Here is a 55,946-nt window from a genome sequence, read left to right on the forward strand (position 1 = left end):
CGACGCCGATGGACGACCACGTGCTGGTCCGCGCGACCCCCGGCACCGACGCCCGCGCGGCCCTGTCGGGCTGGCTGGCCGCCCACCCGGCGGCGACGGCGACGCCGCCCGGCACCCTGACCGCGGTCCTGGCCACCGACCTGGCCGTGAGCGCCTGGCTCAACCGCCTCCTGATCGCGGTCCTGATCGGCTTCGCGGCCCTGGCCTCGGCCAACACGATGGTGGTGGCGGCCCTGTCCCGCTCCCGCGAGCTGGCCCTGCTCCGCCTGGCGGGCGCGTCGCGCGGCCAGACCCGCCGCATGGTCCACGCCGAGCAGACCGCACTCCTGGGCACGGCCCTGGTCCTGGGCGGCGCGATCGCGGCGCTGACGTTGACGTCGGTCGTGTATACGCTGACCGGCCGCCTGGTCCCCTACGTCCCCTGGCCCGCCTACGCCACGGTCCTGGCCGGCGCGGCGGCGCTGGCCCTGGGCACGACGATCCTCCCGGTGGCCCACCTCCTCCGCACCCCACCGATCCGAGCCGTGGCGTCGAAGGAGTAGTCCACGGTCCGGACTCCGCGCTAGGCCGGGAAGCGGGCGACGTACCGGCGCTGCCACGGCGTCTCCACCGCGTGCGCCGAGTAGTGCCGGCGGACCCAGGCCACGGCGTCCGCCGCCGGCACCCCGTCGAGGATCGCCACGCAGGCAAGGGCCGTCCCGGTGCGCCCCTGGCCGCCGGCACACGCCACCTCGACCCGCTCGGTCGCGGCCCGCTCCAGCAGCTCCCGGAACGCGTCGGCGGCGTCCACCCGGTCGGCGGGCAGCCGGAAGTCCGGCCACCGCAACCACCGGGACGGCCAGTCGACGGCCGGCGGGGTCTTGCCCAGCAGATACAACCCGAACGCCGGCACCGCACCCTCCGGCACCGGGCGCCGCAGCCCACGCCCCCGGATCAGCTTCCCGGAGGGCAACCGCACCACCCCGGCGCCATCCACGTCCCACCCGTCGGCCATCGACCCACCCTAACGCCCGCTGCCGCCCCGCTCCGCCCGCCCCGCATCCGGCCGGCCGGGCGCCGGAGGCTGACCAAGCCACCCCTTCCCTCACCCCGTTGACGGCGGGGAGCGTGCTCCTATGCCTAGGTGCGGCTCATCGAGTGGATGCGGCGGCGGGATGCCGGGTTGAGCGCGGCCCGGCGGGCCGCCCGCGCCGCCGTGGTCATGCCCCTCGCGTTCGCGGCCGGGAACAGGGTCGACGCCACCGTGGGCACGTACGCGGCGTTCGGGGCGTTCGCGCTGCTGCTCTTCGTCGACTTCAGCGGGGCCATCCTGGACCGGATCAGGGCACAGGTCGCGCTCGGGGTGGTCGGGGCCGCGTCGATCGCCCTCGGTACCGCCGGATCCTCCGTCACCTGGGTCGCGGTGATCGTGACCGCGGGAGTGGCGTTCAGCGTGTGGTTCTCGGGCGTGGTCAGCTCGGTGCTCGCCGGGGCGGCCACGGCGATGCTCCTGCCGTACATCCTGTCGACGTCGCTCCCGGGCACCGCCGCCGACATCCCCGCGCGGCTCGCCGGGTGGGGGATCGCGGTCGCGGCCAGCGTCGTGGCGGTGGCGGTGCTGTGGCCGGCGCCCGCCCGGGAGCCGCTGCGCGGGCGGGTCGCCGCGGCGTGCGCCGCGCTCGCCGACCGGCTCCGGGCGGGCAGCGCGGCCGGGCTCGGGCTGCCGGGCGGGTCACCCGACGAGGTCGCCGCGGCGGCCGAGCGGGCCCGTGCGGCCGTCACCGCGCTGGAGCGGGACTTCTACGGGGCGCCGTACCGGCCGACCGGGCTGAGCACGGGAGCCCGCGCGCTGGTGCGGCTGGTCGACGAGCTCACCTGGCTGGGCGAGATCGTGAGCCGGCTGACGACGCCGCGCGGCACGCCCACGGCCTGCAAGGCCGCGTTCGCGGCGGGCGTGGTGCTGCACGAGTCGGCCGACCTGCTCAGCGACGGCGGCGGCACCGAACGGTTCCACGCCGCCGTCGCCGACCTGCGCGCCGCGAGCCGGGCCGTCAGGCGCGAGGCCCTCGGGGACGGCCGGCCCGACGCGCTCGATCCCGGGTTCCGCGCCCAGGAGGTGGGCTTCGCGGTCGCCGCCCTGGCCGCGAACGTGGAGCTGACCGTGGCCGCCGACCGCCGTACCCTGTGGCGGCGCATCCTCGGCTGGCAGCCCAGCGGCATCGGCAGCCCGCTGTACGCCGCCCGCGAACGGGCCGCGGCGCACCTCGAGCCGCACTCGGTGTGGCTGCACAACAGCGTGCGCGTCGCGGTGGCGCTGGCGCTGGCGGTCCTCGTGGCGCGGCTGACCGGCGTCCAGCACTCGTTCTGGGTGGTGCTCGGCGCCATGGCGGTCCTGCGGTCCAACGCGCTGAGCACCGGCCAGACGGCGCTGCGCGGCCTCGCCGGCACGTTCGCCGGCATCGTCGCGGGCGGCGTGCTCGTCACGGTCCTCGGCACCCGGCCCACCGCGTTCTGGGTGCTGCTCCCCGTTTCCGTCCTGTTCGCCGGGCTCGCCCCGGCCGTCGTGGGCTTCGCCACCGGGCAGGCCGCCTTCACGATCGCGATCTTCCTGCTGTTCAACATCATCGAGCCGACCGGCTGGCGGGTCGGCATCGTGCGCATCGAGGACGTCGCGATCGGCTGCGCCGTCAGCCTCGCGGTCGGCCTGCTGTTCTGGCCGCGGGGCGCCGGCCGGGCGCTCGACCAGGCCCTGGCCGAGGCCTACGCGGACAGCGCCGCCTACCTGCGCGAGGCGGTGGACTTCGGCGTCACGCGATGCGACGGTACCGTCCGGGCCGCCCCCGCACCGCGGAGCCACTCGCTGCGCGCCGCCGCGGCCGCCCGCCGCCTCGACGACGCGTTCCGCACGTACCTCGGCGAGCGCGGCGCCAAGCCGGTCCCGCTCACCGAGGTCACCCGCCTCGTCACCGGCGTCGCCGGGCTACGGCTGGTCGCCGACGCGGTGCTCGACCTGTGGGCGGGCGACCCCGGCACGGCGACGGGCGAGCGGGGCGCGGCCCGCCGGGTGCTGCAGGACGCGGGCGATACGGTCGCCGGGTGGTACGACGCGCTCGCCCGCGCCCTGGCCGGCCCGGGGACGGTGCCGGACCCGCTGCCGGCGGGCACCGAGACCGCGGTACTGCTGCGGAAAGCCGTGGACCGGGACCTTCGCGAGGCGTCGGCCGCGACCGCCGTCCGCATGGTGTGGACCGGCGGCCACCTGGACGCGGCCCGCCGCCTGCAGCGGTCGCTCGTCGGGCCGGCGCGCTACGCGCGGGGCCGGAAGCTGTCGAAGACGATCTGGAGCGCGTCGCGGGACGCCGCCCACTCCGCGTCGGCCGTCTCCCAGTAGAACCCGTACGCCTGCGTCGGCGAGGTGACGACCCCGCGGTTGTTCACGTGCTTGCGCACACCGTTGCGCGTGAACGTGAACTCCCAGTCGGCCGCCTTCACGAAGTAGTCGACCGGCTGGATGTGGATTTCGGTGTACCCCGGGAAGTCCCCGCCGTTCACCCGCGACTTCGCCTGGGCCTGCCAGTCGGCCACGGGGTCGGGCCGCGGCTTGTCGGTCTGGTCGATGCCGAGGATGCGGCCGGTCCCGGGCTCCCGGAAGTACACGATGGAACCCTCCTTCGACCGGCTCCACCCCGCGGGAACGTACACCGAGAACCCGGTCGGGTCGTGGTAGTCCACCCACCCCCCGGGGAGCGTCGGCAGTTGCCGCCCCGCGGGCACACTGTTCCCGCCGGGTTCCTGGCTGGGCTCCGGCGACGCCTGCGGGCTGGCCGCCTGGCTCGGCGCCGGACTGCCCGGCCCGGCCGCACTGCTGGGAAGGCTCCCGGGCTGCGCGGCGCCGCCGTCCTTGTCCTCGCCGCCGCCGGCGCTCACGAGCCACACCACGAGCGCCACGACGACGAGCACCGCGACTCCCGCCCCGGCGAGGATTCCCGGCCTGGTACCGCGGGATCCCCCACTCTCAACGACCGTCCCCACGGCCGCGCGCCGCTGGGCAGCCTGTGCGCGCTCCGTGCGCTCCCGCTCCTCGCGCTCCTCACGTTCCCGGCGCTCCTGCTCCGCCCGCTCGGCGGCTTCCCGCGCGGCCCGCTCTTCGCGCGCGGCAGCGATGGCGGCTTCGGCTTCCGCAGCGACGCGAGCGGCTTTAGCCGCACGCTCAGCTTCCTCGGCCCGCTCTTGCTCCTCGGCGCGTTCCTGTTCCCGCTCTGCTTCGGCGGCGCGTTCTTGTTCCCGCTCTGCTTCCGCGGCCCGCTCGGCTTGCGCGATCCGTTCGGCTTCGGCTTGCTCCGCGGCGCGCTTGGCGGCAGCCGCCCGTTCCGCTTCGGCGGCCCGCTCGGCTTCCGCGGCCCGCTCGGCCGCAGCGATCCTTTCGGCTTCGGCGGCCCGTTCGGCCTCCTCGGCGAGCCGTGCCGCTTCCGCCGCCCGCTCAGCCTCGGCCGCCCTCTCCGCTTCCGCGGCCCGCTCGGCGTCAGCCGCGGCCAGTGCCTCTGCATCGACCAACGTCGACTCCACGACCGCCCGCCCGCGGACCACCGGGTCGGCCTTCGTCACCGGCGCCGGCGCGGCCGCGAATCCCACCGCCGGCTCCGGCCGGTCCACCTGTTCGGGCGCCCGCCGCTGCGACGGCACCTCCGGCGCGGGCGTGGCCACGGGCCCGGCCGAACGACCCCAGCTCGGCAGCCACGATCGCCGTTTCCGCGCCGGCTTGCTCGTGATCGCATCCTGCAGCAGCTTGGCCGTCTCCGCGAACCCGGCGCGCACCCGTGGGTCCTTGCGCAGCAGCGCCCGCAGCACCGGTGCCATCTCACCGGCGCGTTGCGGCGGGTCGGCCTCCTCCGAGGCCAGCGCGGTGAGCGTCTCCATCGCGGAGCGGCGGCCGAAGGGGGAGCGCCCCTCGACCGCCGCGTACAGCGTCGCCCCCAGCGACCATAGATCGCTCGCCGGCCCGGCGATGCCCTCCCGGGCCCGCTCCGGCGCGATGTACTCCGGCGACCCGAGCACCAGCCCGGTCCGCGTCACGTGTCCTTCGCCTTCGACTCTGGCGATGCCGAAATCGGTCAGTACCACTCGACCGTCATCGGCGAGGAGAACATTTCCCGGCTTGATGTCCCGGTGGTCGACGCCTGCGCGGTGTGCCGCCTGCAGCGCGTCGAGGACGGCGAGGCCGATCTCCGCCACCCGCTTCGGCTCCAGCGGCCCGTCGGCGCGGATGACCTGGTCGAGGGAGCGCGACGGCACGTACTCCATGACGAGCCACGGCTGCCCCTCCGCCGCGAGGACATCGTAGACCCGCACGACGTTGGGGTGGCTGAGCCGCGCCGCCGCCCGCGCCTCGCGCAGCGTGCGCTCCATCGCCACGTCCCGGGCGTCGTCGAGCAGCTCGGGCGGCAGGACGATCTGCTTGACCGCGACGTCCCGATGCAGGGTCTCGTCCCGCGCCCGCCACACCCGGCCCATGCCGCCGACGCCGAGCTGATCGAGAAGACGGTATCGGTCGGCAAGGATCGAGGGCGCGGCGGTCATGCACCATTGTGTACCCGATGGATCTCCCCGCCACGCACCACCCCACGCACGGTGTGGCGTTGCCCGGCGTTCAGATTCTTGTCGTACCTCTGGTGCACAATTCGGCCCGTGTATGTGGACGGCTACTGCGAACGCACCGGCCCCGGCCTCTGGAACGAGCCGCTCAACGCCCTGAGCAACGCCGCGTTCCTGGTCGCCGCCGCAGTGCTGTTCGTCATGCTCGCCCGCCGTCCGTCCCCGGTCCCGGCCAGCCTCTGGCTCCCGCCGTCGCTGATCGCGGTGGTGGGCGTCTGCAGCTGGACGTTCCACATGGCCGCAACGTCCCCGACGGCCGCCCTCGACAGCCTGTCGATCCTGGTCTTCATCCTGGTGGCGATGGTTGTCCTGGTCCACTGGAGCTGGCGCGTCCGCTGGTCGAGGGCCTGGCTGGCCGCCCCGGCGTTCATCCTGGCGACGGCGGCGATCAACGTGGCACTGTTCGCACTGGGCGGCGAGGAGGCATCGCTGGGCGGCTACTTACCGGCCCTGCTGGCCCTCCCGGCCTTCGGCCTGGCCGCCCTGCGCCCACCACCAGCGCCGGCGAACCCCGGGTGGCGCACTCCGGCCCGCACGCTGCTGCTGGCCGGGGGAGTCTTCGCGGTGTCGTTGACGCTGCGCACGCTGGACTCACCGCTGTGCAACTCGGTCCCCATCGGCACCCACTTCTTATGGCACTGCCTGAACGCGGTGGTCCTGTTCCTGGTAGGCCTGGCGATTCTCCAGAGCCACCCGACGCGGGCCGAGCCTTCGCCGGCCCCGCAGGAGGCCTAACTCGCCGAAGGGCTAACTCGCCGAAGGGCTAACTCACCGAAGGGCTGATTCGCCGAAGGGCTGATTCGCCGAAGGGGCGGGGCCCGCGGTGCCTATTTTCCGCTGGTTCCTCCGGCTGTTTCCCGCGCCCGTTCCCGCGCCTGGTTCCGTGCTGGTTCCGTGACATGGTCCCGTGCCTGCTCCCGTGACATGGTCCCGTGCCTGGTCCGGTGCCTGGTCCGGTGCCTGGTCCGGTGCCTGGTTCCGGTGGCCGCGACGCTGAGGTCATCGGCGACATAGGAGTGCCTTCAGGGCTGCCGTCGTCGGTTTCGCTCGTCGGATCGTCGGGCCGGTTGCTCCATCGCGGTGCCGTCCCATTCGCGCTTCCTCGGTCGGTCGTCCGGCCCCGGCCATGCTCACCGGGGCCATGCTCACCGCCGAGCCGGCGTGCGTTCTGTCCAGCCCCGTCGCGCCGTAAGCCAGTAACCTAGCTTCCTAGGATGCCTTACAGGACGTGGACCGTGACACCACGGCATTCGCTATGAGGGTGCATGATCGCGGACGTTTGTGGTCCGTTTTCGACACAGAAACGTCCGCGATCATGAAATCCCAGCCCAGCCCCAGCCCCGGCACGGTCCCAGGCGCCAGAGTCGGGCGGCTCCCGCTACCAGGTCGGGGAGGGGGGCTTCTTGACGGGTACAGAGGGCGTTTCTACGTTGGTCGGCATGACTCCGATGCGGGAGCCGACCTTTCTGATTCTTGTGGCGTTGGCCGGGCGGGCGCTGCATGGGTACGCCGTGGTGCAGGAGGTGGCGGAGCTCTCCTGCGGGCGGGTCGTGTTGCCCGCCGGGACGCTGTACGCGGCGCTGGAGCGGCTGGTGCACGAAGGGCTGGTCGAGCCGGAGCGGAGTGAGGTTGTCGACGGGCGGAATCGGCGGTACTACCGGCTGACCGATGCCGGGGCCGACGCGCTCGCGGTTGATGCCGATCGGCAGCGGCAGAACGCTGCCGCGGCCGAGGAGCGGCTCAGAGCCCGCGTTCGCTGACGGTCCCCGAGAACAGGAACGGCGGCCGCCGGAACAGGTGTGACGTCAGGAGGCCGTCGCCAGGGCCACCCCGAAGCGGGACTGCTCGTCGGTCCACCAGTGGCGCAGGCTGAAGCCCGCCTCCGACAGTTCCTCCCGCAGGCCCGCGGGGCGGAACTTCGCCGAGACCTCCGTGCGCATCTCCTCGCCCGCGCTGAAGTGGACGGTCAGGTCGAGGGCCGGCAGGTGCACCGACTGGTCCCTTGTCGAGCGGAGGCGCATCTCGATCCACTCCGCGGCGGGGTCCCACAACGCGACGTGTGTGAAGGTCGACGGGTCGAAGTCGGCCGCAAGCGCATCGTTCAGGACGTGCAGGACGTTGCGGTTGAACTCCGCCGTCACGCCCTGCGCGTCATCGTAGGCCGGTACCAGGATCGCCGGGTCCTTCACCAGGTCGGCGCCCAGCAGGAACCATTCGCCCGTCTCCAGCTGGGCGCGCAGGGTGGACAGGAACGGCGTGCGTTCCTCGGGGGTGAAGTTGCCGATCGTGCCGCCCAGGAACGCCACCAGGCGGCCGCCGGCGTGGGGGAGCAGGTCCAGGTGTTCGACGAAGTCCGCGACCACGCCGCGGACGTGCAGGTCAGGGTAGTCGGTGCGCAACGCGACCACCGCCTCCCGCAGGGCCGCGGCGGAGACGTCCAGCGGGATGAAGGCGCCCAGGGTGCCGTGCTCGCGGAGGGCGTCGAGCAGGAGGCGGGTCTTCTCCGAGGAGCCGGAGCCCAGTTCTACCAGGGTCTTCGCCCCCGTGATGGTGGCGATCGAGGCTGCCCGGGTGTCGAGGATGGAGCGTTCCGCCCGGGTCGGGTAGTACTCGGGCAGGCGGGTGATCTGCTCGAAGAGGGCGCTGCCCCGCGCGTCGTAGAAGTACTTCGGGGGCAGCCATTTCGGCGTCGACGTGAGGCCGGCGCGGGCGTCCGCGCGCAGGGCCGCGATCCGGTCGCTGTCGTGGAGGTACACGTCGAGATCGGCATCGTGCAGTGTCACGATTCAACACTCCTCAGGTTGACGGTGGTGGCCGTGGCCGTGAGCAGGGTGCCGTCGGGAACGGGTTGCCAGGCGGGGGAGGGGTCGAGCGGCTCGGAGGCGACGAGGACGCGGCCGGGCTCGGCGTGGACCGACAGGGAGTGGCCGCAGGTCGTGGCGGCGATGGTGGTGCCGTCGGTGACGAGCAGGTTGAGGCGGGAGCCGGGGGCGGCCGCCGAGACCAGGGCGACCACGTCGGCGAGCGCGGCGTCGAGCGGCATGCCGGTGCGGAGGCGGGTGCGCACGAGCGTCCAGAGCAGGGCGCTGTCGGTGGGGGCGTCGAGGGTGAGCAGGTCCCGCGGGGGGACCGGCAGCGCCGCGGCGCTGTCGGGCCAGCCGGTCACCCTGCCGTTGTGGCTGAACAGCCAGCCGTCGCCGGCGAACGGGGCGGCGGCCGTCTCGGTGATCGGCATGCCGACGGTGGCGGAGCGGACGGCGGCGAGGAAGGCGCCCGCGTGGATCGAGGCGGCCAGCGCCGGCAGGTCGGAGAGGCTCCAGAGTGGACGGTCGCGCCGGTAGCGGACCAGGGCGCCGTCGGGGGTGTACCAGCCGATGCCGAAGCCGTCGGCGTTGATGGTGCCGCCGCCGCGCATGTCGCGCGGGGCCCAGGACTGCCGTTCGAGGGAGTGCGGGGCGTCGAAGAGGGGGCCCGCGAGGGGGACGGGCGGCCCGAGGTACGCCAGATGCCGGCACATCAGGCGAGCTCCCCGGGGCGTGGGTCGCGGGCGGTGCGGAAGCCGCTGAAGATCTGCCGGCGGATGGGGTAGTCCCAGTTGCGGAAGGTGCCGCGGCAGGCGGCGGCGTCGGTGCCGAAGGACCCGCCGCGCAGCACCTTGTAGTCGGGGCCGAAGAAGACCTCGGAGTACTCGCGGTAGGGGAAGGCGGTGAAGCCCGGGTAGGCGGTGAAGTCGCTGGAGACCCACTCCCAGACGTCGCCGATGAGCTGGTGGACGCCGAGGGGTGAGGCGCCGGCCGGGTAGGCGCCGACGGGGGCGGGGGCGAGGTGGCGCTGGCCGAGGTTGGCGTGTTCGGGGCCGGGGTCCTCGTCGCCCCAGGGGTAGCGGCGGGAGCGGCCGGTGGCGGGGTCCCAGCGGGCGGCCTTCTCCCACTCGGCCTCGGTGGGCAGCCGGCGGCCGGCCCAGGCGGCGTAGGCGGTGGCCTGGTGCCAGGAGACGTGCACGACGGGGGCGTCGGGCACGATCGGGGCGGTGCGGCCGAAGGTCGTGGCGAGCCAGCCGGAGGGGTCCCGCGTCCAGTGCAGCGGCGCGACATCCGGTCCGCGGTCATCCACGAAGGCCGCATATTCCGCATTGGTCACCGGCGCGGCGTCGATGAGGTAGTCGCCGACGAATACGTCGTGGGAGGGGCGCTCGTTGTCCAGCGCCCACGCCTCCGTGGAGGTGCCCATCGTGAACGAACCGGCCGGGACCAGCACTTCCGGGCCGACGGGAACGGCCGGGCCGGGGGGCGGGGGAGCGGCGAGGACCGCCGCTCCGGCCCGCAGCTGGTGCGTGGCGAGCATCGTCTCGTCGTGCTGCTGCTCGTGCTGGACGATCATGCCGAACGCGAACCCGTCGGTGGTGAGCCGGCGCCCTTCGAGCCGGACCCGGTCGAGCACGTCGAGGGCCTTGTCGCGCACGGTGGCGACGTAGGCGCGGGCCTCGGCGGGGCCGAGCAGCGGCAGGGCGGGCCGGTCGCGGCGGGCGTGCCGGAACGCGTCGTAGAGGTGGTCGATGTCCTGGCGGACCGGGTCGCGGCCGCCGACGTCGCGGACCAGCCACAGCTCTTCCTGGTTGCCGATGTGGGCGAGGTCCCACACGAGCGGCGACATGAGCGGCGAGTGCTGCTTGACCAGGTCGTCGTCGTCCACGGCGTCGGTGAGGACGACGGAGCGGCGGCGGGTGCGTTCGAGCTCGGTTGCGACGCGCTCGCGGAGGTCGTCAGCCATTGCGGGCACTCCCTTCGATGACTTCGTCGAGCAGCTGCGGCGGCAGGTCCAGGTCTTCCAGGGCCAGGTCGCGCAGGGCGAGCGCGGCCCGGTTGAGTGCGGGGTCGGCGAGCCCGTCGCGGGCCGCCTCGACCCACCGGCCGGTCGTGGGCGCGCACAGGTCCCGGGCCTTGTCGGTGGTGACGGGGTCGTCGAGCAGCGCGTGCAGGAGCGCCGCCGGGGCGAACCAGGCGCGGCCGGGCTGGGTGTCGAGGTAGCGGATCTCCAGATATCCCCTCGGTCGTACCGGGGGGAAGAGGGTACTGAGGTGGTAGTCGAGGTCGGCGTAGGTGGGCGGCCGGGGCAGTTCCCCACGGATCCACCCGGCGAAGGTGACGCCGGCGGGCACGGCCCACGGCCCGTCGGTCCGGCGGACGCACAGCACGGTGGCGTCGAGGGCGTAGCGGGCCCAGGCCGTGGCGGGGTCGCCGGAGACGGTGACGGGCCGGGTGCGGCTGGGGTCGATGCCGCGCCAGACGCGTTGCCGGGCGGAGGCCCACCCGGTCTCGGTCCCGGCGAGGCGGGGCGAGTTGGCGAACAGCGCGAGCAGCGGCGGGCCGATCTCGTGGACGGCGGCCCACCGGTCGGTGAGCCGCTCGGCGGGTCCCGCGTCGAGGCAGACCTGCAGCCCCGCGGTGCTGCACATCATGATTCTTCCGGAGACGCCGCGGCGCTGGAAGGCGCTTTCCATCGCGTCGTACCGCGGGGTGTCGAGCAGCCGGGTCGGTCTTCGGTGGGGGTCGGTGCCGGTGTCGCCGCGGCGCAGCGCGGCCCGGTCGAGGAGGGTTTCGAGCTGGTCGAGCTCGGCGTTGACGGCGGCGTGGAGCGCGGTCAGCGTGGGGTGGGGCCGGCTGGAGAGTTCGACCTGGCCGCCGGGCTCGAGGGTGACGGCGGAGCCGTGGCGCAGGGGCAGTCCGGGACTGCCGGGGCGCAGGGTGCCGGGGGCATGATCGCCGAGGGCCTGACAGAGCCGCTCGCGATCGATCGGGGTGGATGGGTCGTGCTGGTCGTGAACGGTGTACTCGATTTCGACGCCGACCGTCTCGGGGGGTCCGGTCTTGAAGCAGATCGATGCAATGTACCCTTCGGCCTGCTCGATCTCTCGGATGACCGCGTCCGAGTCGGCGGACTTGCGCGCGCTCTGCAAGGTCGCCATGCGAACCGACGCTACCCGCGGATCCGGCGCGCGGCGAATGCTGCGTGTGAACAAACACTTACGAGTTGCCGCCCGGCGGGCCGGGTGATGGAAATGCGCGTGCGGTCGCCCGCGGCGGATGATGCCATGCTGGAATGAGCCCCGACCCGGACGGTCCCGGTGACCGGATGAAGACGTATGAGCAGGTCGCGCGTGTGGCGGCGCCGGTGTGGCTGCTCGACGTCGACGGGGTGGTCAACGTCAAGCAGCCGGCGTGGCATGCGCCGCCGTGGAACGGGCGGGCGTACGACGCGCGGCTGGAGTACCGCATGCGGTGGGCGCCCCAGCTCACCACCCGGATCCGGCAGCTGCACCGGGCCGGCGTGGTCGAGGTGCGGTGGTGCACGACCTGGTGCGCGCATGCCGACCAGCTGGAGCGGCTGTTCCGGCTGCCGGCGCTGGACCGGGCCTTCACCGACGACCTCGACGGCGACGACGTGCCGCCGGTGAAGCTGGCGGCGGCCCGGGCCGTGCTCGCCGCCGGGCGGCGTCTGGTGTGGACGGACGACGCCGAGGTGCCGGAGCCGGGACCGCTGTTCGACGAGCTGGCCGCCGGCGGGCGGGCGCTGCTCATCCGGCCCGACGCCCGGCGGGGGCTGACCCCGGCGCACCTGGAGCGGATCGAGGCGTTCAGCGCAGCGAGCGGTACAGCGACAGCGCGTCCCGGGTGACCGAGCGCAGGACCGGCAGGCGGGACATGCCGACGAGCCGGTCGACGAGCGGCACGGACCGCTCGACGAGCAGGTCGGTCCTGGCCTGCTCCGGCGAGCTGTCGTGCACCCAGTACAGGGTGATGCCCATCGTGCACAGCCACAGCAGCTCGGGCAGGTCGCGGCGCAGCTCCGGGTCGATCTTCGTGGTGCTGCCGTCGACGACGGTGCGCAGGATGTGCATCGAGCGCTCCCGGGCCGGGGCGGACTCGGCGCTGAACGGGCTGACCGGGGACCCCGGGTCGAGGGCGGTGCGGATGAACTTGCCGGCGAACCCGTGGTACGGCCGCATCGTCTGCATCAGGGCACGCCAGGCGATGCCGAGGCGGTCGGCGAACGGGCCGGGGGCGGCCAGCGCCTCGGCGCAGGCGGCCGCGTGGTCCTCCTGCACCGTGGCGTAGAACTGCTGGACGAGGTGGTCCTTGGAGGGGAAGTAGTAGTAGGCGTTGCCGACCGACAGGCCCGCGGCCTGGGCGATGCCGCGCATCGTCGTCTTGTCGTAGCCCTGCTCGCGGAACAGGCGGACGGCGGTGTCGACGATCAGGCGCTTGGTCTGCTCGCCCTTCTCAGATGGCGCAGGTTCCGTCACAGTCTCGACCATAGTTGCGGACCCGCGCGGCGGTCGCGACCACCGCGCGGGCGAGTGGATGCATCGACGGTTCGGCGAGACGCGCCGCCAGCCCCCGATAGTCGTCCAGCGCCCACAGGCAGATCAGCCACGCGCCGTCGCCGGTGTAGACGCCGCCGTCGTCGGCGACCACCGTGATGTCGGCGAGGGTGTCCCGCACGTCGAGCGCCGGATACCGGCGGCGCGCCTCGGTCGAGCCGGCCGCGACGAACTCCAGCGGCACGAGTTGGGCCCGCGCCGCGAGCCACGCGCGTGCCGTCCGGCACAGCCCGCAGCTCGCGTCGTAGAGCACGGTGAGTCGGGTGATCATGGCGTGGGCAGGATGCGCTTCGGCGGGATCGGCGGGGCCATGCGCTCCAGCATCCGGCGCCGCCGGAAGCGGCTGAGCACGAAGAGGTTGAAGAAGTGCACGCCGCCGAGGACGAGCAGGACCAGGCCGACCTTCCAGGAGAGGGCCTCCATGGCGCTGCTGCCGTCCAGCAGCGGCTCGCTGATCTTCAGTGCGACCGTGACGTAGCCGAGGTTGAGCAGGTAGAACCCGACGACGAGCAGGTGGTTGACCGACCGGGCGAGGTCCTCGTTGCCGAGGGCCTCGTCGAGGAACACCTGGCCGTTCTTGTGCAGGGTGCGGGCCACCCACACGGTGAGCAGCCCGCTGACCGCCAGGTAGACGAGGTAGGTGCCGAGCTTGTAGTCCATCGCGCCTCCTTGAACGTGTTCAAGAATGAGCCTACGGCCCATCTTGAACACGTTCAAGTCAGCCGAACCGGATCCACGTCACACCGCCGTCCGGGCTGATCACGGGCGGGGCCTTCCGGCCGAGCACCAGGGTGCCGTCGGGCAGCACCCACGCGTCGGTGATGTGCTCGTTCACCCGCGCGTCGATCGGGGTGAACGTCCCGTCGCGCCAGAACCCGTACCGGAGGTCGGCGGTGCTGACCAGCAGCCGCCCGTCGTCCAGCGCCCCGTGGACCGCCCTGACGTCCGGCGGCAGGGCGACCGGGGTGTGGCCGGTCGCCGCGAGCCGCCACAGGCGGCCGGTGTTGGACTCGAGGAAGTAGGCCTGGCGTCCGTCGGGCGAGACCACCAGGCCGCCGATGGGGTCGAAGCCGGCCAGCGCGTGCCAGGTCACGCCGTCGTCGTCCGACCACCACACGGTGTTGGTCCGGCGCTGCGCCTCGAACGTGAGGGCCCAGCTCGTGCCGGCGCTGCCCTTCGTGATCCGCTGCACGAAGTCGGACGGGGGCGGGGCAACGGCGGGCCGTGGCTCGGGCGGCGTGCCACCGGGCCGGGACTGCTGCACGGCCGGGTCGTCGGGCCCGACCGGCCGGAACGTGTCGCCGCCGTCCTCGGACAGCATGAAGGTCTCGCCGGTGAAGTTGCCGAACACGACCCGGTCACGGTCGATCGGCCGGATGTCGTACAGGTCGGGCCGCGGCAGCGTGATGCGCTGCCAGGTCAGCCCGGCGTCCGACGTGCGGGCCACCTCCACCGGGCACTCCACCTGCGGGCACGGGACGCCGATCGTCGCCCAGCCGCGGGTGGCGTCGGCGAACGTCGCCCACTGGGACCGGCCGTCGACGCCCGGCAGCCGGATGGTCCGCTCGTGCACGACCACCTGCGGCGGGGGCGGCGGCGCGTCGGCCGGGCGCACGGCCAGCGGCACGGCCACCGCGGTCAGCGCCGCGGCCAGGCCGGCCAGCCACGGCCAGCGGCGCCGGCGGCGCGCCGGGAGCGCGGCGACCGGCAGCGGGCGGAACGTTCCGATGGCCTCGTCCTCGAAGCGGGCGAACGCTTCCTCAACCAGCATGGTGCACCTCCGACGGCGACAGGCGGGCGGCGAGCGTGGCCCGGCCGCGGGTGAGCCACGAGCGCACCGTGCCCTCGGCGGCGCCCTCCTGCTCGGCGATCTCGGCGACGCTCAGCCGGCCCAGGTGGTACAGCACGAGCGCCCGCCGCTGGGCCGGCGGCAGCGTGGTGCGGGCCGCGACCAGCGCGACCCGGTCCTCGGTCGGCGCGGCGACGTGCGTCTCCCGCTGCCCGGCGAGGTACCGCAGCGCGGTCTGCACCCGCCGCAGCCGGCTCTTGGCGAGGTTCCAGGCGACGTGGCGCACCCACGCCGACGGGTCGGCGTAGCCGCCGACGCGGGGCCAGCGCTCCAGGGCGCGGCAGAACGCCTCCTGGGTCAGGTCCTGGGCCTCGGCGTGGTCGCCGAGGTAGGCGTAGAGCTGGACGGCGAGCCGCTGGAAGTGCGCGGCGTAGAACGCGGCGAAGTCCGCTGGCGGTTCCGGCATACCGGTGTCACGCGCGAGGCGGGCCATCCGCTGCACGCAGTACTACAGCGCGGCCACCAGCAGCGCCGAGATCAGCAGGGCGCCCTTGTGCAGCGCCTGGTCGGCGACGTACATGCCGTTGACGGGGGCGACCGTCTCGGCGAAGCGGGGCGAGCGGGTCGCCCGCAGCACCGCCCGCACCGGCCAGCGGCGGTCGAGCAGGCCGTGCGTGAGCAGCGAGAACGCCAGGCCGGCGACGACGCCCGGCACCGACAGGGGCAGGCGCAGGGCGGCGGCGGTGACCAGCAGTACCACCGCGACCGTCAGGTGGTAGGTCAGCAGGTGTCCGGCGAGGGCGCGCCAGCCGGCCGCTCCCGGCTCCGACTTCAGCGCCGCCTGCCGGTCGGTCTGCGCGATGTGATCGCCGAGCGAGTGCCCGACGAGCATCGCGGCCAGCACGACCAGGAACACGACGGACCGGGTGAGCTCGTCACTTCCCACGATGGAACGGCTCCTCACGCGCGGATGACACCTTGGAGCCGTCATCATGCGCCCGGTAACGGGCCCAGTTCTACGTCGAACGATGCAGATGACATGTGTTGCTGATCGCGTGTGACCGCCATCCCGCCGGCTAACGTAACTCTTCGGACATGTCCGACGTTGTCAGGACGTGCTCAGCGACCCGACCCCGACCACGCGCGTGCTCTACCTCGCCGGGTGGGGCCGCAGCGGCAGCACGCTCGCCGAGAGCCTGCTCGACCAGGTGCCGGGCCTGGTCGGGGTCGGCGAGGTCAAGTTCCTGTGGGAGCGCGGCCTGCAGCAGAACCGCCGGTGCAGCTGCGGCACCTCGCTGCGCTCCTGCCCGTTCTGGGTCGACGTGCTCACCGAGGCCTACGGCGGCATCCCCGGCGACGACGAGGTCGAGCGGCTCGACGCCGCCTCCCGCCGGTTCCGGACCCGGCACCTGCCCGGGCTGCTGCTGCGGTCACCGGAGCGAACCGACCCGGACGGGCTGGGCTGGTACTACGACCGGCTGCGCCGCCTCTACGCGGCCGTCGCCGCGGTCAGCGGCGCCCGGACCGTGGTGGACTCCTCGAAGTTCCCGTCGTACCTCACCGCACTGCTCCAGACGCCCGGCCTGGACCTGCGGGTCGCGCACATCGTCCGCGACCCGCGCGCGGTCGCGTACTCGTGGCAGCGGCACAAGCACGACCCCGACGCCCCCGGCGGCGCGCAGATGCCGCGCATGCACCCCGGCTTCACCGCCCTGTACTGGTCGGCCTGGAACCTCGCCACCGAGCGCATCGCCCGCCGCGCCGGCCTGCCCTACCTGCGGTTCCGCTACGAGGACCTGGTCGCCGACCCGGCCGGGACGCTCGGCGCGATCGTCGACCTGGGCGGCGAGCCCGGCGCCGTGCTGCCGTTCGGCGCCGACGGGCCGCTCGTGGGCCGCACCCACCAGGTGTCGGGCAACCCGATGCGGTTGCGGTCCGCCGCGGTACCGCTGCGCCTCGACGACGAGTGGACCACGCACATGCCGCCGCGGCACCGGTACCTCACCGGCGCCGTCACCGTCCCCCTGCGCCACCGGTACGGCTACCGCCGGTAACTCCTCAACCGCACCCGTCGCCTGCCGATCCTGCTACGGGAGGAGGCGCGCATGGGTCGGCGGGTCGCACTCGTCGCGGTGCTCACCGCGGCCGTCCTGGCCGGCGGCGGCACCCTCGCCTGGCGGCACTACGCCGGCGGGGTCGAGCAGCTCGACCTGCTCGGCGACGCCGCGCGGGGCGGCGACGGGCCGCGGGAGATCACCATCGAGTCGGCGCCGCGCGTGTCCGGCGGGCCGGCGCCCGGGCGCACCCCGCGGCTCAGCCAGGAGCAGCTCGACCGGCAGCCGGGCCGCAACATCCTGCTCGTCGGCATCGACGCCCGCCCGGCCGAGGCCGAGGCCGGCTCCCGGGCCGACTCGGTGATCATCCTGCACGTCGCCGCGTCCGGGGAGCGCGGCTTCCTGATCTCGCTGCCCCGCGACACCCGCGTCGAGATCCCCGGCCACGGCACCGACAAGCTCAACGCCGCCTTCGCGCTCGGCAGCCGCGAAGGCGGCGGCACCTCGAGGGCCGGCGGGTTCGAGCTGCTCGCGCTCACCGTGCAGCGGCTCACCGGCCTCGCGCTCGACGCCGGCGCGATCATCGACTTCGCCGGGCTGCGCGCCGTGGTCGACGCCGTCGGCGGGGTCGACCTCTGCGTGGACGTGGAGACGACCTCGGTGCACGTCGGGTGGGACGCGCAGGGCCGCGAGACCCCGCCGTACCGGCTGATCCCCCCGGACTTCCGCCCGGTCAAGATCCCCGGGGTGCGGGCCCAGGTCTACCCCGTCGGCTGCCGCCGCTTCGCCGGCTGGGAGGCCCTCGACTACGTGCGGCAGCGGGAGCTGCTGCCCGACGGCGACTACGGCCGCCAGCGCCACCAGCAGCAGCTCCTGCTCGCGCTGGCCGACAAGGCCACCTCGGCGGGCGTGCTCGCCAACCCGTTCGCGCTGAACCGGGCCCTGACCGCGGCCGGCGACTCGCTCACGTTCGACGGCAACGGCCGCTCGCTCACCGACTGGATCCTGCAACTGCACAACCTGCGCCCCGGCGACCTCACCATGCTGCGCACCAACGGCGGGCGGTTCAACACCGTCGCCGGCGGCCGCGCCTACGAGACGCTCGACGCCGCCACCCTGGAGCTGTTCGAGGACGCGCGGGCCGACCGGCTCGACGCGTGGGTCGAGCGCTACCCGGACCGGGTCGTGCGGCCGTAACCTTCGAAGGATGGAGCGGCTGGAGCAGGTCGCCGACGAGCTCGTCGCGTCCGGGGCGGAGTCCGGGCTGCAGGTCGCCGTGCGCCGCGACGGGGTGCCGGTCGCCGAGGTGGCCGCGGGCATCGGGCCGGACGCGCTGGTGCACACGTTCTCGATGGGCAAGGCCCTCATCGCCGCGGTCGTGCACGTCCTGGTCCACCACGGCGCGTTCGGCTACGACACCCCGCTCGCCGCGCTGTGGCCCGCCTTCGGGCGGCACGGCAAGGACACCGTCACGATCGGGCACGTGCTGACCCATGCCGCGGGGGTTCCGGCGGTACCGCCGCAGACCCGTCCGGAGGATCTGTGCGACTGGGACGGGATGTGTGCCCGGCTCGCCGACGCCGAGCCGTGGTGGCCCGCCGGGGAACGGACCGGCTACCACGGCCTCGCGTTCGGGTTCCTGGCCGGCGAGGCGGTCCGCCGGGCCGCCGCCGCCCCCGTCTCCCAGGTCCTCCGCGAGCTCGTCGCCGCCCCGCTGGGGCTGGAGGAGGAGCTGTGGTTCGGCCTGCCGCCCGACCGCCACCGGCGGCTCGCCCCGCTCGTCGACGGCTTCGACAACGGCCCGCCCGACGACGCGCCGCCGCTGCGGATCATGCCGCGGGCGCTGCTGCCGACCGCCGCGTTCGGCAACCGCCCGGACATCCTCGCCGCCGACATCCCGTCGGGCGGGACGATGACCGCCCGGGCCGCCGCCCGCCTCTACGCGGCCCTGCTCGACGGCAGCCTCATCCCGCCCGAGCAGCTCGCCGAGATCGCCGCCGTCCGCGTGGCGGGCACCGACGCCGTGTTCGGCAACCCGGCCCGCTGGGGCCTGGGTTTCGCCATCGGCCGCCCCGGCGCCGACACCGCGGACGCGTTCGGGATGGCCGGCGCCGGCGGCTCCTGGGGCTGGGTGGACCTGCCGACCAGGACCGCGGTCGCCGTCGTCAAGACCCGCCTGTCACCCGACTTCGCGACCGCTTCCCGGGTGGCCGCGATCGTCCATGATTAGGCCCACCAGGTGGCGTCGACGATCTTCTCGAAGCCCAGCGACTCGTACAGCGGGCGGCCGAGCCTCGACGCGGTCAGCGTCATCGGGAGCGTGTCGTAGCGGCGCAGCATCGAGTGCATGATGGCCCTGGCGACGCCGCGCGAACGGTGCTGCGGCATCGTCGTCACCCAGTAGAGCCCGACGGTCTCGTCGTCCTGGATCGCCAGGCAGGCGCCGGCCGGCTGGTCGTCGATCGCGGCCACGAACAGCTCGACGCGGTCGAGGATCGCCTCGGGGAAGACCACGCCCGGCTGATACGGCTGGAAGTGCTCCAGGGCGAAGCCGTCCACGACGATCCGCTCGGCGACGCGCAGGCCGTCGAGGGAGGTGGCCTGCTCGACCTTCAGGGCCGGCTCGGGCCGCGGCCCGCCCGGGTAGCGGATCATGACCGGCAGCTGCCGGGCGCCGAGCCCCAGCGCGCTCATGTCGACCGTCCCGTAGGCGTCCTCGACCACCACCCGGCCGCCGCGCTGGTCCCGGGCCAGCGCGATGAGCTCGGACAGCTCGGCCCCGGACAGGTCCGGCACGAGGGTGAGCACCCGCAGGCCGGCGCGCTCGTCCCCGGAGACGGCCAGGAACCCGGGGCGGCGGACCAGCGCGTAGCCGCGGGCCTCGCCGACCGCGGTCCAGAAGGTGGCGGCGTTGCGCGTCGCGAGAGTGAGTGGCTCCGTTGGCACAGGGCCAGACTAGGGCGTCGCCCGCCCCGGCCGCCGCCCCCGCGGTACGTGATGACCAGCGTCGATGCGTGTGAGATGATAAACTGGAGGACAGCCTCCACAACGCTCGACCCGAGGGAACCGACACCGTGACCGAGCCGACACCCGCCGTGCGCCGCCCGCAGCGCGCGGACGCCCGGCGCAACTTCGACGCCCTGCTCGCCGCCGCCCGCGACGCCTTCGCCGAGATTGGCACCGGCGCCTCGCTGGAGGACATCGCCCGCCGGGCCGGCGTCGGCATCGGCACCCTGTACCGCAACTTCCCCACCCGCCAGGACCTCTTCGACAGCGTGTACGTCGGCGAGATCGAGGACCTGTGCCGGGCCGCCGAGGAGGTCGCCGAGCTGCCGCCGTGGGAGGCGCTGACCGCCTGGCTGCGCCGGTTCGTCGCCTACGTGGCCACGAAGCGGGCCATCTCGGAGGCGCTCAACCGCGACTCGCAGATGATGCGCACCAGCCGCACGGCGATGTACTCGGCGGGGGAGCCGCTGCTCGTCCGCGCCCAGGCCGCCGGCGTCGCCCGCGCCGACCTCACCTTCGACGACCTGCTGCGGCTGGTCGCCGGCATCACCGGGGGCGGCTACGTCGACGAGGCCCAGCGCGAGCGGGTGCTGGCCGTCGCGCTCGACGGGGTTCGCCTCAGGTAGGCGGCCCGCGGCCGGCGCCCTCGGCCCGGGGTTCGCCTCGGGGTGGGCGGCCCGCGGCCGGCGCCCTCGGCCCGGGGTTCGCCTCGGGTAGCAGGCGTGCGGCCGGGTAGCCTGGTCCGACGCGCGCTTCGAACGGCGGTCACGGGGCAGTGACGCCGGGAGAGGCGACTGCCAACGACTGGATGAGGTGCATCGTAGATGTCCGACCTGGCGCAGATCGGCGTGACCGGCCTCGCGGTGATGGGCCGTAACCTGGCCCGGAACCTGGCCCGCAACGGTTACGCCGTCGCCGTGCACAATCGCTCGCCCGAGCGGACCCGCCGGCTCGTCGACGAGTTCGGCCACGAGGGGACGTTCGTGGCGAGCGAGTCCATGGCCGACTTCGTCGCCTCGCTCGCCCGTCCGCGGGCCGTCATCATCATGGTGAAGGCGGGCGGTCCGACCGATGCCGTCATCGACGAGCTCGTGCCGCTGCTGGAAGAAGGCGACATCGTCATCGACGCCGGCAACGCCCACTTCGCCGACACGCGCCGCCGCGAGCAGGCCCTCCGCGGGCACGGCCTGCACTTCGTCGGCACCGGCGTGTCGGGTGGCGAGGAGGGCGCCCTGCTGGGCCCGAGCATCATGCCCGGCGGTTCCCCCGAGTCGTATCGCACGCTCGGCCCCATGTTCGAGAAGATCTCGGCGAAGGTCGACGGCACCCCGTGCTGCACGCACATCGGGCCGGACGGCGCCGGGCACTTCGTCAAGATGGTCCACAACGGCATCGAGTATGCGGACATGCAGCTCATCGCCGAGGCCTACGACCTGCTGCGGGCCGGCCTGGGCGCGACCCCGGCCGAGATCGCCGACATCTTCCGCACCTGGAACACCGGCGACCTCGAGTCGTTCCTCATCGAGATCACCGCCGACGTCCTCGGCCACGTCGACAACGAGACCGGCAAGGCGTTCGTCGACATCGTCCTCGACCAGGCCGAGCAGAAGGGCACCGGCCGCTGGACCGTGCAGAGCGCCCTCGACCTGGGCGTGCCCATCACCGGCATCGCCGAGGCCACCTTCGCCCGCTCCCTGTCCGGCCACGCCGACCAGCGCGAGGCGGCCCGCGCGGCCTTCGGCACCGACCGCGCCGCGATCGAGGTCACCGACCGCGACCAGTTCGTCGAGGACGTGCGCCGCGCCCTCTACGCGTCGAAGATCGTCGCCTACGCGCAGGGCTTCGACCACATCGAGGCCGGCAGCGCCGAGTTCGGTTGGGACATCGACCGCGGCAGCCTGGCCACGATCTGGCGCGGCGGCTGCATCATCCGGGCCCGTTTCCTCAACCGCATCCGCGAGGCCTACGACGAGAACCCCGGCCTGAAGAGCCTGATGGTGGCCCCGTATTTCGCCGCGGCCATCAACGACGGCGTCCCCAGCTGGCGCCGCGTCGTCATGGCCGCCGCCGAGGCGGGCATCCCGACCCCGGCGTTCTCGTCGTCGCTGTCCTACTTCGACGGCCTGCGCGCCGAGCGGCTGCCGGCGTCGCTGATCCAGGGCCTGCGGGACAACTTCGGCGCCCACACCTACCGCCGCACGGACCGCGACGGCACCTTCCACGTCGAGTGGGCGGGCGACAAGAAGGAACACACCGCCTGACCCGCAGCGGCCGGCACTCCGGCGCGCGCTGCCGCTGGCCGCTCCGCGCGGCTCGACGCCCAAACCGCGCCGGGTCCCGCGGGCCGCTGCGGCCGGGCTGGTCCGGCGGGCGGCTGCGGCCGCCGGCGGGCGGCTGGGGCCGGGCTGGCCGGGCCGGTCCGGCGGGCCGCTGCGGCCGGGTCGATCCCGCGGGCGGCTGCGGCCGGGCTGGTCCGGCGGGCTGCTGGGGCCGGGGTGCTGGGGCCGGTCCGGCGGGCCGCTGCGGCCGGGTCGGTCCCGCGGATGAGCGCGTCCGGGTCCGGCGCGCGGTGCTCTTCATATACGTCGGTCGATCTACCCTCGTTTTCCGCGCCCGGCATGAGGGTAGATCGACCAACGTCAGTTCACAGCGACAGGTTGCACCGCCTCGACCTGGGGGCGGCGCAGGGCCAGCGCCGCGCCCAGCGCCGCGCACCCGGCCGTGATCCAGAACGCCGCGCCGAAGTGGGCGCCGTCCAGCACCAGCGTGAGGAGCGCCAGCGTCACGGCGCCCGACAGGTACTGGGACGTTGTCAGCAGGGCGGCCGCCGACGACTGGTGCGCCGGCGGTACATCCTGGGCGCCCAGAATGAACATCGACGTGTAGATCATGCCGTGCGCGAAACCGCTCACCAGCAGGCCGGGCAGCAGTCCGGTGACGTAGGACCCGGTGCCACCCACCGCCAGCGTGGCCAGCCCGGCACAGGCCAGCGCGAAGGCGCCGGCCAGGGTCCGGGGTGTGCCGAGGCGGCGGATCGTCGCGCCCGTCGCGGAGCTGCCCAACGTCACCATCGCCGCCAGGGGCAGGAACGCGATGCCCGCCAGCAGGGGCTCGTAGCCGCGCAGCCGCTGCAGCAACAGCGTCACCACGTAGAACTCCGAGCCCACGCTCGCCATGTACAGGGCCGTGGCCGCGGCGCCCAGGCGCAGCGACGGCAGGCGCCGCAGGGAGCGGTCGACCAGGACGGCGGCGGATGAGCGTTCGCCGGCCAGGAACGCCGCCGTGAGCAGGGCCGCCGCCACCAAGGCGACCAGGGCCCAGGCCGACGGGATGAGCGTCAGGGCCAGGACGAGCGACAGGGCCGCCCCGGTGCCGAGCAGCGAAGCGCGCAGGGGGAGCCGCTGCGCCGGCGACGGCCGCGACGCCAGCCACACCAGGGCGCCCACCGCGCAGAACACCGTCACCGGGACGTTCACCAGGAACGTCCAGCGCCAGCTCGCCCGGGTCAGCAGGCCGCCCAGCACCACGCCCGCGGCCAGCCCGGACGCGCCCACCGCGCCCCAGACCGACAGGGCGCGCGTGCGGGCCGGTCCGGCCGCGAACGACGTGCCGATGAGGCCCAGGATCGCCGGCTGCAGTAGCGCCGCGGCGACGCCCTGCGCGCCGCGGGCGGCCAGCAGGACGGCGCCGTCGCCGGCCAGGCCGCCGGCCACGCTCGCCACGCCGAACAGCGCGGTCGCCGCCACGAACAGCCGCGCGGCGCCGACGCGGTCGGCGAGGCGGCCGCCGACCAGCAGGAACCCCGCGAAGGGGACCGCGTACGCGCTGACCACCCACTGCGCCGTGCCCAGGTCGAGGCCCAGGTCGTCGGCGATGCCGGGCAGGGCGACGTAGACGATCGAGTAGTCCAGGGCCAGCAGGAACTGCGCCAGCGCGAGCACCACGAGGTTCATGTGGCGCATCCTCGGACGTTCACATTAGTGTGAAGGTCAACCGGATTGGGGAAACGTCACATGCGCATCGGCGAGCTGGCCCGGCGCACGGGCACGCCGGCGCGGCTGCTGCGCTACTACGAGGAGCAGGGGCTGCTCACTCCCGGGCGGCTCGCGAACGGCTACCGCGACTACGGCGAGCACCTCGTCGGCCGGGTCCAGCAGATCCGCGGCCTGCTCGACGCCGGCCTGCCGACGCGGGTGATCAAGGACGTCCTGCCGTGCCTCGACACGCCCTGCGCGATCACCATCTCCGACGCCGGGCCCGAGGTGGTCGACCTGCTCCGCCAGGAGCGCGACCGGATGGACGCGCGCATCGCCTGCCTGGCCCGCAACCGTGACGCCATCGACGCCTACCTCGCCCGCGTCACCGGTGACAACCTTCCCGGCGGTCCAGGTCGTTGACCCGCCGTGGAGGACTTCGAGTCGTACGTGAGCGTCGCCTGGCCGCGCCTGCTGCGGTCGGCGTGGCTGCTCACCAACGACTGGCACAAGGCCGAGGACCTCGTGCAGACGGTGCTGGCCCGCGCCTACGGCCGCTGGGCGCGCATCCGCGACGGTTCGCCGGACGCCTACCTGCGGGCGATGCTGGCCACGACGTACCTCAGCTGGTGGCGCCGCCGCTGGCGGGGTGAGGTGCCGACCGAGCGCCTGCCGGAGCCGCCGGCGGCGCCCGACCCGCACGGCCAGGTCGAACTGCGGCACGTGGTGGTGGAGGCGCTGGCCCGCCTGCCCCGCCAGCAGCGGGCGGTGTTGATGCTGCGGTACCTCGGGGACTTCACCGAGGAGGCGACCGCGCGCACGCTGGGCATGAAGGCCGGAACGGTGAAGTCCCACACGGCTCGCGCCCTGGCCGCGCTCCGCCAGGACCGGCACCTGTCGGAGGCGGTCGACCGATGAGCCACGACGACTTGCGCGACCTCGTCGAACGCGCGGTTCCAGAGGTACCGGCGGAGCTGCTCACGCCGCCGACGACGCGGATCATCCACGCCGCGGCCCGCCGGCGCCGCCGGACGGCCTGGACCGCGACCGGCGCGGCCGGCGCCGTGCTGGCCGTGCTCGCCGCCGCGGCCGTCCTGCGCCCCGCCCCGGCGCCGCCGATCGAGGTCCCGCCGCCGTCGCCCAGCGGCGGCCCGCTGGAGGTCGTCGCCCAGGTCGGGTGGCAGGTGGCGCGGGTCGCCCGCGACGGCCGCTCGGTCCGCCTGTACGTGGACCAGCCGCCGGACCTGTGCGCCGAGTTCGGTCCGCTGACCGCGGTGGTCGACGAGTCCGACGAGCACGTGACGCTGACCGCCACGGGCGGCAACCTGGTCGAGGTGTCCTGCGAGCCCGGCTCGGGCCCGGCCACGGCCGAGGTCCGTGCCACCCTGGACCGGCCGCTCGGCGACCGCGCGCTCGAGGACGGCTCGGCGCCGGGCCGCGACCGCCTGGTCGTCCGCGAGGCCGACCTGCCGTCGTTCACGGGCTGGACCGCGATTCCGGCCACGTACCGGTCGCTGCCGGGCACGTCGTTCCCGTTCGGCTACACCCGGGCCGGCGGTCCCGACCTGCGCTTCGAGGCGTTCCTGACCCCGCCGGCGCGCTCGGCGCCGGCCGGCACGGTGAAGCTGGGCTCGCGGACCGGCACGGTGTATCCCACGGGCGACTGGTTCGAGGTGCTGTGGGAGGCGCACGGCGTCACGTACTCGTTCGCGGCCCAGCCGGCGGAGGGCCAGCGCCTGGAAAAGGCGCAGTTCGAGCAGCTGATCCGTGATATGACGTGGCCGTGACGACCCCCCGCATCACGCTCGCGACCCCTGCCGACCGCCCCGCCGCCGTGGCCACGTTCGTGGCCGCGTTCGAGTCCGACCCGGCGATCCGCTACTTCCTGCCGTCCCCGTCGACGTACGAGTCGGAGGCGTCGGCGCTGGCCGCGTCCCTGTTCGACCCGCGGGTGACGCGGGGCACGGTCTGGCTGGCGGACGGCGGCGCGGCGGTGGCGATGTGGGACGGTCCGGCGACGGCGCGGCACGGGGAGCCCCCGGCGACGGACGACCGCTGGGGCCGCTACCAGTCGACGGTCCACGCGGCGCTGCCGGCGTTTCCGCACTGGTACCTGGGCGTGCTGGCCACCGACCCGGCCGCCCGCGGCCGGCGCCTGGGCCGGACGGTGATGGCGGAAGGTTTGGCGCGGGCGGACGCGGACGGCCTGCCGTCGTACCTGGAGACGTCGAACCCGGCCAACGTGGAGGTCTACCGGTCGGTCGGCTTCGAGGTGGAGCATGACCTGCGGGTGGACGACCTCCCGGTCTGGATCATGTCCCGCCCACCGACGCCGTCCTGACACCCACCCGGGCAGCGCGGCGCTCTCGTAGCGGCCCGCGCCGCTACGAGAGCGCGGGATGCTGGTCCCCGCCTCACCCGGGACCAGATCGCCGCCGCCCGGTACTTCTAGGCGCCCCTGAGCAGATCGTCGAACGTCGTCGTCAGCGCGAACGGGTCGGCCACCGTCGCCGGCTCGCGGGCCGCGACCAGGGCGGCCAGCTCGCCGCCGGCCCGGCCGATGCGCTGATGCAGCGTCCCCTCGTGGCCCCAGTCCTCGGTGGCCGCGAAGACACTGGTCGGGGCGACGACGGCGTGGAGGTACGTGAACATCGGCCGCAGCGCGTGCTCGATCGCGAGCGAGTGCCGGGCCGTCCCGCCCGTCGCGCCGAGCAGCACCGGCTTGTCGTCGAGCACGCCGTCGTCGAGCACGTCGAAGAACGACTTGAACAGGCCGCTGTACGACGCGTTGAAGATCGGGCTGACCGCGATCAGGCCGTCGGCCCCGGCGACCGCGTCGAGGGCGTCCTTGAGCGCGGGCGACGGAAAGCCGGTGAGCAGGTGGTCGGTGACGTCGTGCGCGACGTCGCGCAGCTCGACCGCCCGGACCTCGACCTCCTCGCCGCGGGCCGCGAGCGCGGCGCGGGCCGCCTCGGCGAGCCGGTCGGCGAGCAGCCGCGTCGACGACGGGTTGCTCAGCCCGGCGGAGACCGCCACGAGCCTGCGCGTCATGCCTGCACCTTCTCCGCGTCGAGAGCGGCCTTCAGGGACTCGTGGGTGGGCGCGTCCGGCACGTGGGCCGGCCGCCCGATGGCGAACTCCTTGCGCAGCACCGGCACGACCTCCTCGCCGAGGATGTCGAGCTGCTCCAGCACCGTCTTGAGCGGCAGCCCGGCGTGGTCGAGGAGGAACAGCTGCCGCTGGTAGTCGCCGACGTACTCACGGAAGGTGAGCGTGCGGTCGATGACCTCCTGCGGGCTGCCGACCGTCAGCGGCGTCTGGGCGGTGAAGTCCTCGAGCGACGGCCCGTGCCCGTACACGGGCGCGTTGTCGAAGTACGGCCGGAACTCCCGCTTCGCGTCCTGCGAGTTCTTGCGCATGAACACCTGCCCCCCGAGCCCGACGATGGCCTGGTCGGCGTCGCCGTGCCCGTAGTGCGCGAAGCGCCGCCGGTAGAGGTCGACCATCCGCTGCGTGTGCTCCTTGGGCCAGAAGATGTGGTTGGCGAAGAAGCCGTCACCGTAGTATGCGGCCTGCTCGGCGATCTCCGGGCTGCGGATCGAGCCGTGCCACACGAAGGGCGGCACCCCGTCGAGCGGCCGCGGCGTGGCCGTGAACCCCTGCAGCGGCGTGCGGAACTTGCCCTCCCAGTCGACGACGTCCTCGCGCCAGAGCCGCCGAAGCAACGCATAGTTCTCGATGGCGAGGGCGATACCGTTGCGGATGTCCTGCCCGAACCAGGGGTACACCGGCCCGGTGTTGCCCCGCCCCATCATGAGGTCGACCCGCCCGTCGGCGAGGTGCTGCAGCATGGCGTAGTCCTCGGCGATCTTCACCGGGTCGTTCGTGGTGATGAGCGTCGTGGCGGTGGACAGCTGCAACCTGGACGTCCTGGCGGCGACCCACCCGAGCATGGTGGTGGGCGACGAGGGCACGAACGGCGGGTTGTGGTGCTCCCCGAGCGCGAAGACGTCGAGCCCGACCTCCTCGGCCTTGAGCGCGATGGTCATCATGGCCTTGACCCGCTCAGCGTCGGTGGGCGTCCGCCCGTTGGTCGGGTCCTGCGTGACGTCACCGACGGTGAACACTCCGAACTGCATCTCGCACGCTCCACTGTCTTCCGTGGGGCTGTTCCCCGCGTCCTGCGCGCTTCAACATAGCCCGGCCGCAAAACATTCCGCTAGTCAACAGTCAAGGATGGTGACTTTCTCGCGGGAGCTTCATGACTCCGGTCCGCGCGCGCCGCCACGGTCCGCGCCGGCCCGCGAAGACGTTGGTCGATCTACCCTCAAGTTGATCTCGAATTCCGAGGGTAGATCGACCAACGTCTGTGCGGGAGCGGTCGCCGGGCGCCGTCACAGGGGGCGGCAGCCGGGCGCCGTCGCCGGGCGCTAGGAACCCGCGCTCTCGTAGCGGCGCAGGCCGCGGGAGAACACGATCCAGGCCACCACGGCGCAGTACACCGCCACCAGCGGCGTCAGCAGCCCGACCCAGACCGGCCCGTGACCGAGCACCACGCTCACCGGGAAGAAGCTCACGAACGCGAACGGCAGGACGAACCCCAGCGCGGCCTTGAGCGCCAGCGGGTACACCGAGAGCGGGAACCGGGCCAGGTCGCCGACCTGGTGCACGGCGAACGCGAACAGCGGGCTCGGGCTCTGCATCCAGAACGAGACGGCGTTGGTGGCCAGGTTGATCGCGACCTTGATCACGATCGCGCTGAGCAGGACGACGAGCGCGAGCCCGACCCGGCCGACCGACCAGGCGACGTCCACGTTGGCCAGCGCGAAGCCGAGCATCAGCCCGCCCGTCACGATGTTGCTCAGCCCGTTCATGCCGATCTGCATGCTGCTGACCTGGAGCAGGATCGGGTACGGCCGGACCATCATGTAGTCGAGGTCGCCCTGGTTGATCTGCCAGGCCAGGTTCCACATGCCCTCGAAGAACAGCGAGCCGACGCCCTCGGCCACCGCCACCATGCCGAACATCGCCACGACGGCCCAGAAGGACCAGCCGTTGATGTGCGGCACCTTGGCGAAGATGGCCGACAGGAACGCCACGTTGACGACCTGCATCATGGCCGTGCCGAATATCATGAGCCAGAAGTCGGCCTCGTACTCCAGCAGGGACCGCAGGTGGGCGCCGAGCAGCCGCCCGTACAACCGGATCATCGTCATCCCCCGTGGACCGTCAGTTGGCGAAGGGCGGTGCGGAACAGCGCCCGCGCCGCGTACCAGAGCACGACCGCCCAGCCCAGCTGCACCGCCACGAGCAGCAGCGCCTCGCGCCCGCTCACCCGGCCGATGAAGATAAGGGCGGGGGTTGAGGTCAGCCCGGCGAACGGCGACCAGGTGGCGGCCGTCGCGAGCCAGCCCGGGAAGTACGCCAGCGGCACCAGCGCGCCGGAGAGCAGGGCGGTGACCGCCTGGCGCGCCCACAGCACGCCGACGAAGTTCTCCGTCCAGAAGCAGGCGAGCGTGGTGAGGTACGACACGATGAACTTCAGCGGCACGACGAGCGCCATGCTGCACAGGAACAGCGCCAGCTCGGGCCCGTCCGGCGTCACCGGCAGCCCGCCGAACACCACCGCCAGCCCGGCCACGAGCGCGACCACCGCGATCTCGATCCAGACGCCGCCGACGGTCTCCCAGAACCGGGCGCGCTGGTAGTCGACCGGCTTGACCAGGTCGAGCGCGATGAGCCCGGACCGGATCCGGGACGACATGCGGAAGTCGACGAACGAGCCGACGAGCGCGCCGGCCGCGAAGGCGACGAGCAGGTACCCCCGCATGTGCGCCCAGTCGAACCCGCCGACGCTCGCCCCGCCGGCGAGCAGCACCCGCCACACCGCGAGCAGCGCGATGAGCTGGAACGCGACCCCGCCGAGCGAGAGCAGGAAGCTGCCCCGGTAGGCCAGCGCACTGAGCGCGGTGGCCCGGGCGAAGGCAAGGTACGGCTTCATGCGGCCGCGTCCAGCTGCAGCTCGCCGGAGTACACGCGGCGGATGACGTCCTCGATCGACGGCTCGTCGACGTGGAAGTCCACCAGGTTGGTCAGCGGCGCGAGCGCCGTCACCGCCTGCCCCGCGGTCATCGCGAACCGGTCGAACCTGACCGCGTACTGCAGGGGCGTCTCGCCGGCCTCGATCTCCGCCCCCGGCAGCGCCTCCCGCAGCTTGTCGAGCGGCACCGCGGTCTCGGTCTCCAGGTTGAGGATCCGCTCCCGCGCGAACGTGTCCTTGACGGCCTGCAGGTCCCCGTCGAAGATGATCCGCCCCTCGTCGATGATGACGAGCCGCCGGCAGAACCCCTCGATGTCGCCGAGGTCGTGGCTGGTGAGCATCACGGTCGTTCCCTCGTCCCGCACGGTCCGGAAGAACTCCCGCACCCGGTCCTTGACGGCGAGATCGAGCCCGATCGTCGGCTCGTCGAGATAGACGACGGGCGGTGCGTGCAGCAGCGCGGCGGCCAGGTCGGCCCGCATCCGCTGCCCGAGCGACAGCTTCCGCCCGAGCACGGGCAGCACTTCCCCCAACTCGAGCACGTCCTCGAACCGCGCCATGCGCTGCCGATAGGTGCCGTGGTCGATCCCGTAGATGTCCCGCAGCACGGCGAGCGACTCGGAGACGGGTAGGTCCCACCACAGCTGCGTCCGCTGCCCGAACAGCACGCCGATCTTGTGCGCCAGCTTCACCCGGTCCTGCTGCGGTGACAGCCCGTCGATGCGCACCTCCCCGGAGGTGGCCACGAGGATGCCGCTGAGCAGCTTGACGGTGGTCGACTTCCCGGCCCCGTTCGGCCCGACGTACGCGACCGCCTCCCCGGCCTCGATCGACAGATCCACATGGTCGACGGCCACCTTGTCGGTGAACCGCCTGACGAACAGGTGCTTGACGGCCCCCCGCAGCCCCGGGTCCTTCTCCGGCCGCCGGAACACCTTGGTCAACTGACGTGCCTCAACGAGTGCCATCGACTCCCACCCCCGTGCCGGTGCGCGCAACCGAAATTTCGCGACCAAAATTAAGCGATCGCGCCCGGCGCCGCCGCCCCATTTATCCGCGGGGCGGCTCGGACTCTGCCGGCTCGGGTCCGCTCGCGATCGTGGCGACCGACACCCGCCGGTGACTCAGCGCCCCGCGGCCGCGACGACGAGCTCCTCCAGCACGTCGAGGGGAAGCGGGCCGTGGGCGAGCACCTCGTGGTGGAACGCCCGCACGTCGAGCGACCCGCGCGTGCGCTCGCGCAGCTCGTCGATGCGCAGCCGGCCGATCATGTACGCCAGCGCCTGCCCCGGCATCGCGATGTACCGGTCGACCTCGTTGGCGATGTTGGTCTCCGACAGCGCGGTGTTGTCGCGCATGTAGGCCACCGCCCGGTCGCGGGACCAGCCGAGGTGGTGCACGCCGGTGTCGACGACGAGCCGGCAGGCCCGCCAGGCGTCGAACGAGACCATCCCGAGGCGGCTCAGCTCACTCGTGTAGAGGCCCATCTCGTCGCTGAGCCGCTCGGCGTAGAGGCCCCAGCCCTCGCCGTGGGCGTCGAAGTAGGCGAAGCGGCGGAACCGGGGCAGGTCGGCACGGGACTGGGCGACCGCGATCTGCAGGTGGTGGCCGGGCACGCTCTCGTGGAACGCCAGCGCCTCGTACTCGAAGCGGGGCCGCAGGTCCGGGCGGTACGTGTTGATCACGTGCGTGCCGGGGCGCATGCCGTCGGCGGACGGGGCGAGGTAGTAGCCGAGCACCGAGTTCTCCGCCTCGGCCGGGTCCATCTCGCGGACCGTGCACGGGGCGATGTCGTAGCCGGCGAACCAGTCGGGGACGGCCTCCTCGGCCCGCCGCAGCGCGTCGGTGACGGCGCCGACGATCTCCGCCCCGGCCGCGAACCGCAGCGCCGGGTCGTCGCGGAGCCGCCCCAGCACCTCGGCGACGTCCGTCGTCCCGAGCGCCCTTCCGCCCCGCTCGGCGAACTCCTCCCGCAGCCGCGCCACCAGGTCCAGACCCCGACGGTGAATCGCCTCCGGTCCGAAACCGGTGGTGGTGTACTGCTGGACGAGGGCGAGGTAGCCGTCGCCGCCGCCGGGGACGTGCCCCACGCCGGCCTGCTCCCCGGGCCGCGCGACCGGCAGCAGCTCGTCGGCGAGGACGGCGCGGAACCGGGCCAGCGCCGGGCGTACCGTGGCATCGACCACCGCCGTGGCCTCGGCCCGCACCGAGTCCCGCCGCACCAGCGGATCCCGCTGCAGGGGCGTCGCCAGATAGGCGTCGACCTGCGCGACCGCCTGCCGCACCCCGAGCGCGGTCGCGAACCGCCCGTCGGCGGCGGCCCGCCGGTAGCGATCGGCCCAGGCGTCGAAGTAGTCGCCGAGCTTGCCGAGCCGGGCCAGGTAGGCGTCGTCGGGGCCGGTCGCGGCCGGCACGGTCGAGATCACCTGGGCGAACGGCCCGGCGATGCTGGCCGTCACCGCGACCTCGACGAGGCCGTCGTCGAGGGTCCGCTGCCCGTCACGCAGCAGCCGGCCCAGGACGGCACGGCTGACGGGGTCACCCCCGTCGACGGCGTCCAGCCGCGCCGCCAGTCGCCCCAGCTCGGCCCGGTGCGCCGAGGCCGCCTCCCGGCTCGGGTCCGGCACCTCCGCTTCGAACCCGGCCACGCCGAAGCTCCCGGCGAGGAACGGATCGGCCGCGAAGTGCCGGTCGAAGTATTCGTCGCCGAGCCCGTCGAGCGTGTCCATGCCCCGCATCCTCCCACCGCCGGCCGCCACGAGCGGTGGCGGTAGTCATCGGTAAGTTTCGCTGCTCCCGCTGTACAAAATCGGATAAATACGACAGGTGGACCGCCTCCCTTCCGTCGGGCGCTCATGGTGCTCGATGGAAGGGAGACACACATGGTCACAAGATGGAAGGCCGGGCTCGCCGCGCTCGGGCTCCTCGCGGCGGCCGGCACCGCCGTGGTCCTCACCGCGACATCGGCGTCCGCGGATACCGTGATCTGCGAGAAGTACGGCTCGACCACGATCCAGGGCGGGCGGTACATCGTGCAGAACAACGTCTGGGGCACCGACCAGCCCCAGTGCATCACGGTGACGAGCACCGGCTTCAGCATCTCGCAGGCCAACCACAATGTGCCGACGAACGGCGCGCCCGCGTCGTACCCGTCGGTCTACTACGGCTGCCACTACGCCAACTGCAGCAGCGGGAGCATCCTGCCGCTGCGGGTCAGCGACGCCCGGTTCGGCACGCTGCAGAGCAGCGTCAGCATGAGCTACCCGGGGTCGGGGCAGTGGGACGCCGCGTACGACATCTGGTTCGACCCGACGCCGCGCACCGACGGGCAGAACACCGGCGCCGAGATCATGATCTGGCTCAACCACGCCGGCGCACCGCAGCCGGTCGGCTCCCGCGTCGCGACGGTCAACCTGGCCGGCGGGACCTGGGACGTGTGGTACGGCAACATCGGCTGGAACGTGATCTCGTACGTGCGCACGCAGGGCACCGGCTCGCTGAACTTCGCCCCGGCGACGTTCTTCAACGACACGGTGTCCCGGGGCTATGCGCAGACGTCGTGGTACCTCACCAGCCTCCAGGCCGGCTTCGAGCCCTGGACGGGTGGGCAGGGCCTGGCGGTAAACTCGTTCAGCGTCACGACCGACGGCCAGCCGCCGACGTCCAACCCGCCGACGTCCTCGTCCCCCCCGCCGAACCCGGGCGGCGGCAAGTGCTCGGCGACGTACGTGAAGAACGACTGGGGCAGCGGCTTCACCGCCGAGGTCACGGTCACCAACACCGGCGGCTCGGCGATCTCGGCCTGGACGGTCGGCTGGTCGTTCTCGGGCAACCAGCGCATCACCAACTCGTGGAACGCGACCGTCTCCCAGTCGGGGACTGCGGTCACCGCACGGAGCGCGTCGTACAACGGCTCGATCCCGCCGGGCGGCAAGACGACGTTCGGCTTCCAGGCGTCGTACTCGGGCAGCAACCCGGTTCCGTCGCTGACCTGCTCGTGATCTGACCGAAGGGCGGCGGGGGAGGCTGGCTGGCTTCCCCCGCCGCTTCACGTCCGCCGCCGACCACCTGCGCGCGCCCGGCCGCTCGCCTCGCGCCGTCCCGGCCCGTGTTGCGGCCCGTGTTGTCCCGGCGCGTGAGAGGGCCGGAGCGGCTTCGGGAGAGCGCTCCCGAAGCAAGCCCGATCAGCGTTCTTCCATGGGTTACCACCCGTCATCGGGGCGTGACCAGCAGCGGAGTCCGGCTTGGAGAGCGCTCTCCCATTCGCCGTCGAGGATTGACACGCCTCGACCGAGAGCGCATTGTGAACGGATCTGAGAGAGCGCTCTCTCAGTACCGCCACGCAACACCCCCACGAATGGAGTTCACCTATGGATTGGTCGGTACCCCGCCCCGGCCATCGATCCACCAGAGCGCTGCGCTACGGGACCATCGCGCTCGCGGTGGCCGCCATGCTGTGCGCCTACATCGTCGTGGTCGTGACGCGCGCCGACGCCGCGGAGACCCTGCTCTCGCAGGGTAAGCCGACGACCGCCTCGTCGACCGAGAACGCGGCGACGCCGGCCGCGAGCGCCACCGACGGTAACACCGGCACCCGCTGGTCCAGCGCCTTCAGCGTCCCGCAGTGGATCCAGGTCGACCTCGGCTCCGCCCAGGCGATCAGCCGCGTCGCGCTGAACTGGGAGGCGGCCTACGCCACCGCGTTCCAGATCCAGACATCGAACGACGGCACCAACTGGACCAACATCTACACCACGACGACGGGCGCGGGCGGCAACCAGAGCCTGACCGTGTCCGGCAACGGCCGCTACGTGCGGCTCAACGCCACCGCCAAGGCGACCCAGTACGGCGTCTCGCTGTGGGAGTTCCAGGTGTACGGCGGAACCCCCGACAACCCGGGCACCTGCGGCACCGCCAATGCCGCCATCGGCAAGACCGCCACCGCGTCCTCGACGGAGAACGCGGGCACCCCGGCGTCGAGCGCCGTCGACAACAACCTCGGCACCCGCTGGTCCAGCGCCGCCTCCGACCCGCAGTGGCTGCAGGTCGACCTCGGCAGCACCCAGCAGGTCTGCGGCGTCACGCTGAACTGGGAGGCGGCGTACGCGACCGCGTTCCAGATCCAGGTGTCGACCAACGGCACCACGTGGACCAACGTCTACTCCACGACGACCGGCACCGGCGGCACGCAGGTCCTGACCGTCACCCCGACGGCCGGCCGCTACGTGCGGATGAACGGCACCGCCCGGGCCACGCAGTGGGGCTACTCGCTGTGGGAGTTCGCGATCCGGGTCGGCGGCACGGTGCCGACGACCAGCGACACGCCCGGCAGCCCCAGCCCGAGCCAGAGCACCAACCCGGGCAACAGCGTCCTGCTGTCGTACAACAAGCCGGCCGTCGCCTCCACCTGGCAGAACGACGTCAACTGCAACCCGTGCTCGCCGGACAAGGCGTTCGACAACGACCCGGCCAGCCGCTGGGCAACCAGCTCCACCAACGGCTGGGTCGACCCGGGCTGGATCTACGTCGACCTCGGCGCCGTCGCGCAGATCAAGCAGGTCGTGCTGCAGTGGGACCCGGCCTACGCCGTGTCGTACCAGATCCAGACGTCCAACGACGCCGCCAACTGGACGCCGATCTACACGACCACGACGGGCAAGGGCTTCAAGGAGACCCTGACCGTCAACGGCTCCGGCCGCTACGTGCGGATGTACGGCACCCAGCGCTCCAACGGCTACGGCTACTCGCTGTGGGAGTTCAAGGTCTACGGCACCGGCGGCAACCCGACCCAGCCGCCCGCGCCGCCGGCCGACCCGGTGTTCCCGGCCACCAACCTGGTCTGGGCCGACGAGTTCAACACGGGCACGCTGCCCGACCCGGCCAAGTGGACGATCGACCCGGGCACCGGCCAGAACAACGAGATCCAGTACTACACGAACAACGGCAACGTGAGCATCCAGGGCGGCTCCCTGGTGATCGAGGCCCGCAAGGAGACCCAGGGCGGGCGTGACTACACGTCGCACCGGATGAACACCAGCAACAAGTTCTCCACGCAGTACGGCCGGGTCGAGGCGCGCATCAAGGTCCCGAAGGGCAACGGCCTGTGGCCCGCGTTCTGGATGATGGGCGCCGACTTCCTGCAGGGCCGCCCGTGGCCGTACAACGGCGAGATCGACATCATGGAGATCCTCGGCCGGAACACCAACGAGATCTACTCGACCCTGCACGCGCCGGCCTACAACGGCGGTGGCGGCTACGGCCAGAAGATCTCGACCGTGGACCTGTCCCTGGACTACCACGTCTACTCGGTCGAGTGGGACAGCAAGCACATGACGTTCCGCGTGGACAACCAGGTCATCCTGGTGGCCGACAAGGACACCGTCGAGACCACGCGTGGTCCCTGGGTGTACGACCACCAGTTCTACCTGATCCTGAACCTCGCGGTCGGCGGTGACTTCCCCGGCCCGATCGACGCCACCACGCCGTTCCCGTCGCGGATGTACGTCGACTACGTGCGGGTGTACAAGTGAGACTCCGTCGCCTGATCATCGGCGCCTCGCTCACCGCCGTCATCGCGGCGGGGATCGGGACGCGGCTGCTCACCGCCGCCGACGCGGCGGAGGTGCCGATCTCGCAGGGCAAGCCGGCCACGGCGTCCTCGGTGGAGAACGGCGGCTCGCCCGCCGCCAACGCCGTCGACGGCAACGCCGGCACCCGCTGGTCGAGCGCGTTCAGCGACCCGCAGTGGCTGCAGGTCGACCTGGGCGCGCCGGCGACCATCACCCGCGTGGTGCTGAACTGGGAGGCGGCCTACGCCCGGGACTTCACCATCCAGACGTCGGCCAACGGCAGCTCGTGGACGACGATCAACACCACGGTGAACGGCACCGGCGGGGTGCAGACCCTCAACGTCAGCGGCTCCGGCCGCTACGTGCGGATCAACACCACCCGCCGGGCCACCCAGTACGGCGTGTCCCTCTGGGAGTTCCAGGTGTTCGGCACCGGTGGCGCGACCACCCCGCCGACCACGCTGCCGCCAAACGTGGTGCGGGTGGCGGAGTTCCTGGCCGACTGCCCGTTCTCCCACCGGCTGCCGGACGACCCGATCGTGTTCCCCGGGCTGGCCGGCGCGTCGCACATGCACAGCTTCTTCGGCAGTACCGTCACGAATGCCAACACGACGGTCAACGACCTCGCCAACGGGCCGAGCAACTGCAACCCGGCGGTCGACAAGTCCTCGTACTGGGTGCCGACCCTGTACCAGGACAACGTCGCGAAGGAGCCCGTGATCACCACGTTCTACTACCTCGGTGAAGGGGTCAGCGACGCCGTCCGGGAGCAGACCCAGCCGCTGCCCTTCGGGCTGCGGATCGTCGCCGGCAACGCCAAGGCGACGGCGCCCGACGCCACCACCATCTCCCGCTGGTCCTGCCTGCACCACAACGAGGCCGGCGCGGGGAAGGACTTCATCAACTGCCCGGCCGACTCGATGCTGGAGTCGTACCTCGACTTCCCGCAGTGCTGGAACGGGCGCGACCTGGACTCCGCCGACCACAAGAGCCACATGGCGTACCCGGTCAACAACGCCTGCCCGAGCACCCATCCGGTGCCCGTGCCGAAGCTGCGGCAGGTGCTGCGGTACCCCGTGAACGGTGACCCGGCGCGCATCCGGCTGTCGTCGGGGGCCGGGTTCACCATGCACGGCGACTTCTTCAACGCCTGGCCGCAGGCCGAGATGGAGCGCCGCGTGAACGACTGCATCCGTCCGAAGATCAAGTGCGGCGCCGACGGGCGTCCCTAGGTAACCCAATCCAGCCGCGGGTGGACGTGAAACGCCGAGTCCGTCCACCCGCGGCTCCTCATCGCTTCGGGGCACGATCTACCGTGACAACCATGACGGGCAGCGACTCGCGACCGCCCACCCTTGAGCAGGTCGCCAACTACGCCGGGGTGTCCCGTGCGACCGTGTCCCGGGTCATCAACGGCGTACAGACCGTGGACCCCGAGCTGCGCCGCACGGTGGAGCGCGCGATCGCCGCGACCGGCTACGTGCCCAACCTCGCGGCCCGCTCGCTGGTGACCCGGCGGACCGACTCGATCGCGCTGGTGGTGTCGGAGCCGGAGCGCAGCGGCTACGAGACGCCGTTCCTGACGCGCATGTTCACCGACCCGTACCTCGGGCGCGTGACCGCCGGGGCCCAGGAGGTGCTCCGCCCGCTGGGCATCCACCTGGTCATCTTCCTGGCCGACCCGCCCGCCCGGCCGCACCTGCTGCGCTACCTCCGGCAGGGCCACGTCGACGGCGCGCTGCTCATCTCCAGCCACGCCGACGATCCCCTGCCGGCGCAACTGGTCGACCTGGGTGTCCCGGTCGTACTGTCCTGCCGGCCGGGCCGCCCGGTGAACACGAGCTTCGTCGACGTGGACCAGCGCGCCGGCGTCCGGATGGCGGTCGACCGCCTGGCGTCCCTCGGCCGCCGCTGCCTGGCGACGATCACCGGCCCGCTCGACATGCCGGCCGCCCAGGACCGCCTGTCCGGCTTCGAGGAGGCGGCAGCGGCCCACGGCCTGGGCACCCCGCTGCACGTCGAGGGCGACTTCACCCGCGCCGGCGGCGAGCGCGCGGTCCGCAAGCTCCTGGCGTCGGCCCCCGAGGTCGACGGCATCTTCGTGGCCAACGACCTGATGGCCGACGGTGCACTGCGCGTCCTGCAGGAGTCCGGCCGTCGCGTCCCCGACGACGTCGCGGTGATCGGCTTCGACGACAGCACGGCGGCGACGGAGTGCCACCCACCGCTGAGCACGGTCCGCCAGCCGGTCGAGGAGATGGCGGGCGAGATGGCCCAGCTCCTCCTGACCCGCCTGCGCGAGCCGACCCGCTCCCCACGCTCGGTCATCTTCAACCCGGAGTTGGTCCTGCGCGCCTCCGCCTGACGCCCGACCTCGTTGCGTCGATCTTGCAGTTGTGGTGGTTGACAAACCCGGACATCGTGGGAGTGTCGCGGCACCATAACTGCAAGATCAACGCGGTGGGGTGGCGGCGCGGGCCAGCACGCGGCGGGCGTCGGAGCGGGACGCGATGCGTTCGAAGGTCAGGGACGACCACGTCGGATCCGTTGCCGCGGCGCGGTAGCGGGCGCGGTAGGTGGCGTGCTTGACCCAGGCCCAGCGCAGGATCGACTGCTCCGGATCGGTGCTCAGCAGGTCGCGGAGGTGCTCGCGGTTGCCGTTCCACAGCTCGGCGCCGGTCAGGCCGCGGCGCAGGGTGCGGAGGAGAAGCTGGCGCATCACCGTGCGCCTCGGGAGGTCGAACCAGACGACCGTGTCGGCTCTGGCCCAGACCAGGTCGCGGACCGCGCTGTAGTTGCCGTCGACCACCCAGCCGTCCGTCGCGCAGACGCCGGTCACCCGGCGGCGGAACTCGGAGCGCTCCAAGGGTTGCCAGCCGGGCTGGTGGAAGATGGCGTCGAGCTCGACGAACGGCACGCCGAGGGCCGTGGCGAGCGCGCGGCCGACCGTCGTCTTGCCCGAGCCGGAGTTGCCCACCAACGACACCCGCCGCACGAGGGCACTCTACGGCCTTCAGCGGCCGGCCGGGCTCCCGAACCGGGCGCAGCGCTACAGCGGGCCCCGCGCGGGCAGCTCCGCGGCCAGCTCGCGGGTCACCGTCGTGGTCCAGCGCAGCGCCGCGAGGTACGACTCGACCAGCCCCGGCCGCTCGGGCGACGGGGCCTCGCCGCTGGTGTAGTCGCGGGCGACGGTCAGCACCTCGCCCAGCGGGCCGCTGCCGTCGGTGAGCGCCGCGACGAGCGCGTCGTCGAGCGGGAGCCCGGCGACGATCCGGTCGACGGGCTCGCCGAAGAGGTCGGCGACGGCGGACAGCAGGCCGCCGATGTACGCGATCTCGCCGGGGACGCCGTGCGCGTCGTCGGCGAGCAGCTGGCAGAGCCGGGCCCGGACCAGCATCTGGCTGAGCTGCTCCTGGTCGGCCGACGTCAGGTCGGCGACGAGCATGAGCGTGACCCACTGGCGCAGCCGGTTGAGGCCCATCGCGACGAGCGCCTCGCGCACCGACGACACCGTGCGGGTCAGGCCGAACGAGGCCGCGTTGGTCGCCCGGAGCAGCCGCATGCTGAGGCCCGCGTCCTGGCTGACCATCGTCACGACCTCGTCGAGGTCGACGTCGTCGACGCTCAGCGCGGCGAGCACCCGCAGCCGGGCCAGCCGCGCCGGGGCCAGGGCGACGGTCGAGCTCACGTGCGGCCGGCCGAGGATGTGCCCCTGGAACAGGTCGAAGCCGAGGTCGAACGCCAGCCGCAGCGCGTCGGTGCTCTCCAGCCGCTGGGCGATGAGGTGCAGGTGCTTGTGTTGGCGGCAGCGGGTGACGGCGTCCCGCAGTACACCCTCATCCGGATCCAGCATGTCGAGCTTGGCGTAGGTGGCCAGCGGCAGCAGGGTGTCCTGGCCGCCGCCGCACCGGAAGCCGTCGAGCGCGATGGTGTAGCCCCGTTCGCCGAGCACGGTGACGCCGGCCAGGAGCTCCTCGTCGACCTCGGTGTTCGCCGGTACCTCCAGCACCGCCTGACTGTTGTCGAACGGCAGCGGCAGTTTGCCGGTCAGGAACTCCCGGGTCATGTTGAGGAACCCGACCCGTCCGCCGGTCAGCTCCTCCAGGCCGAACTCGGTGAACGCGGCGACGAGCACGCGCGCGGTGGCGTACTCGTCGATCCGGCTCGCCGACACGGCGCCGGTGTCGGCCCGGAAGAGCAGCTCGTAGCCGACGACCGCGCCGTCGCGGTCATAGATCGGCTGCCGGCCGACATGTGCGCGGCGGTCCTCGGTCACCTGCCCATTATGCGGGCAAAAGTCGGTTTTCATCGGCGGATTGACGGGGGTGCCTGAGGGCTACTCTCAACAGAAGCGTTGCCCGGCGGTAGCCGGGCAACGGCCGCAGCGGCACGGGGCAAGGTGATCGGGGAGGCCGGGCGCGGCGCGTGCCTGCTCGCCGGTCAGCAGGTGGAGTGGAACAGGCCGCCGACGGCGGCGGTCGCGGTCAGGTCGTTGTACAGCGCGATCGCCTCCGGCGTCGGCGCCACGTGCACCTCGACCCCGCGCGCCTCCAGCGCCTCGACGGTCGACTCCGGGACCTCCAGGCGCTCCTCCATGCCCTGCGACAGCACCACCACGGTCGCGCCGTTGGCCAGGAGCTCCTCGGCGTCGGCGAGCTGGATGCCGGGGGAGTGGCCCGTGCCCGTCTCCGACCAGTCCCACTCGCGGGCGCCGCCCGGCCAGGCCTTCAGGTCCTTGACCACGCCGAGGCCCTCGACCTGCAGCTTGCCCCAGGACGATGTCAGAATTCGGGGAGAACGCTCGAGCATCGGGACAGGACCTCCGAAAGGGGACGCCAATGCCGCAATCGAACCTCGATCCACGATACAGCGATCCGACCGCCACCGCCGTCCCCTGGGAGCGGACCGAAGCGGTGCTCGGCGAGGCCGGCGTGTACTGGCTGACGACGGTCAGGGCGAGCCACCGGCCGCACGTCACGCCGCTCATCGGGGTGTGGCTGGACGACGCCTTCTGGTTCTGCACGGGTTCCGAGGAGCAGAAGGCGGTCAATCTCGGCAACAACCCCGCGGTCGCCGCCACCACCGGTGCCAACGCGCTGCACGGAGGGCTCGACGTCGTCGTCGAAGGGGACGCGGTCAAGGTCACCGACCAGGACGCGCTGCAGCGGGCCGCCGCGGCCTGGCTGGGCAAGTACGGGGAGGAGTGGCGGTTCGAGGCCAGGGACGGACGGTTCCACCACGCCAGCGGCGCCGGGGTCGCCGACGTCTACCGGGTCGCGCCGCGGAAGGTCACCGCGTTCGGGAAGGACCCCTACAGCCAGACGAGCTACGCGCTCTGAAGCCGCAGGCGGGCCACCCGCTCGCGGGTCGGCCAGCGCACGTCCCAGGCCCAGCCGGCCTTCTCGAACAGCCAGATCAGCCGGGCCGAGATGTCGATCTGGCCGGGCAGGACGCCGTGCCGGGCGCTCGTCGGGTCGGCGTGGTGGAGGTTGTGCCACGACTCGCCCATGCTCAGGATCGCGAGCGGCCAGAAGTTGGCCGAGCGGTCGCGGGCGGCGAACGGGCGGTCGCCGATCATGTGGCAGACCGAGTTCACCGACCAGGTGATGTGGTGCAGGGCCGTCACCCGGACCAGGCCGGCCCAGAAGAACGCGGTGATCGCGCCCCACCAGCTCCAGCTGATGAGGCCGCCGAGCACGGCCGGCAGGGCGAGCGTGACGATCGTCAGCGGGCCGAAGAGCCGGTGCACGATCCGCATGTCCCGGTCGGCGAGCATGTCCGGCGCGAACCGCTCCTGGTTGGTGAGGTTGCGGTCCAGGATCCAGCCGAGGTGCGCGTGCCAGAAGCCCCGGACGAGCGCCAGCGGCGACGTGCCGAACAGCCACGGCGAGTGCGGGTCGCCCTCCTTGTCGGAGAAGGCGTGGTGCCGGCGGTGGTCGGCGACCCAGTGCAGGATCGGGCCCTGCACCGACATGCTGCCCACGACGGCGAGCGCGATGCGCAGCCAGCGGCGGGCCTTGAAGGCGCCATGGGTGAAGTACCGGTGGAAGCCCACCGTCGCCCCGAGGCACGTGACCGTGTAGAACGTCGCCGCGAGCACCACGTCGAGCCACGCGAGCCCCCAGCCCCAGGCGAACGGCACGGCGGCCAGCAGCGCGAGGAACGGGATGATGACGAACGCGTAGACGGCGACATGCGCCGGGATCGGCCGCTTGTGTCCGAGAAGGGACTTCACGCCCGCGACCATAGACTCCCGTCGTGACCGGCACCCCGCGCGAAGACGACGGTCAGATGACGTGATTGGCGACGAACAACCCACCGGGGTCAACGGCGGCGCGTATCGCCCGCAGCCGCGCCCAGGCGGCCGGCTCGAACGCCCGCGAGGTGTCGATCGCGACCTCGGTGAGGTTGAGGTACTCCCGGTCGACCGCCCACGGCCGCATCGCGGAGATCACCCGCTCCGCGTCGGCCACCACCTCCGGCTTCCCGGGGATCCCGCCGTTGAGCAGCGCGAAGTCGCCCTCCAGGAACGGCAGCGCGCCCGCACCGGGCGCCGGCCGTTGCAGCGCACCGCCGAGCTGCCGCAGCTCCGCCGTGACCATGAGCGAGCTGCCCGAGCCGGGGCCGGCCACCGCCAGCAGGGCGTCCAGCGCCGCCGGCGGCAGCGGCCCGAGGAGCGCCGACCGGGAGACCGCGGGCGTCGGACCTTCGGGATCCATGTGCAGTCGCATGAGTGCCGCCGCCGGTACCGTCGCGAAGGTGTCCAGCGAAGGACCGAGCGCCCGCAGCGGCGCCAGCACGCCCGGGTCGCCGAGCGTGGCGCCGTCGACGACGACCAGCTGCCGCCCGGGCGACGGCAGCCGCACCAGCCGCAACGCGGTGGTGATCTCGTCCGGCGCGTCGGCGGCCCAGGACACCCAGGCCGGCAGCACCCGCTCGGCGTGCGTCCAGTCCCACACGAGCAGCCCGGCGTAGGCGTGCGCGATCGGGAACAGCTCGAACTCGAGCGCTGTCACCACCCCGAAGTTGCCGCCGCCGCCCCGCAGCGCCCAGAACAGGTCCGGCTCGTGCCCGGCGTCGGCCCGCACCCGTTCGCCGGTCGCCGTGACCAGCTCCACGGCGGTGATCCGGTTGGTCTGCAGTCCGAGGCTCCGGCTGTACCACCCGAGACCGCCACCGAGCGAGTACCCGACGACGCCGACGCCCGGCGCGGAGCCGTGCAGCGCCGCCAGCCCGTGCGGCGCGGCCTGCTCGACCACGTCGACCCACAACGCGCCCGCCTCGGCGCGGGCGACGCGCCGGTCCGGGTCGACGGCGACGCCCGTCATCGCCGACGTCCGCAGCAGGACCACGTCGTCGAGCGGGCCGAGCGGGCCGGCGTTGTGACCGGTGCCCTGGGGCGCGACCCGCAGCCCGGCCGCCGCGGCGGCCCGCACGACCTCGACGACCTCCACCACGTCGGCCGGGTACGCCACGGCGGCCGGCCGCAGGTCGACCGCGACGTTCCACGGCACCCGGGCGGTGTCGTAGCCCGGGTCGCCGGGCAGGTGGACGGCGCCGCCGCAGAGGCCGCGCAGCGAGCTGGCAGTGGTGGTCACGGTGGTCCTTCGCGTCGGTGGTCGTCGGTGACCACCGTGCGGCACGCGGGTTGGAGCGAACTTGAACCTGACCTGAACCGCGCGGTGCGCCGATAGCTCGGCGCAGACCTCGGCTCAGACCTCGGCGAGGTCGGTGACCCCGAACCGGCGGCGGATCGTGTCGAGCGTGTCGCGGACCGTGTGCGGGGTGAGGAACAGCGCCTGGGCGATCTCGCGGTCGTCGGCCCCGCCGACGTGCATCGCCACCAGCCGGCGCTCGCCCGTGGTCAGCGCGGCGGGCGGCTCGGCCGGCACCTCGTCGCCGAGCGCGGCGAGGGCGGCGGCGATCTCGGCCCGCAGCGGCGCGGCGCCGCACTCCTCGGCGAGCTTCAGCGCCTCGCGGTACAGCTCGACGGGCTCGTCCACGACCTGGCCCAGCCCGTACAGCGCCCGCGTGTAGTCCAGCCGCGCCTCCGTGCCGGCCAGCAGCGCCGTCGCCTCCCGCAGCAGGTCCGGGTCGCGCCGCAGCGCGCCGAGGAGGCGCAGGCCCCGGCCGACGGCGCGCGGGGCGCCCCAGTCGCGCAGCCGGGCGAGGTCGGCCTCGGCGAGCGCGACCGCCTCGTCGAGCCGGCCGAGCGCGGCGAGCGCCCTGGCCCGCAGCGACCGCTCCTCGAACCACATCGGGTTGGCGAGGTAGCCCGTGGTCAGCTCGGTGTCGAGCACGGCGATGGCGTCGGAGGGCCGGCCCTCGGCCATGAGCAGGTCGACCTTGGCCTGGGCGAAGAGCCGGATGCCGTCGCCGATGCGGACGTGGGCATGGCGGGCGTCGACGAACGCCCGGGCCTCGGCGAGCGCGCCGCGCTCGATGAGCACGCGCACCAGGTAGGCCTCGCCGTACGCGACGCCGAGCGCCGGCACGCCGCCCCAGCGCACGTTCTGCTCGTTGGCGGCGAGCAGGTTGTGCTGCGCCTCCGGCAGGTCGCCGCGCTGCCACAGCCGCCACCCGAGCCACAGGTGGGCGGCGAGCACGGTGAACAGGGAGCCGCGCGTGTGGCCGAGCGCGAGCCCGTCGTCCCACAGCGAACCGGCGTCGACGTCGGCGTTCTCCAGCACCACGCCCGCGATCACCCAGAACAGGCCCGGGTCGCCGCGCAGCAGGACGCCCTCGGCGAGGGCGAACTCGGCCAGCCCGACGGCCGCGGACCGGTCCTCGCCGCGCGCCACCAGCTCCCAGGACCGGCAGGCGGCCAGCATCCGCGCCCCGAGCCCGCCGCCGGTGATCTCGCCGGCGAACTCCCCGGCGGCGAACGCGTCGCCGCTGTACATGTAGGCCGCGATCCGCTCCAGCGCGACCATGCCCTGCCGCTCGTCGACGAACTCGCCGGCCAGCCGCGCCGAGGCCTGCCGGGCGAACTCGGGGGCGTTGCCCTCCGGCCCGGCGAAGATCAGCGTGTGGATGAGCATCCGCGCCACCGCCGCGAAGGTGGCCGGGTCGGTGATCGGGTCGTCGTACGCGGCCCGCAGGTGGGCGATCGCGGCCGGACCGTCGTTGAGGGTCTCCACCTGCCCGAGTTGCAGCAGTACCGCCGGTCGTTTGGCGGCCGGCGGCGGCTCGGCGAGCGCGCGGCGCAGGTACGTGGCGGCGCCGTCGGGCGCGCCGCGGTTGAGCGCGGTCTCGGCCGCCGCCCGCAGCACCTCGACGACCCAGGGGTCGGCCCGCTCGGGGATCTGCAGCAGGTGCGCGGCGATCTGCTCGGGCGCGGCCGACAGCCCGTGCAGCACCCGCGCGGCCCGCTCGTGGTGCAGCTGCCGCTCGCCGGGCGGTAGGTCCTGGTACACGGCGTCGCGCACCAGGGGATGCACGAAGCCGATGGGGTACTCGTGGCGCACCACCTCGGCCCGCGCCAGCGCGGCGACGGCGGCCGCCGCGGCGGGCTCGTCCACCCCGGCGAGCGCGGCGATGGTCGGCAGGCCGGCCCCGTCGCCGAGCACCGCGATCGCCCGCGCGACGGCGGTGCTCGCGGCCGGCATCCGGCGCAGGCGGATGAGGACCATGCTGGACACGGCCCGTGAACCGATCGCGGTCACCGTGCCGACGTGGGCCGCGCTCGGCCGCACGCCGTTGGCTTCGAGGGCCTTCAGCAGCTGGCGCAGCAGCAGCGGGTTGCCCGACGTGGTGCGGTGGCAGGCGGCGATGAACCGGTCCTCGGCCGCGCCGCCGAGCCGCTCGCGCACGAGGTCCGCGACGCCGTCGAGGGAGAGCGGCCCGGGCCGCACGGCGACGGTGGCCGGGTCGAGCTGCAGCTCGGCGAGCAGCGCGTCGTCGTCGTACTGCTCCCCGGTCCGCAGCGTCGCCACCACGAGCACCGGCAGGCCTTCGAGGCGGCGGACGAGGTACGCGAGGAAGCGCAGCGATCCCGTGTCGCACCACTGCAGGTCGTCGACGACGATGGCGAGGCTGCGCGTGGCGGCGACGTTGGCGGTGAGCCAGTACAGCCCGTGGAGCGCCGCGAACGTGTGGTCGCCGCGCTGCGGCTCGGTGCCGCCGAGGTCGAACACGGAGGCGGCCGAGGCGGCGGCCCCGCTGAGCAGCCGCTCCCGCTCGGCGGGCTGGGTGAGCAGGGCCTCGAAGAGCTGCCGGGCGGCGCCGAAGCCGAACTCCTTCTCCAGCTGGCTCCCGCGCGCGGTGAGGATGAGCGCCCCGTGCTCCTCGGCGATGCGCCGGGCCTCGGTGAGCAGCCGGCTCTTGCCGATGCCGGCCGGGCCCTCGATCATGGCGAACCGCGCCAGCCCGTCGAAGGCGTCGGCGGCGGCCTGCCGCAGCTCGAACACCTCCCGTTCGCGGTCGACGAGCACGTCCCGCGGCGCTGCCCGCCTTTCGGATATCTCCGAAAGGTCGCCCGATGCGGGCGCGGGCGCCGTCCCCTCGTGGGCGCGGAGCGCCGGCACGGCGGCCGGCTCCGGCGACGTGCTCCCGGACCGCGGCGCGTCCAGCGACGGCGCCTGCGCCAGGACCTCCGCCTCCAGCGACCGCAGCGCCGGCCCCGGGTCCACCCCCAGCTGGTCGGACAGCGTCTGCCGGGCGCGCCGCAGCGCGGCCAGCGCATCGCCCTGCCGGTGGGCGCGGTAGAGGGCGAGCACGAGGAGCCGCCAGCGCTTCTCGCGCAGCGGCTCCTCGGCCACGAGGGCTTCGAGCTCCGGCACCAGCACCGCCGACTCACCCGACGCCAGGCGCGCGGACAGCAGCTGCTCCCGCGCCACCTCGCGCAGCTCGGACAGGCGGGCGGCCTCCGGCTGGGCCCACGCCTCGTCCGCGTACTCGGCGTAGGCCGGACCCTGCCACAGCCGCAGCGCCTGGGGGAGCAGCTCGCGCTGCGCGGCCTCGTCGCCCTGCAGCGCCGTCTGGACCAGGCGCTCGAAGCGCCAGGCGTCGACGGCGTCCGGCGGGAGCGTCAGGGCATACCCCGGCGGGCGGCTCACGATGACGTTGCCGCGGGCGCGCGCGGTGCCGCCCGGCTCGAGGCGGCGGCGCAGGTGCGAGACGTAGGCCTGGAGGGCGCCGGCGGCGTTCCCCGGTGGGTGCCCGGCCCACACGCAGTCGACCAGCCGATCGGTGGGGACGATGTCGCCGCGGTTGAGCACCAGGACCGCGAGCACGGCCCGCTGCCGCCGTCCGCCGAGGTCGACCGGCTCCCCGCGCACGGTGGCGGTCATGTCGCCGAGCACGCTGACGGACAACTCCACCCGGCGACTCCCTGATCGACCCTTGGGCGACCAAAGTACCCCGGGCGGGAGCCTAGAGGTAGACGTCCAAACGGCCGGTGAACAGGCTCTGCGTTTGTTGGAGGCGCTGCTGCTGGATGGCGTCGGCGGCCCGCTCGAAGTCGAGCCGGGTATCCTCCGCTCGTTGCCGCAGGGTCTCCTCGAGTTGGAGCTGCTCCTGGATGCGCTGCTGGTCGTCGAGGCGCTGCCGGTCCTGCACGCGCTGCTGGCGCAAGCGGTTCTGCTGGTCCTGGTAGGTCCGGAGGTCGTCGGCCTGCTGCCGGTCCCGCCGGACGAGGTCCTGCCGCAGCGCGTCCTGCGTGTCGAGCTGCCGCTGGTCGTCGAGCCGCTGCCGATCCAGCCGCTGCTGGTCGAGGCGCTGGTCGAGGGGCTGGTCGCTGCGCTGCTGGTCGAGCTGGTCCTGCAGGCCACGCGCGGGGGCCGCGCCGGCGACGCCCGTCGCGGTGGCCGCGGGCAGCGTGGCCGCTACCGGTGTGATCGACATCGTGCTCCCCGCATACTCTCGGTTTGCAACTGACTACGTTAGGCTACCATGCCGGGCGGCCAGGCGGGCCAGGTTGTGCAGCTGGCGGCGCATCATGACCAGGTCGCCCCAGGCCAGCAGGGGGCGCATCAGCCGATACGAACGGTGCTGGCCGGTGGGGAGCACGAGCTTCGCCACCAGCCGGGACCGACCCGGGCCGGCCGGCCGGATCGCATACGTCACCAGCAGGTCCCCGAACGCCCGCCGCCCCGGCCCGGGCCGCATCCGGACGGTCAGGTGCTCGTCCTGGGCGAAGCTCGCCAGCTCGAAGATGGTCATCATCGTCTGCCCGACGGCCAGTCGCTCCAGGCCCGGAACCAGCCGCTGCGGGCTGCGCCGGCCGAGGTTGTCGACGAAATCGTAGCTGTAGGGCGCGACGCGCAGCTGGCACAGCCACCGGAACACGGCCGCCGGCTCGGCGTCGACGTCGACCCCGCGGAACCACGCGACGGTCGGCCCGGGGAAGACCCCGTCGCACGGGTAGGGGCGGGCGACCTCGTCGCCGGTGACGCCCCACACTTCAGGAAGTTTTAGAGGCACGTCTCTAAAACTAGCAGGGCGGCCGCTGCCCGCGATACCCGAGCCTCGGCATCGGCCGGAATGCCGCTGCTGCGCCGCAGGTGCCGCCGGACGACCGCACCCGGGAGGTCGATCGTCGCCATCGTCAGCAGCTCGACGTCGGCGATGCCCAGGCGGGCGGCGAGGTCGCGCAGGGCGGGCCCGAGGCGGGCATTGAGCCGGCGCAGCTCGGCCCGGTCCTCGGGCGCCCAGCTCGCCTCGTCGAAGTCGCCCGCCCCGTAGAGCAGCACGCGCGCCTCGCCGTCGTGCGCCCGGCTCCACGCGACCACGTGCCCGGCCGCGGCCGGCGCCGCCCGCTCGACCGGCTCCGCGGCGACGGCGGCGAGCCACCCCTCCTGAAACCGCGCGACGGTCCGGTTCCACAGCGCGGCGGCGAGCGCGGGCCGCCCGGCGAAGCGGTGGTACACCGACCCGCTCGGCCCGCCCACCGCCCGCGCCACGGCCGCGACGGTGACCGCCGCCGGCCCACCCTCCCCGGCCAGCCGGACGGCGGCGTCAAGCATGCTGTCGGCATCGTGCCGCGGCGGTCGCCCCATGCCTCGGCAGGCTACCGCTTGGGGAACTTCCCCATGGTGTAGTGCTTGACGGCGCTGCGGACGGTCTCCTCGTCGGTGTTCACCCACGTGAACCGGCAGAGCTTGAAGGTGCCGCTGACGGCGTCGAAGCGGGGGACGAAGTCCGGGTCGTGGCGCAGCGTCGAGCCCTCGCGGACCTTCAGGCGCAGCTGGCCGTTGTCGAGCAGGACGTCGGTGACCTCGTCCCACGGATACATGCGGCGGGTTTTGCCGATGGCGTGCGAGATGCCCAGGCCGCCGATCGCCAGGATGTGGCTCGGCCGGCGGCGCAGCAACAGCCGCACGAGAATCACGCCGACGGCGATGATGGCGAGGCCGCCGAAGACGCCGAGGATCTCCTCCTCGGCCAAGCCGACAACCCAGAAACCGGTGCCCAGGTAGGCGATCGGCACCAGGAGGATCCAGCCGAAGAAGCGCAGCACCGGGGACTGGTTGCTCGTGTAGCTGGCGGTGCCGGAGGGGCGTTCCACCGGCGTCTCGGCCACCGGTGCCACCGCATCGGGGTGCAGCGTGGCGAGCCAGGCGTCCCTGGTGACCGTCGCGCCCGGCTCGGCGTGCCATTCCACGAGGCGGCCGGCGCGGTCCGGGGCGTAGAGGCGCAGCAGGGCGCCGTCCTCCGTGCGCAGGACGATCAGCTCCGCGCCCGCGGCGTAGCGCCGGCCGGGCTGCACCGTGAACTTCACGACCTTCGCGGCGCCGCCCGGGATGGCCCAGCGCATCGGGACGTGGTCGGGGTTGCTCTCGGTGGCGGTCACCTGGCGGCCGCCGCCGCGCTCGACCCAGGTCGCGCCGCCCTGCACGACCGACAGCTCCGGATCCTCGGCGTGCCGCAGCGGGCGGCCGAAGCGGCGCTCCACCAGCTCCTGCACGATCGGCATCCGGGAGCTGCCGCCGACGAGGACGACCGCCGAGAGCTGCTCCGGCCGCACGCCGCAGCGGTTGAGCAGGCTGGTGCAGCAGGCCACGGTACGGTCGAGCTCCCGCTCGGTCAGCTTGACGAGCTGGTCGCGGCTCAGGTGGAAGGCCGGCGCGGCCGGGGTGATGTAGTCCTCGACGGTGGACGCGTCGCTGAGCTGGTGCTTGACGCCGCGGGCGAAGTCGCCCAGCTGCAGGGTGGCCCGCAGGCGGGCGGCGCTGTCGGGGCCGTCGAGCGCGGCAGCCAAGGCGTCGCCGCCGGCCTCCTGCAGCTCGCGGGCGATCACGACGTCGAGGTCGCGGCCGCCGCAGTCGTCGAGGGCGGCGTGGCCCAGGACCTCGTGGTCGGCCGTGGACGTGAACCGCACGACCGCGGCGTCGAAGGTACCCCCGCCGAAATCGTAGACGAGCACCACGTCACCGGCCGCGAACGCCGTCCCGGTCATCGGGGCCAGCGCCGCCGCGACCGGCTCCTGCAGCAGTTCGACCTCGACGAAGCCGGCCGCCTCGCCGGCCTTGATCATGAGGTCGCGGCGGGGGTCGCCGGGGCCGTAGGACGCCGGCACGGTGAGGACGAGCCGCTCGACCGGGCCGCCGGCCAGCTCCCGGGCGCGGCCGGCCAGCGCGGTGACCACGGCGGTGACGAGCTCGCCGACCGGGAAGGAGCGGTCGCCGAGCGGGGTCGGGTACGCGTCGCCGAGGTCGCGCTTGAACTCCCGGCGGTAGGCGGCCGGGTCGGTCCGCTTGCGCCGCTCGGCCGCGGTGCCGACCAGCAGGGTGCTGCCGTCCCAGCACACGGCGGTCGGCCAGGAGTACGAGCCGCTCGCGGGCTCCTTGATGAGTCGCTGCTGCCCGTCGGGCAGGACCAGCACGGCGGATGAGGTTGACGTGCCGAAGTCGATCACGAGCGTCGGATCGGTCACCGGGGCTCCAGGGAGTGGTACGGGGGTGAAGAACGTCGGTGAGATCAGGCTGCCGGGCGAAAAGTTTCCGCGCTTCGGCTGTTCGGTGTTCGTCACCGTCCGTCGGGACGGGGGTTTCCGGACGTTGACGCGCTGCCGGTACCGTCGGAACTACGAGACGCCGGTCACGGTCCGGGATCGTTGCTGCGCGCAGCGGTTGCCTCGTAGTGTCACGGCGGCAGTCCGACGAAAGAGGCGCGCATCCATGTCAACCGACACGGTCCTGCAGGAGTCCGACAACCGGCACGCCCCGCCCGCGACGGTGGTCATCTTCGGCGCGTCCGGTGACCTGACCCGGCGCAAGCTGATCCCGGCCATCGAGAGTCTGGCCCGCCACAACCGGCTCCACGAGCGGTTCGCGGTGGTGGGCGTCGCCCGCACCCCGATGGACGACGACAAGTTCATCCACAATGTGCTCGGCGACAAGGGGCTGTCGGGCATGCCGCAGCTCGCGGGCGCGGTGCGGTACATCTCGGGCGGCTATGACGACCCGGAGACCTACAAGCGGCTGGCCGCCGTCCTGGACGAGCTCGACGAGCAGCGCGGCACCGCCGGCAACCGGGTGTTCTACCTGTCGACCCCGGCCGAGGCGTTCCCGCTGGTCATCAACGGCCTCGCCGGCGCCGGGCTGAACCAGGCCCGCGAGGGCTCGTTCGCGCGGCTGGTCATCGAGAAGCCCTACGGGCACGACGAGCGCAGCGCCAGGCAGCTCGACGCGACGGTGCACGCCGCGTTCGACGAGAACCAGGTCTTCCGCATCGACCACTACCTGGGCAAGGACACCGTCCAGAACGTGCTGGCGCTGCGGTTCGCCAACTCCATCTTCCAGCCCATCTGGGACCGCACCTGGGTCGACCACGTGCAGATCACCGTGGCCGAGACGCTCGGTGTCGGCACCCGGGGCAGCTTCTACGAGCACGCGGGCGCGATGCGCGACATCGTGCAGAACCACGTGCTGCAGGTCCTCGCGCTCGCCCTCATGGAGCCGCCGGCGTCGTTCAGCGCGGAGGCCGTGCGCAACGAGAAGGTGAAGCTGCTGCAGGCCATCCGGCTGCCGCGGGGCCGCGACATCGACGACATCTCGGTGCGCGGGCAGTACACGCGGGGTGGCACCCGCGAGGAGCTCATGCCCGGGTATCGCGAGGAGGCCGGCGTCGACCCGCTCTCCCGCACCGAGACGTTCGCGGCGCTGCGGCTCGACGTCGACAACTGGCGCTGGAAGGGCGTTCCTTTCTACGTGCGGACAGGAAAGCGGTTGCCCAGCCGGGTCACCGAGGTGGCGCTGCAGTTCCAGCGCCCGCCGCACCTGCCCATCCCCGACTCGCAGCTGACCGAGCTGCAGCCCGACGCGCTGATCCTGCGCATCCAGCCCGACGAGGGCATCGCGCTGCGCTTCGGCGCCAAGGTCCCCGGCCACTCGTTCCGCGTCCGCTCGGCGAGCATGGACTTCTCCTACGACAAGACGTTCCGCGAGGAGTCCCCGGAGGCCTACGAGCGACTGCTGCTCGACGCGCTGATCGGCGACACGACGCTGTTCATCCGCTCGGACGAGGTCGAGCAGTGCTGGCGGATCGTCGACCCGATCATCGAGCGCTGGGCCCAGGACACCAGCCCGATCCCGACCTACGAGGCGGCGTCCTGGGGCCCGACGGACGCCGACCGCCTGATCGGCCGCAGCGGCCGCGCCTGGCGCAACACCGTGGCATAAGGACGGCGCCCGCCGCCGGGATCACTCCCAGCGGCGGGCGTTGTCGTCGTTCAGGGTGCCCGGCTTGTCGGGCACCACGCAGAACACCTGGCCCGACGGGTCGCGCATGACCTGCCACGGGCCGGTGCCCTCGACGCGGGTCGCGCCGAGGGCCGCCAGCCGGGCCACCTCCGCGGCCAGGTCGTCGGTGTGGATGTCCAGGTGCACGCGCGGGGCGCCGTCGCCGAGCCGCTGGGCGAGGAACAGCATCCGTTGGTGCTCCAGCAGGGCGCCGTGGAACTCCGGATACTTCTCGACGAGCGGGATCGGCTGACCCAGCGCGCCCTCCCAGAACGCCACCGCCGCGGCGTGGTCGTCGGCCGGGACGTCGAGCACGATCGCGTGCAGCCTGCTGTAGTGAGCCACGCCGAGCAGGCTACCTCCGCGGCGCCTCCAGCGTCGTGCTCCACAGCACCGCGCCGGTCAGGTCGCGCAGCCGCACCGTGAAGTCGCGCGACCACGGGTTGATCTCGACCTCCCCGAAGTGCTGGAAGCCGTCCAGCGGCGACGTGTTGGCCGCCGGCGGGGCGTGCACGAACGCCGCCCGCGGGCCGAACGTGCCGTCCAGCGCGTTGGGCCCGAACGCGCCCGCGTTGGCCGGCCCGGACACGAACTCCCAGAACGGCGTGAAGTCCTGCACCGCGGCCCGCGCCGGGTCGTAGTGGTGCGCCGCCGTGTAGTGCACATCCGCCGTCAGGAACACGATGCCGGTCACGCCGGCCCGGTGCGCCGCCCGCAGCACCGCGGCGAACTCCAGCTCGCGGCCGAGCGGGGCGCCGGGGTCGCCCTGGGCCACGCCCTCCTGCGCCGTCGGGCCGTCCGGCACGACCAGGCCGAGCGGCAGGTCGATCGCGATGACCTTCCAGGTCGCCCGGGACTCCAGCAGCGACCGGATGAGCCACGCCCGCTGATCCGGGCCGAGCAGCCCCCGGCGCGGGTCGGCGTAGGTGTTGGCGTCGTTCGCGTCCTTGTACGTGCGCATGTCGAGCTTGAAGACGTCGAGGAGCGGGCCGTAGGAGTACTTTCGGTACACCTTGCCGGGCTCCAGCGGCTGCCACTCGAAGAACGCCTGCCGCGCCCGGGCGGCGAGGACGTCCACGCGCTTCTCCGTGTAGCGGGCGTCGTCGAGGATCTCGCCCGGGTACCAGTTGTTGGTGACCTCGTGGTCGTCCCACTGGTTCAGCTGGGGCACCTCGGCCAGGAACCGCCGCATGTTGGCGTCGAGCAGGTTGTACGCGAACTGCCCGCGGTACTCGTCGAGCGTCTCGGCGACCTTCGACTTGGCCGGCGTGACGACGTTGCGCCACACCCGGCCGTCGGGCAGCGTGACGCTCTCGGTGATCACACCGTCGGAGTAGACGGTGTCGCCGCTGCACAGGTAGAAGTCGGGCCGGAGCCTGCGCATCGCCTCGAAGATCCGCATCCCGCCCAGATCCGGATTGATGCCCCAGCCCTGCCCGTTGATGTCGCCCGTCCACACGAACCGGATCGGCTTGTGCCGGTCGGGGAAGCCGAACGAGCCGGTCAGCGGCGCGCTCAGGTGGTCGCCGTCGACCTGGACCCGGTAGTACGTGCGCTCGCCGGGCCGCAGGCCGGTCAGCCGCAGCTTGCCGGTGAAGTCGCCCTCGGCGGTCACGACCGGGCCACGCAGCCGGCGGGCGTGCTTGAAGTCGGGCCGGTCGCTGACGTCGACGTACATGCGGCCGGCCCGGTCGGCCCGCGTCCACACGTACGCCGAGCCGCCGTTCGCCTCGCCGCTCTGCACGCCGTGCGTGAGCACCGGCCGGCCCGAGGGGACGAACGCCGCGGCCGGCCGCGGCAGGAGCACACCCGCGGCGGCGGCCGCGGCCGACGCGCCGAACAGGGTGCGCCGATTCATCGAAAGCGTCATGAGCGACGTTTATCGGGCAGAGATGAACACCGATCGAGCTTTGTCCGATTGGCGGGAGAACCTGGGTATAGCAACGGCCGCGTCCCTTCCCGTTGTTCATCTCTTGCATGTCCGGCGTGCAGGTGCACACGCGACGAAGGTCATGCGGTGTCCCGAGCGTGTGTCCCAGAGCGTGGACAGGCGGCCGGAGGGCGGGGGAGTGCAGCAGGCGAGGTTCGTCTTCTTAGCGTTGGCCGCGGCCGCCGTCGACGATCCCGGCGCGATGGCCGAGGCCGTGACCTGGATGCTCGTGTCGCCGAACAATCGTCCCCTCGGCCGGGCGGCGCTCACGTTCGACAGTCTTGCCGCGTGCCGGGACGGTGTCCAGGCGCTGCGCGAAGGGTTTGCGGCGCTGCGCAGTACCGTGGCCGCCGTCGAGTCGTCGGGACACTGGGTGTGGCGGGTGGACCTCGCCGGCGCGGTGGTCGGCATCTCCAGTCGTTCCTATCTGCGCGCCCGGGAATGTCACTACAACCTCGCCCGCTTCCTGGAGGCCGTGCCGGCGGCGGTCGTGGCGGCCGGCACCCGCAGTGTCCGAGTTGGTCGCCCGCCGGTTCCGAACCGTGGCGGCGACACGGCAGCGCTCACCGCGCGCCCGGCACCGCGGGGCGCCCGGACCCGGGCACAGGACGTGCCTGCTCCGGGCGCCCGCCCACGCTTCAGCTAAGGCCTGTTTCATCACTGGGGCCGGGCTGCGGCGGGCCCAGATTTCGTCTGGCGCCACCCCGCGAAAGCCGGGTTACAACACCGGTAGCCAGGCTTCCGCGGGGCGACGCCAGACGAAATCTGGACTCCGCCTCGCTCCGACCCCAGTGATGCAACAGGCCTTAGCTTACAAGTCCTAACAGAATGATCATTTGATGAGTCGGCGGTAGCAGATGATGGAGCAGGCCAGGCTCATGAACGCTTCG

General features: G+C 73.1%; 53 protein-coding genes. 21 read left to right on the plus strand and 32 right to left on the minus strand.

Going from position 1 to position 55,946, the window contains the following annotated elements; genetic code table 11:
- Nucleotides 1–542 (plus strand): FtsX-like permease family protein (locus tag IEZ31_RS57100; RefSeq protein ID WP_229836177.1); only part of this gene is annotated, 542 nt, incomplete at its 5' end.
- A 20-nt stretch (nucleotides 543–562) separates the two neighbouring features.
- Here IEZ31_RS57100 and IEZ31_RS36495 read toward each other — a convergent pair.
- On the minus strand, nucleotides 563–994 hold the full coding sequence (locus IEZ31_RS36495; protein WP_190254646.1) for a protein-tyrosine phosphatase family protein: 432 nt from the start codon (nucleotides 992–994) through the stop codon (nucleotides 563–565).
- Between the two features lie 129 nt (nucleotides 995–1,123).
- Between IEZ31_RS36495 and IEZ31_RS36500 the strand changes: the two genes are divergently transcribed.
- On the plus strand, nucleotides 1,124–3,370 hold the full coding sequence (locus IEZ31_RS36500) for an FUSC family protein (RefSeq protein WP_229836179.1): 2,247 nt from the start codon (nucleotides 1,124–1,126) through the stop codon (nucleotides 3,368–3,370).
- On the opposite strand, the gene IEZ31_RS57105 is transcribed toward IEZ31_RS36500, so the two are convergent.
- Nucleotides 3,286–5,556 (minus strand): serine/threonine-protein kinase, encoded by a 2,271-nt coding sequence (locus tag IEZ31_RS57105; protein ID WP_229836181.1) that lies wholly within the window; start codon nucleotides 5,554–5,556, stop codon nucleotides 3,286–3,288. The genes IEZ31_RS36500 and IEZ31_RS57105 overlap by 85 nt on opposite strands.
- Nucleotides 5,557–5,664: 108 nt before the next feature.
- On the opposite strand from IEZ31_RS57105, the gene IEZ31_RS36510 reads away from it, so the two are divergent.
- Nucleotides 5,665–6,366, plus strand: coding sequence for a ceramidase domain-containing protein (locus tag IEZ31_RS36510; protein ID WP_229836183.1), 702 nt, complete (start codon nucleotides 5,665–5,667; stop codon nucleotides 6,364–6,366).
- Between the two features lie 704 nt (nucleotides 6,367–7,070).
- The gene (locus IEZ31_RS36515) at nucleotides 7,071–7,391 is read left to right on the plus strand and encodes a PadR family transcriptional regulator (RefSeq protein WP_229836184.1); all 321 of its coding nucleotides are present in this window, start codon (nucleotides 7,071–7,073) and stop codon (nucleotides 7,389–7,391) included.
- Nucleotides 7,392–7,436: 45 nt separating this feature from the next.
- On the opposite strand, the gene egtD is transcribed toward IEZ31_RS36515, so the two are convergent.
- From egtD to egtA, 4 genes are read right to left on the minus strand one after another with little or no spacing between them, the layout of a single operon-like run.
- Nucleotides 7,437–8,408 (minus strand): L-histidine N(alpha)-methyltransferase, encoded by a 972-nt coding sequence (gene egtD, locus IEZ31_RS36520; protein ID WP_190254694.1) that lies wholly within the window; start codon nucleotides 8,406–8,408, stop codon nucleotides 7,437–7,439.
- 2 nt (nucleotides 8,409–8,410) lie between these two features.
- Nucleotides 8,411–9,148 (minus strand): ergothioneine biosynthesis protein EgtC, encoded by a 738-nt coding sequence (gene egtC / locus IEZ31_RS36525; protein WP_190254648.1) that lies wholly within the window; start codon nucleotides 9,146–9,148, stop codon nucleotides 8,411–8,413.
- On the minus strand, nucleotides 9,148–10,401 hold the full coding sequence (gene egtB / locus IEZ31_RS36530) for an ergothioneine biosynthesis protein EgtB (protein WP_190254649.1): 1,254 nt from the start codon (nucleotides 10,399–10,401) through the stop codon (nucleotides 9,148–9,150). Before egtB ends, egtC begins: the two co-directional genes overlap by 1 nt.
- Nucleotides 10,394–11,596 carry an ergothioneine biosynthesis glutamate--cysteine ligase EgtA gene (egtA, locus tag IEZ31_RS36535; RefSeq protein ID WP_190254650.1) on the minus strand — a complete coding sequence of 401 codons (1,203 nt, stop codon included), beginning with the start codon at nucleotides 11,594–11,596 and terminating at the stop codon, nucleotides 10,394–10,396. Before egtA ends, egtB begins: the two co-directional genes overlap by 8 nt.
- A 134-nt stretch (nucleotides 11,597–11,730) precedes the next feature.
- On the opposite strand from egtA, the gene IEZ31_RS36540 reads away from it, so the two are divergent.
- Entirely contained in the window at nucleotides 11,731–12,306 is a 576-nt protein-coding gene (locus IEZ31_RS36540; protein WP_190254651.1) for a hypothetical protein, read from the plus strand.
- Here the strand turns inward: IEZ31_RS36540 and IEZ31_RS36545 are convergent.
- Genes IEZ31_RS36545 through IEZ31_RS36570 form a run of 6 tightly spaced genes read right to left on the minus strand, consistent with a single transcriptional unit; the run spans nucleotide 12,266 to nucleotide 15,747 of the window.
- Entirely contained in the window at nucleotides 12,266–12,934 is a 669-nt protein-coding gene (locus IEZ31_RS36545) for a TetR/AcrR family transcriptional regulator (RefSeq protein WP_229836185.1), read from the minus strand. The genes IEZ31_RS36540 and IEZ31_RS36545 overlap by 41 nt on opposite strands.
- Entirely contained in the window at nucleotides 12,912–13,283 is a 372-nt protein-coding gene (locus IEZ31_RS36550; RefSeq protein ID WP_190254653.1) for a thiol-disulfide oxidoreductase DCC family protein, read from the minus strand. Before IEZ31_RS36550 ends, IEZ31_RS36545 begins: the two co-directional genes overlap by 23 nt.
- Nucleotides 13,280–13,672, minus strand: coding sequence for a hypothetical protein (locus tag IEZ31_RS36555; protein ID WP_190254654.1), 393 nt, complete (start codon nucleotides 13,670–13,672; stop codon nucleotides 13,280–13,282). Before IEZ31_RS36555 ends, IEZ31_RS36550 begins: the two co-directional genes overlap by 4 nt.
- 58 nt (nucleotides 13,673–13,730) lie before the next feature.
- A complete protein-coding gene (locus IEZ31_RS36560) occupies nucleotides 13,731–14,783 on the minus strand; it encodes a beta propeller repeat protein (RefSeq protein ID WP_190254655.1) in 1,053 nt (350 codons plus the stop codon).
- Nucleotides 14,773–15,267 carry an RNA polymerase sigma factor gene (locus tag IEZ31_RS36565; protein ID WP_229836186.1) on the minus strand — a complete coding sequence of 165 codons (495 nt, stop codon included), beginning with the start codon at nucleotides 15,265–15,267 and terminating at the stop codon, nucleotides 14,773–14,775. The genes IEZ31_RS36560 and IEZ31_RS36565 overlap by 11 nt, the downstream gene beginning before the upstream one ends.
- A 42-nt stretch (nucleotides 15,268–15,309) precedes the next feature.
- A complete protein-coding gene (locus tag IEZ31_RS36570; protein ID WP_229836187.1) occupies nucleotides 15,310–15,747 on the minus strand; it encodes a DUF3307 domain-containing protein in 438 nt (145 codons plus the stop codon).
- A gap of 169 nt (nucleotides 15,748–15,916) precedes the next feature.
- On the opposite strand from IEZ31_RS36570, the gene IEZ31_RS36575 reads away from it, so the two are divergent.
- From IEZ31_RS36575 to IEZ31_RS36585, 3 genes are read left to right on the plus strand one after another with little or no spacing between them, the layout of a single operon-like run.
- Nucleotides 15,917–16,855, plus strand: a complete 939-nt coding sequence (locus tag IEZ31_RS36575; RefSeq protein ID WP_190254658.1) for a sulfotransferase — start codon at nucleotides 15,917–15,919, stop codon at nucleotides 16,853–16,855.
- A 51-nt stretch (nucleotides 16,856–16,906) separates the two neighbouring features.
- Entirely contained in the window at nucleotides 16,907–18,052 is a 1,146-nt protein-coding gene (locus IEZ31_RS36580) for an LCP family protein (RefSeq protein ID WP_190254659.1), read from the plus strand.
- Nucleotides 18,053–18,062: 10 nt separating this feature from the next.
- Nucleotides 18,063–19,085 (plus strand): serine hydrolase domain-containing protein, encoded by a 1,023-nt coding sequence (locus IEZ31_RS36585; RefSeq protein ID WP_190254660.1) that lies wholly within the window; start codon nucleotides 18,063–18,065, stop codon nucleotides 19,083–19,085.
- Here IEZ31_RS36585 and IEZ31_RS36590 read toward each other — a convergent pair.
- Nucleotides 19,082–19,801 carry a GNAT family N-acetyltransferase gene (locus tag IEZ31_RS36590; RefSeq protein ID WP_190254661.1) on the minus strand — a complete coding sequence of 240 codons (720 nt, stop codon included), beginning with the start codon at nucleotides 19,799–19,801 and terminating at the stop codon, nucleotides 19,082–19,084. The genes IEZ31_RS36585 and IEZ31_RS36590 overlap by 4 nt on opposite strands.
- A gap of 128 nt (nucleotides 19,802–19,929) precedes the next feature.
- On the opposite strand from IEZ31_RS36590, the gene IEZ31_RS36595 reads away from it, so the two are divergent.
- The gene (locus IEZ31_RS36595) at nucleotides 19,930–20,487 is read left to right on the plus strand and encodes a TetR/AcrR family transcriptional regulator (protein WP_190254662.1); all 558 of its coding nucleotides are present in this window, start codon (nucleotides 19,930–19,932) and stop codon (nucleotides 20,485–20,487) included.
- 198 nt (nucleotides 20,488–20,685) lie between these two features.
- Nucleotides 20,686–22,122, plus strand: a complete 1,437-nt coding sequence (gene gnd, locus IEZ31_RS36600) for an NADP-dependent phosphogluconate dehydrogenase (RefSeq protein ID WP_190254663.1) — start codon at nucleotides 20,686–20,688, stop codon at nucleotides 22,120–22,122.
- A gap of 378 nt (nucleotides 22,123–22,500) precedes the next feature.
- Here the strand turns inward: gnd and IEZ31_RS36605 are convergent, their stop codons facing one another.
- On the minus strand, nucleotides 22,501–23,814 hold the full coding sequence (locus tag IEZ31_RS36605; RefSeq protein WP_229836188.1) for an MFS transporter: 1,314 nt from the start codon (nucleotides 23,812–23,814) through the stop codon (nucleotides 22,501–22,503).
- Between the two features lie 60 nt (nucleotides 23,815–23,874).
- On the opposite strand from IEZ31_RS36605, the gene IEZ31_RS36610 reads away from it, so the two are divergent.
- Genes IEZ31_RS36610 through IEZ31_RS36625 form a run of 4 tightly spaced genes read left to right on the plus strand, consistent with a single transcriptional unit; the run spans nucleotide 23,875 to nucleotide 26,176 of the window.
- Entirely contained in the window at nucleotides 23,875–24,258 is a 384-nt protein-coding gene (locus tag IEZ31_RS36610) for a MerR family transcriptional regulator (protein ID WP_190254665.1), read from the plus strand.
- Between the two features lie 6 nt (nucleotides 24,259–24,264).
- Nucleotides 24,265–24,753: a SigE family RNA polymerase sigma factor gene (locus IEZ31_RS36615; RefSeq protein ID WP_190254666.1), complete on the plus strand. Its 489-nt coding sequence runs from the start codon at nucleotides 24,265–24,267 to the stop codon at nucleotides 24,751–24,753.
- Nucleotides 24,750–25,622: a hypothetical protein gene (locus tag IEZ31_RS36620; RefSeq protein ID WP_190254667.1), complete on the plus strand. Its 873-nt coding sequence runs from the start codon at nucleotides 24,750–24,752 to the stop codon at nucleotides 25,620–25,622. Before IEZ31_RS36615 ends, IEZ31_RS36620 begins: the two co-directional genes overlap by 4 nt.
- Nucleotides 25,619–26,176 (plus strand): GNAT family N-acetyltransferase, encoded by a 558-nt coding sequence (locus IEZ31_RS36625; RefSeq protein ID WP_190254668.1) that lies wholly within the window; start codon nucleotides 25,619–25,621, stop codon nucleotides 26,174–26,176. The genes IEZ31_RS36620 and IEZ31_RS36625 overlap by 4 nt, the downstream gene beginning before the upstream one ends.
- Before the next feature lie 107 nt (nucleotides 26,177–26,283).
- Here IEZ31_RS36625 and IEZ31_RS36630 read toward each other — a convergent pair whose 3' ends face one another.
- From IEZ31_RS36630 to IEZ31_RS36655, 6 genes are all read right to left on the minus strand, one after another.
- Nucleotides 26,284–26,886: a CE1759 family FMN reductase gene (locus IEZ31_RS36630; RefSeq protein WP_190254669.1), complete on the minus strand. Its 603-nt coding sequence runs from the start codon at nucleotides 26,884–26,886 to the stop codon at nucleotides 26,284–26,286.
- The gene (locus IEZ31_RS36635) at nucleotides 26,883–27,974 is read right to left on the minus strand and encodes an LLM class flavin-dependent oxidoreductase (protein WP_190254670.1); all 1,092 of its coding nucleotides are present in this window, start codon (nucleotides 27,972–27,974) and stop codon (nucleotides 26,883–26,885) included. Before IEZ31_RS36635 ends, IEZ31_RS36630 begins: the two co-directional genes overlap by 4 nt.
- 291 nt (nucleotides 27,975–28,265) lie before the next feature.
- On the minus strand, nucleotides 28,266–29,045 hold the full coding sequence (locus tag IEZ31_RS36640; protein ID WP_229836189.1) for an ABC transporter permease: 780 nt from the start codon (nucleotides 29,043–29,045) through the stop codon (nucleotides 28,266–28,268).
- A 2-nt stretch (nucleotides 29,046–29,047) separates the two neighbouring features.
- Nucleotides 29,048–29,836, minus strand: a complete 789-nt coding sequence (locus tag IEZ31_RS36645; RefSeq protein WP_190254672.1) for an ABC transporter permease — start codon at nucleotides 29,834–29,836, stop codon at nucleotides 29,048–29,050.
- Nucleotides 29,833–30,843 (minus strand): ABC transporter ATP-binding protein, encoded by a 1,011-nt coding sequence (locus IEZ31_RS36650; protein WP_190254673.1) that lies wholly within the window; start codon nucleotides 30,841–30,843, stop codon nucleotides 29,833–29,835. The genes IEZ31_RS36645 and IEZ31_RS36650 overlap by 4 nt, the downstream gene beginning before the upstream one ends.
- A 156-nt stretch (nucleotides 30,844–30,999) precedes the next feature.
- Nucleotides 31,000–32,604 carry a DUF885 domain-containing protein gene (locus IEZ31_RS36655; protein ID WP_190254674.1) on the minus strand — a complete coding sequence of 535 codons (1,605 nt, stop codon included), beginning with the start codon at nucleotides 32,602–32,604 and terminating at the stop codon, nucleotides 31,000–31,002.
- Nucleotides 32,605–32,757: 153 nt separating this feature from the next.
- Between IEZ31_RS36655 and IEZ31_RS36660 the strand changes: the two genes are divergently transcribed.
- The 4 genes from IEZ31_RS36660 to IEZ31_RS36675 all read left to right on the plus strand — a co-directional run bounded on the left by IEZ31_RS36660 (nucleotide 32,758) and on the right by IEZ31_RS36675 (nucleotide 38,809).
- A complete protein-coding gene (locus tag IEZ31_RS36660) occupies nucleotides 32,758–33,876 on the plus strand; it encodes a glycoside hydrolase family 12 protein (RefSeq protein ID WP_190254675.1) in 1,119 nt (372 codons plus the stop codon).
- Between the two features lie 369 nt (nucleotides 33,877–34,245).
- Entirely contained in the window at nucleotides 34,246–36,405 is a 2,160-nt protein-coding gene (locus tag IEZ31_RS36665; RefSeq protein ID WP_229836190.1) for a discoidin domain-containing protein, read from the plus strand.
- Nucleotides 36,402–37,676, plus strand: coding sequence for a DUF1996 domain-containing protein (locus IEZ31_RS58960; protein ID WP_308429465.1), 1,275 nt, complete (start codon nucleotides 36,402–36,404; stop codon nucleotides 37,674–37,676). Before IEZ31_RS36665 ends, IEZ31_RS58960 begins: the two co-directional genes overlap by 4 nt.
- A gap of 83 nt (nucleotides 37,677–37,759) precedes the next feature.
- Nucleotides 37,760–38,809, plus strand: a complete 1,050-nt coding sequence (locus IEZ31_RS36675) for a LacI family DNA-binding transcriptional regulator (protein ID WP_373294745.1) — start codon at nucleotides 37,760–37,762, stop codon at nucleotides 38,807–38,809.
- A gap of 87 nt (nucleotides 38,810–38,896) precedes the next feature.
- Here IEZ31_RS36675 and IEZ31_RS36680 read toward each other — a convergent pair whose 3' ends face one another.
- The 3 genes from IEZ31_RS36680 to IEZ31_RS36690 form a co-directional block, all read right to left on the minus strand.
- Nucleotides 38,897–39,439: a shikimate kinase gene (locus tag IEZ31_RS36680; RefSeq protein ID WP_229836191.1), complete on the minus strand. Its 543-nt coding sequence runs from the start codon at nucleotides 39,437–39,439 to the stop codon at nucleotides 38,897–38,899.
- A gap of 54 nt (nucleotides 39,440–39,493) precedes the next feature.
- Nucleotides 39,494–40,720 (minus strand): EAL and HDOD domain-containing protein, encoded by a 1,227-nt coding sequence (locus tag IEZ31_RS36685; protein ID WP_190254677.1) that lies wholly within the window; start codon nucleotides 40,718–40,720, stop codon nucleotides 39,494–39,496.
- Nucleotides 40,721–40,884: 164 nt separating this feature from the next.
- Entirely contained in the window at nucleotides 40,885–41,253 is a 369-nt protein-coding gene (locus IEZ31_RS36690) for an Mth938-like domain-containing protein (RefSeq protein WP_190254678.1), read from the minus strand.
- Between the two features lie 29 nt (nucleotides 41,254–41,282).
- Here IEZ31_RS36690 and IEZ31_RS36695 point away from each other — a divergent pair, with 29 nt between their 5' ends.
- Nucleotides 41,283–41,783, plus strand: coding sequence for a pyridoxamine 5'-phosphate oxidase family protein (locus tag IEZ31_RS36695; RefSeq protein WP_190254679.1), 501 nt, complete (start codon nucleotides 41,283–41,285; stop codon nucleotides 41,781–41,783).
- Here the strand turns inward: IEZ31_RS36695 and IEZ31_RS36700 are convergent.
- The 7 genes from IEZ31_RS36700 to IEZ31_RS36730 form a co-directional block, all read right to left on the minus strand.
- Complete coding sequence (locus IEZ31_RS36700) at nucleotides 41,771–42,691, minus strand: acyl-CoA desaturase (protein ID WP_190254680.1); 921 nt, start codon at nucleotides 42,689–42,691, stop codon at nucleotides 41,771–41,773. The genes IEZ31_RS36695 and IEZ31_RS36700 overlap by 13 nt on opposite strands.
- Nucleotides 42,692–42,731: 40 nt before the next feature.
- Nucleotides 42,732–44,042 (minus strand): FAD-binding oxidoreductase, encoded by a 1,311-nt coding sequence (locus IEZ31_RS36705; protein ID WP_229836193.1) that lies wholly within the window; start codon nucleotides 44,040–44,042, stop codon nucleotides 42,732–42,734.
- A 114-nt stretch (nucleotides 44,043–44,156) separates the two neighbouring features.
- Nucleotides 44,157–47,765, minus strand: a complete 3,609-nt coding sequence (locus IEZ31_RS36710) for an ATP-binding protein (protein ID WP_229836194.1) — start codon at nucleotides 47,763–47,765, stop codon at nucleotides 44,157–44,159.
- A 52-nt stretch (nucleotides 47,766–47,817) separates the two neighbouring features.
- A complete protein-coding gene (locus IEZ31_RS36715; protein ID WP_190254682.1) occupies nucleotides 47,818–48,288 on the minus strand; it encodes a hypothetical protein in 471 nt (156 codons plus the stop codon).
- A gap of 33 nt (nucleotides 48,289–48,321) precedes the next feature.
- Entirely contained in the window at nucleotides 48,322–48,846 is a 525-nt protein-coding gene (locus tag IEZ31_RS36720; RefSeq protein ID WP_229836196.1) for a hypothetical protein, read from the minus strand.
- Nucleotides 48,847–48,857: 11 nt separating this feature from the next.
- The gene (locus IEZ31_RS36725; protein ID WP_229836198.1) at nucleotides 48,858–49,409 is read right to left on the minus strand and encodes a TetR family transcriptional regulator; all 552 of its coding nucleotides are present in this window, start codon (nucleotides 49,407–49,409) and stop codon (nucleotides 48,858–48,860) included.
- Between the two features lie 44 nt (nucleotides 49,410–49,453).
- Nucleotides 49,454–51,319, minus strand: coding sequence for an Hsp70 family protein (locus tag IEZ31_RS36730; protein WP_190254685.1), 1,866 nt, complete (start codon nucleotides 51,317–51,319; stop codon nucleotides 49,454–49,456).
- A gap of 244 nt (nucleotides 51,320–51,563) precedes the next feature.
- Here IEZ31_RS36730 and zwf point away from each other — a divergent pair, with 244 nt between their 5' ends.
- Nucleotides 51,564–53,066, plus strand: a complete 1,503-nt coding sequence (gene zwf, locus IEZ31_RS36735; RefSeq protein ID WP_190254686.1) for a glucose-6-phosphate dehydrogenase — start codon at nucleotides 51,564–51,566, stop codon at nucleotides 53,064–53,066.
- A 21-nt stretch (nucleotides 53,067–53,087) separates the two neighbouring features.
- On the opposite strand, the gene IEZ31_RS36740 is transcribed toward zwf, so the two are convergent.
- Together IEZ31_RS36740 and IEZ31_RS36745 are read right to left on the minus strand one after the other, a co-directional pair.
- Nucleotides 53,088–53,471 (minus strand): VOC family protein, encoded by a 384-nt coding sequence (locus IEZ31_RS36740; RefSeq protein ID WP_190254687.1) that lies wholly within the window; start codon nucleotides 53,469–53,471, stop codon nucleotides 53,088–53,090.
- 10 nt (nucleotides 53,472–53,481) lie between these two features.
- Nucleotides 53,482–54,984, minus strand: a complete 1,503-nt coding sequence (locus tag IEZ31_RS36745) for an alkaline phosphatase D family protein (RefSeq protein WP_373294746.1) — start codon at nucleotides 54,982–54,984, stop codon at nucleotides 53,482–53,484.
- 184 nt (nucleotides 54,985–55,168) lie between these two features.
- Here IEZ31_RS36745 and IEZ31_RS36750 point away from each other — a divergent pair, with 184 nt between their 5' ends.
- Entirely contained in the window at nucleotides 55,169–55,702 is a 534-nt protein-coding gene (locus IEZ31_RS36750; RefSeq protein WP_190254689.1) for a hypothetical protein, read from the plus strand.
- Nucleotides 55,703–55,946 lie beyond the last annotated feature (244 nt).

This window comes from Dactylosporangium sucinum, assembly GCF_014647515.1.
Taxonomy (GTDB): Bacteria; Actinomycetota; Actinomycetes; order Mycobacteriales; family Micromonosporaceae; genus Dactylosporangium; species Dactylosporangium sucinum.

Coding starts and splice junctions, on each gene's coding strand:
- IEZ31_RS36495 (WP_190254646.1), bottom strand. CDS start 994: ATGGCCGACGGGTGGGACGTGGATGGCGCCGGGGTGGTGCGGTTGCCC.
- IEZ31_RS57105 (WP_229836181.1), bottom strand. CDS start 5,556: ATGACCGCCGCGCCCTCGATCCTTGCCGACCGATACCGTCTTCTCGAT.
- IEZ31_RS36515 (WP_229836184.1), top strand. CDS start 7,071: ATGACTCCGATGCGGGAGCCGACCTTTCTGATTCTTGTGGCGTTGGCC.
- egtC (WP_190254648.1), bottom strand. CDS start 9,148: ATGTGCCGGCATCTGGCGTACCTCGGGCCGCCCGTCCCCCTCGCGGGC.
- egtB (WP_190254649.1), bottom strand. CDS start 10,401: ATGGCTGACGACCTCCGCGAGCGCGTCGCAACCGAGCTCGAACGCACC.
- egtA (WP_190254650.1), bottom strand. CDS start 11,596: ATGGCGACCTTGCAGAGCGCGCGCAAGTCCGCCGACTCGGACGCGGTC.
- IEZ31_RS36540 (WP_190254651.1), top strand. CDS start 11,731: ATGAGCCCCGACCCGGACGGTCCCGGTGACCGGATGAAGACGTATGAG.
- IEZ31_RS36550 (WP_190254653.1), bottom strand. CDS start 13,283: ATGATCACCCGACTCACCGTGCTCTACGACGCGAGCTGCGGGCTGTGC.
- IEZ31_RS36555 (WP_190254654.1), bottom strand. CDS start 13,672: ATGGACTACAAGCTCGGCACCTACCTCGTCTACCTGGCGGTCAGCGGG.
- IEZ31_RS36560 (WP_190254655.1), bottom strand. CDS start 14,783: ATGCTGGTTGAGGAAGCGTTCGCCCGCTTCGAGGACGAGGCCATCGGA.
- IEZ31_RS36565 (WP_229836186.1), bottom strand. CDS start 15,267: ATGCCGGAACCGCCAGCGGACTTCGCCGCGTTCTACGCCGCGCACTTC.
- IEZ31_RS36580 (WP_190254659.1), top strand. CDS start 16,907: ATGGGTCGGCGGGTCGCACTCGTCGCGGTGCTCACCGCGGCCGTCCTG.
- IEZ31_RS36585 (WP_190254660.1), top strand. CDS start 18,063: ATGGAGCGGCTGGAGCAGGTCGCCGACGAGCTCGTCGCGTCCGGGGCG.
- gnd (WP_190254663.1), top strand. CDS start 20,686: ATGTCCGACCTGGCGCAGATCGGCGTGACCGGCCTCGCGGTGATGGGC.
- IEZ31_RS36605 (WP_229836188.1), bottom strand. CDS start 23,814: ATGAACCTCGTGGTGCTCGCGCTGGCGCAGTTCCTGCTGGCCCTGGAC.
- IEZ31_RS36610 (WP_190254665.1), top strand. CDS start 23,875: ATGCGCATCGGCGAGCTGGCCCGGCGCACGGGCACGCCGGCGCGGCTG.
- IEZ31_RS36620 (WP_190254667.1), top strand. CDS start 24,750: ATGAGCCACGACGACTTGCGCGACCTCGTCGAACGCGCGGTTCCAGAG.
- IEZ31_RS36630 (WP_190254669.1), bottom strand. CDS start 26,886: ATGACGCGCAGGCTCGTGGCGGTCTCCGCCGGGCTGAGCAACCCGTCG.
- IEZ31_RS36635 (WP_190254670.1), bottom strand. CDS start 27,974: ATGCAGTTCGGAGTGTTCACCGTCGGTGACGTCACGCAGGACCCGACC.
- IEZ31_RS36640 (WP_229836189.1), bottom strand. CDS start 29,045: ATGATCCGGTTGTACGGGCGGCTGCTCGGCGCCCACCTGCGGTCCCTG.
- IEZ31_RS36645 (WP_190254672.1), bottom strand. CDS start 29,836: ATGAAGCCGTACCTTGCCTTCGCCCGGGCCACCGCGCTCAGTGCGCTG.
- IEZ31_RS36650 (WP_190254673.1), bottom strand. CDS start 30,843: ATGGCACTCGTTGAGGCACGTCAGTTGACCAAGGTGTTCCGGCGGCCG.
- IEZ31_RS36655 (WP_190254674.1), bottom strand. CDS start 32,604: ATGGACACGCTCGACGGGCTCGGCGACGAATACTTCGACCGGCACTTC.
- IEZ31_RS36660 (WP_190254675.1), top strand. CDS start 32,758: ATGGTCACAAGATGGAAGGCCGGGCTCGCCGCGCTCGGGCTCCTCGCG.
- IEZ31_RS36665 (WP_229836190.1), top strand. CDS start 34,246: ATGGATTGGTCGGTACCCCGCCCCGGCCATCGATCCACCAGAGCGCTG.
- IEZ31_RS36690 (WP_190254678.1), bottom strand. CDS start 41,253: ATGCTCGAGCGTTCTCCCCGAATTCTGACATCGTCCTGGGGCAAGCTG.
- IEZ31_RS36695 (WP_190254679.1), top strand. CDS start 41,283: ATGCCGCAATCGAACCTCGATCCACGATACAGCGATCCGACCGCCACC.
- IEZ31_RS36700 (WP_190254680.1), bottom strand. CDS start 42,691: ATGGTCGCGGGCGTGAAGTCCCTTCTCGGACACAAGCGGCCGATCCCG.
- IEZ31_RS36715 (WP_190254682.1), bottom strand. CDS start 48,288: ATGTCGATCACACCGGTAGCGGCCACGCTGCCCGCGGCCACCGCGACG.
- IEZ31_RS36725 (WP_229836198.1), bottom strand. CDS start 49,409: ATGCTTGACGCCGCCGTCCGGCTGGCCGGGGAGGGTGGGCCGGCGGCG.
- zwf (WP_190254686.1), top strand. CDS start 51,564: ATGTCAACCGACACGGTCCTGCAGGAGTCCGACAACCGGCACGCCCCG.
- IEZ31_RS36745 (WP_373294746.1), bottom strand. CDS start 54,984: ATGAATCGGCGCACCCTGTTCGGCGCGTCGGCCGCGGCCGCCGCCGCG.